General features: G+C 40.2%; 39 protein-coding genes and 1 pseudogene (1 of these 40 running past the window's edge). 21 read left to right on the plus strand and 19 right to left on the minus strand.

The features are described 5' to 3' along the window. The 5 genes and pseudogenes from E5N72_RS17030 to E5N72_RS17050 all read left to right on the plus strand — a co-directional run. Window positions 1-311 (plus strand): annotated as a pseudogene (locus tag E5N72_RS17030) (glycosyl transferase); the annotation flags it as partial. Window positions 312-323: 12 nt separating this feature from the next. After that, entirely contained in the window at window positions 324-2,093 is a 1,770-nt protein-coding gene (locus E5N72_RS17035; RefSeq protein ID WP_135926323.1) for a sugar phosphorylase, read from the plus strand. Window positions 2,094-2,361: 268 nt separating this feature from the next. Beyond that, complete coding sequence (locus E5N72_RS17040; RefSeq protein WP_135926324.1) at window positions 2,362-3,765, plus strand: hypothetical protein; 1,404 nt, start codon at window positions 2,362-2,364, stop codon at window positions 3,763-3,765. Between the two features lie 12 nt (window positions 3,766-3,777). Continuing rightward, window positions 3,778-4,929 carry an imelysin family protein gene (locus E5N72_RS17045; RefSeq protein WP_135926325.1) on the plus strand — a complete coding sequence of 384 codons (1,152 nt, stop codon included), beginning with the start codon at window positions 3,778-3,780 and terminating at the stop codon, window positions 4,927-4,929. A 43-nt stretch (window positions 4,930-4,972) separates the two neighbouring features. Beyond that, on the plus strand, window positions 4,973-6,598 hold the full coding sequence (locus tag E5N72_RS17050) for a di-heme oxidoredictase family protein (RefSeq protein WP_135926326.1): 1,626 nt from the start codon (window positions 4,973-4,975) through the stop codon (window positions 6,596-6,598). A gap of 36 nt (window positions 6,599-6,634) precedes the next feature. Here E5N72_RS17050 and E5N72_RS17055 read toward each other — a convergent pair whose 3' ends face one another. Next, window positions 6,635-7,678, minus strand: coding sequence for an ABC transporter substrate-binding protein (locus E5N72_RS17055; RefSeq protein ID WP_135926327.1), 1,044 nt, complete (start codon window positions 7,676-7,678; stop codon window positions 6,635-6,637). Window positions 7,679-7,828: 150 nt separating this feature from the next. Further along, on the minus strand, window positions 7,829-10,672 hold the full coding sequence (locus E5N72_RS17060) for a TonB-dependent receptor (protein ID WP_135926328.1): 2,844 nt from the start codon (window positions 10,670-10,672) through the stop codon (window positions 7,829-7,831). 336 nt (window positions 10,673-11,008) lie between these two features. Here E5N72_RS17060 and E5N72_RS17065 point away from each other — a divergent pair, with 336 nt between their 5' ends. Continuing rightward, complete coding sequence (locus tag E5N72_RS17065) at window positions 11,009-11,395, plus strand: cytochrome b562 (RefSeq protein WP_135926329.1); 387 nt, start codon at window positions 11,009-11,011, stop codon at window positions 11,393-11,395. 51 nt (window positions 11,396-11,446) lie between these two features. Here the strand turns inward: E5N72_RS17065 and ykgO are convergent, their stop codons facing one another. Together ykgO and E5N72_RS17075 are read right to left on the minus strand one after the other, a co-directional pair. Further along, window positions 11,447-11,584 carry a type B 50S ribosomal protein L36 gene (gene ykgO, locus E5N72_RS17070; RefSeq protein ID WP_135926330.1) on the minus strand — a complete coding sequence of 46 codons (138 nt, stop codon included), beginning with the start codon at window positions 11,582-11,584 and terminating at the stop codon, window positions 11,447-11,449. A gap of 19 nt (window positions 11,585-11,603) precedes the next feature. Continuing rightward, the gene (locus E5N72_RS17075) at window positions 11,604-11,855 is read right to left on the minus strand and encodes a type B 50S ribosomal protein L31 (RefSeq protein ID WP_135926331.1); all 252 of its coding nucleotides are present in this window, start codon (window positions 11,853-11,855) and stop codon (window positions 11,604-11,606) included. A 203-nt stretch (window positions 11,856-12,058) separates the two neighbouring features. On the opposite strand from E5N72_RS17075, the gene E5N72_RS17080 reads away from it, so the two are divergent. Next, entirely contained in the window at window positions 12,059-12,331 is a 273-nt protein-coding gene (locus E5N72_RS17080; RefSeq protein WP_135926332.1) for a hypothetical protein, read from the plus strand. A gap of 97 nt (window positions 12,332-12,428) precedes the next feature. On the opposite strand, the gene E5N72_RS17085 is transcribed toward E5N72_RS17080, so the two are convergent. Then, window positions 12,429-16,208 (minus strand): S8 family serine peptidase, encoded by a 3,780-nt coding sequence (locus E5N72_RS17085; protein ID WP_135926333.1) that lies wholly within the window; start codon window positions 16,206-16,208, stop codon window positions 12,429-12,431. Between the two features lie 240 nt (window positions 16,209-16,448). Then, window positions 16,449-17,102, minus strand: coding sequence for a DUF6058 family natural product biosynthesis protein (locus E5N72_RS17090; protein WP_135926334.1), 654 nt, complete (start codon window positions 17,100-17,102; stop codon window positions 16,449-16,451). 160 nt (window positions 17,103-17,262) lie between these two features. On the opposite strand from E5N72_RS17090, the gene dapA reads away from it, so the two are divergent. The 3 genes from dapA to E5N72_RS17105 all read left to right on the plus strand — a co-directional run bounded on the left by dapA (window position 17,263) and on the right by E5N72_RS17105 (window position 22,035). After that, entirely contained in the window at window positions 17,263-18,177 is a 915-nt protein-coding gene (gene dapA / locus E5N72_RS17095; RefSeq protein WP_135926939.1) for a 4-hydroxy-tetrahydrodipicolinate synthase, read from the plus strand. Window positions 18,178-18,286: 109 nt separating this feature from the next. After that, window positions 18,287-19,588 (plus strand): DEAD/DEAH box helicase, encoded by a 1,302-nt coding sequence (locus tag E5N72_RS17100; RefSeq protein ID WP_135926335.1) that lies wholly within the window; start codon window positions 18,287-18,289, stop codon window positions 19,586-19,588. 266 nt (window positions 19,589-19,854) lie between these two features. Further along, a complete protein-coding gene (locus E5N72_RS17105) occupies window positions 19,855-22,035 on the plus strand; it encodes a DUF5916 domain-containing protein (RefSeq protein WP_240704576.1) in 2,181 nt (726 codons plus the stop codon). 20 nt (window positions 22,036-22,055) lie between these two features. Here the strand turns inward: E5N72_RS17105 and E5N72_RS17110 are convergent, their stop codons facing one another. From E5N72_RS17110 to E5N72_RS17120, 3 genes are all read right to left on the minus strand, one after another. Then, window positions 22,056-22,577 carry a protein tyrosine phosphatase family protein gene (locus E5N72_RS17110; protein ID WP_135926337.1) on the minus strand — a complete coding sequence of 174 codons (522 nt, stop codon included), beginning with the start codon at window positions 22,575-22,577 and terminating at the stop codon, window positions 22,056-22,058. A gap of 12 nt (window positions 22,578-22,589) precedes the next feature. After that, the gene (locus E5N72_RS17115) at window positions 22,590-24,326 is read right to left on the minus strand and encodes an amidohydrolase (RefSeq protein ID WP_135926338.1); all 1,737 of its coding nucleotides are present in this window, start codon (window positions 24,324-24,326) and stop codon (window positions 22,590-22,592) included. A gap of 89 nt (window positions 24,327-24,415) precedes the next feature. Next, entirely contained in the window at window positions 24,416-25,411 is a 996-nt protein-coding gene (locus tag E5N72_RS17120) for a Solitary outer membrane autotransporter beta-barrel domain (protein WP_168246758.1), read from the minus strand. Window positions 25,412-25,665: 254 nt separating this feature from the next. Between E5N72_RS17120 and E5N72_RS17125 the strand changes: the two genes are divergently transcribed. Further along, a complete protein-coding gene (locus E5N72_RS17125) occupies window positions 25,666-26,340 on the plus strand; it encodes an outer membrane beta-barrel protein (RefSeq protein ID WP_168246759.1) in 675 nt (224 codons plus the stop codon). 122 nt (window positions 26,341-26,462) lie between these two features. Next, window positions 26,463-34,073 carry an Ig-like domain-containing protein gene (locus tag E5N72_RS17130; protein ID WP_135926341.1) on the plus strand — a complete coding sequence of 2,537 codons (7,611 nt, stop codon included), beginning with the start codon at window positions 26,463-26,465 and terminating at the stop codon, window positions 34,071-34,073. 51 nt (window positions 34,074-34,124) lie between these two features. Here E5N72_RS17130 and E5N72_RS17135 read toward each other — a convergent pair whose 3' ends face one another. The 3 genes from E5N72_RS17135 to E5N72_RS17145 all read right to left on the minus strand — a co-directional run bounded on the left by E5N72_RS17135 (window position 34,125) and on the right by E5N72_RS17145 (window position 36,365). Further along, the gene (locus tag E5N72_RS17135) at window positions 34,125-35,720 is read right to left on the minus strand and encodes an AbgT family transporter (RefSeq protein ID WP_135926342.1); all 1,596 of its coding nucleotides are present in this window, start codon (window positions 35,718-35,720) and stop codon (window positions 34,125-34,127) included. 77 nt (window positions 35,721-35,797) lie between these two features. Continuing rightward, window positions 35,798-36,097 carry a hypothetical protein gene (locus E5N72_RS17140; RefSeq protein ID WP_135926343.1) on the minus strand — a complete coding sequence of 100 codons (300 nt, stop codon included), beginning with the start codon at window positions 36,095-36,097 and terminating at the stop codon, window positions 35,798-35,800. A gap of 7 nt (window positions 36,098-36,104) precedes the next feature. Further along, window positions 36,105-36,365, minus strand: a complete 261-nt coding sequence (locus tag E5N72_RS17145) for a DUF3081 domain-containing protein (RefSeq protein ID WP_135926344.1) — start codon at window positions 36,363-36,365, stop codon at window positions 36,105-36,107. Window positions 36,366-36,554: 189 nt separating this feature from the next. On the opposite strand from E5N72_RS17145, the gene E5N72_RS17150 reads away from it, so the two are divergent. Then, the gene (locus tag E5N72_RS17150) at window positions 36,555-37,421 is read left to right on the plus strand and encodes a redoxin domain-containing protein (protein WP_135926345.1); all 867 of its coding nucleotides are present in this window, start codon (window positions 36,555-36,557) and stop codon (window positions 37,419-37,421) included. A 78-nt stretch (window positions 37,422-37,499) separates the two neighbouring features. After that, on the plus strand, window positions 37,500-38,780 hold the full coding sequence (locus E5N72_RS17155; RefSeq protein ID WP_135926346.1) for a flavohemoglobin expression-modulating QEGLA motif protein: 1,281 nt from the start codon (window positions 37,500-37,502) through the stop codon (window positions 38,778-38,780). Between the two features lie 119 nt (window positions 38,781-38,899). Here E5N72_RS17155 and E5N72_RS17160 read toward each other — a convergent pair whose 3' ends face one another. From E5N72_RS17160 to E5N72_RS17180, 5 genes are all read right to left on the minus strand, one after another. Then, the gene (locus E5N72_RS17160; protein ID WP_135926347.1) at window positions 38,900-40,117 is read right to left on the minus strand and encodes a type III PLP-dependent enzyme; all 1,218 of its coding nucleotides are present in this window, start codon (window positions 40,115-40,117) and stop codon (window positions 38,900-38,902) included. 371 nt (window positions 40,118-40,488) lie between these two features. Beyond that, complete coding sequence (locus E5N72_RS17165; RefSeq protein WP_135926348.1) at window positions 40,489-41,292, minus strand: DUF1338 domain-containing protein; 804 nt, start codon at window positions 41,290-41,292, stop codon at window positions 40,489-40,491. 40 nt (window positions 41,293-41,332) lie between these two features. Then, entirely contained in the window at window positions 41,333-42,805 is a 1,473-nt protein-coding gene (gene astD / locus E5N72_RS17170; protein WP_135926349.1) for a succinylglutamate-semialdehyde dehydrogenase, read from the minus strand. Window positions 42,806-42,823: 18 nt separating this feature from the next. Then, the gene (astA, locus tag E5N72_RS17175; RefSeq protein ID WP_135926350.1) at window positions 42,824-43,858 is read right to left on the minus strand and encodes an arginine N-succinyltransferase; all 1,035 of its coding nucleotides are present in this window, start codon (window positions 43,856-43,858) and stop codon (window positions 42,824-42,826) included. A 47-nt stretch (window positions 43,859-43,905) separates the two neighbouring features. After that, window positions 43,906-45,111, minus strand: a complete 1,206-nt coding sequence (locus E5N72_RS17180) for an aspartate aminotransferase family protein (RefSeq protein WP_135926351.1) — start codon at window positions 45,109-45,111, stop codon at window positions 43,906-43,908. Window positions 45,112-45,314: 203 nt separating this feature from the next. Here E5N72_RS17180 and E5N72_RS17185 point away from each other — a divergent pair, with 203 nt between their 5' ends. Together E5N72_RS17185 and E5N72_RS17190 are read left to right on the plus strand one after the other, a co-directional pair. Continuing rightward, the gene (locus E5N72_RS17185; protein WP_135926352.1) at window positions 45,315-45,743 is read left to right on the plus strand and encodes an Lrp/AsnC family transcriptional regulator; all 429 of its coding nucleotides are present in this window, start codon (window positions 45,315-45,317) and stop codon (window positions 45,741-45,743) included. Between the two features lie 71 nt (window positions 45,744-45,814). Next, complete coding sequence (locus E5N72_RS17190) at window positions 45,815-46,978, plus strand: cellulose-binding family II protein (protein ID WP_135926353.1); 1,164 nt, start codon at window positions 45,815-45,817, stop codon at window positions 46,976-46,978. Here the strand turns inward: E5N72_RS17190 and E5N72_RS17195 are convergent. Then, window positions 46,975-47,898, minus strand: coding sequence for a hypothetical protein (locus E5N72_RS17195; RefSeq protein ID WP_135926354.1), 924 nt, complete (start codon window positions 47,896-47,898; stop codon window positions 46,975-46,977). The two genes, E5N72_RS17190 and E5N72_RS17195, sit on opposite strands and share 4 nt — an antisense overlap. A gap of 49 nt (window positions 47,899-47,947) precedes the next feature. Next, complete coding sequence (locus tag E5N72_RS17200) at window positions 47,948-49,816, minus strand: EAL domain-containing protein (protein ID WP_235383417.1); 1,869 nt, start codon at window positions 49,814-49,816, stop codon at window positions 47,948-47,950. A 1,200-nt stretch (window positions 49,817-51,016) separates the two neighbouring features. Here E5N72_RS17200 and E5N72_RS17205 point away from each other — a divergent pair. The 5 genes in view from E5N72_RS17205 to E5N72_RS17225 are tightly spaced (at most 8 nt apart) and all read left to right on the plus strand, a layout consistent with a single transcriptional unit that may run on beyond the window. After that, window positions 51,017-51,316 (plus strand): isoamylase early set domain-containing protein, encoded by a 300-nt coding sequence (locus E5N72_RS17205; RefSeq protein ID WP_135926356.1) that lies wholly within the window; start codon window positions 51,017-51,019, stop codon window positions 51,314-51,316. An 8-nt stretch (window positions 51,317-51,324) separates the two neighbouring features. Continuing rightward, on the plus strand, window positions 51,325-53,301 hold the full coding sequence (gene malQ, locus E5N72_RS17210; RefSeq protein WP_135926357.1) for a 4-alpha-glucanotransferase: 1,977 nt from the start codon (window positions 51,325-51,327) through the stop codon (window positions 53,299-53,301). After that, on the plus strand, window positions 53,302-55,539 hold the full coding sequence (glgB, locus tag E5N72_RS17215; RefSeq protein ID WP_135926358.1) for a 1,4-alpha-glucan branching protein GlgB: 2,238 nt from the start codon (window positions 53,302-53,304) through the stop codon (window positions 55,537-55,539). It abuts the gene before it with no gap. Next, a complete protein-coding gene (gene glgX, locus E5N72_RS17220; protein ID WP_135926359.1) occupies window positions 55,529-57,586 on the plus strand; it encodes a glycogen debranching protein GlgX in 2,058 nt (685 codons plus the stop codon). The genes glgB and glgX overlap by 11 nt, the downstream gene beginning before the upstream one ends. After that, on the plus strand, window positions 57,579-57,671 hold the 5' portion of the coding sequence (locus tag E5N72_RS17225; RefSeq protein ID WP_135926360.1) for a glycogen/starch/alpha-glucan phosphorylase. The gene runs 2,430 nt beyond the window's last position; 93 of the gene's 2,523 nt are visible here — the first part of the coding sequence; its start codon is at window positions 57,579-57,581; its stop codon lies off the right edge, out of view. Before glgX ends, E5N72_RS17225 begins: the two co-directional genes overlap by 8 nt.

Raw genomic sequence — 57,671 nt, forward strand, 5'->3', positions numbered from 1 at the left:
CTACCCAAGGGGTGACCTTTACCAGCGAAACAATTCGTTCATTAAAAGCAACTTACTACCGTATCGCACTCGATTTTATCGAAACTTATCACAACGATGCGCTGATGAATGGTTTAACACTTGATATTCACCATGAAGAGAAAGCCGTTGAAATGTTTGCGCAAAACATTATGAATGCGGGTCAGCACTTCTTAGAAAACCCAATGGAGGCACCATTTGTGCCGAGTTGGAACCGAGTCGCTTCGGCAATGCCAGATGTATTTGCTCGCTTAGAAGAAGCCGTAGAGCTTGATAACAAAGAATTTATTTAACGGAGAAGACACGTGACTTTAGAGCTACTCCAACAACGGGTTATACAGCATTTAACCTGTATCTACGCCGAGGTTGAGTTATCAACCTCGCTTGAACAACTTGCAGACAGGCTTATCAATACCATGTTAGGTGATGATCCTGTACGTGACCCAACGCCGCATAAAAACCGTTGGGATGAGCAAGACATGATTTTAATTGCTTATGGTGATTCAATCATTCGCCATGCGAATACGGATGAAGCCGTGGCAAAGCCTGAAGAGCCACCTTTGCATACTCTACATCGGTTTGTAAAAAGCCAATGCTTGCCTGAGCTTAATGCACTTCACATTTTGCCATTTTACCCATATAGCTCAGATGAAGGCTTTGCGGTAATGAATTATGTGCAAGTGAATGAAGCGTTAGGCAGTTGGCAGCATATTCGTGATATTTCAGCAGATGTTAGATTGATGGCTGATTTGGTGATCAACCATTGTTCAAGCCGCAGCGTTTGGTTTGAAAACTTTATTCAAGGCAAAGAGCCGGGTAAAGGGTATTTTAAAACGGCAAGCCCGAGTGACGACCTAGTGCAGGTTGTTCGTCCGCGTACATCGCCTCTTTTACAAGCGGTCGAAACAAAAGATGGTTTGCAACATGTGTGGTGTACGTTTAGTCATGACCAAGTCGACTTTGATTTTGCCAACCCAGATGTACTTAACGAGTTTGTGGGTATTATTCGTCATTATTTAGATAATGGTGTGCGTATTTTCCGCCTTGATGCGGTGGCTTTTTTATGGAAAAAGCTCAATACCCGTTGCATTAATTTACCTGAAACTCACGAAGTGATCAGGCTACTTCGTACCCTTATTGAGCACTTTGAGCCTAATGTGATTATTATCACTGAAACCAATATTCCAAATCGCGAAAACCTATCGTACTTTGGTAATGCCAACGAAGCGCATTGTATTTACAACTTCTCATTGCCACCGTTGTTGTTACACACTTTACTCAGTGGCGACAGCACTGCATTAAAGCATTGGATGATGAGTATGCCACCTCCTCAAGAAGGGACCGCATACTTTAACTTTATAGCTTCACATGATGGTATTGGTTTAAGGCCTGTCGAAGGGTTATTGGAGCAAAGTGAAATTGCCGAAATGGTCAGTACGACTGCAAAGTATGGCGGTAAAGTCTCACTGCGTACCGCACCTGATGGAACTAACACCCCTTATGAATTAAACATTGCTTTATTTGATGCATTGCAAGGTACCCATAAAGGCCCTGATAAGTGGGGAGTTGCTCGCTTTTTATGTGCACATGCCATTATGTTTGCGCTTGAAGGCATTCCTGGTTTGTACATTCATAGCTTACTCGGTACTACCAACGATTATGAGCGCTTTGAAAATAGCCAACATAATCGGGCTATTAACCGTCACCGTTGGCAAGAATCAGATTTACTAGCAAAACTGAGTAATGAAAATGCCCATCACCGTACTGTGTTTAAAGCGATGAAAAACTTGATGGCTATTCGTAAGGCGCAAAGCGCATTTCACCCTAATGCGACGCAATATACGTTACATTTAAGTGAGGGGTTATTTGGTTTTTGGCGACAAAGTATTAACCGTTCACAAAGCATGTTTTGTGTTTATAACATTAGTGATGAGACGCAAACTCTTACTCTTGCAGACTTAAATTTGATTGGTACCGAGCAGTGGCGAGATTTAATAAGCGGGGAGCAAATTACTGAGCAAACACAAACATTGTCGCTGACTCCATATCAAGCAGTTTGGCTCAGCAATAAATAATCCTATCATCAAGATAATACAAGTCTTATCGTTAACAAGTAAGCCTATCAGGTGGGTTTGCTTGTTAACAAGTAACTTACAGTTATCGTAAATTGCTCCCTTATTGCACACCAAATTATCATTCCAGCTTAATTTTCAATGAAATAGTCTTAGAAATTAAATCTTGTTTAATCTAATTTACCGTTTTTAGTAAAAAGTAAAGTTAACAATATTTACAATGCAAAAGATAACTATTACCATTTGGTTTTATTTTTAGGTGCACTTTACGATGAACAAAGCAGTACTTTCTCTCGCGGTGTCATTGGCTTTGACTCCACTATGCAGTGTTGCAAATGATGACATGCAAGCCCAACTCGAAAAACTTCAACAACAACTCCTTGAACAACAAAAAGCGATTGATTACTTAAAAAGTCAATTAGATGCGAAAAACACCCAGCAAGTTGCAGTGCAGCAAAAAGCCCCAGTTGTTACTGAGCAAGCAACCCCAATTGCTGCAGTTGCAAGCAAAAAAGACTCAAAACTTACTTTTAAAAGCTATGGTACTTTGCTTTACAAAAGTGACGAAGTGTTTGCCAACGTTCAAGATACTTCACCAGAGCGCCGCGCCACTACAGACTTAGAGCGAGTTGTCACTGAGTTTGAATATGAAATTGATGATAAGTGGAAAGTCGAATTTGAACTTGAGTATGAACACGGCGGTACAGGTACCACGCTTGAATATGACGGCTTTGAAGAATTTGGCGAATTTGAATCAGAAGTTGAAGCGGGTGGTGAAGTTATTGTCGAAAAGCTACAGCTAGAATATGAATATAACCCTAACTTTACAGTCAAGTTTGGTCATATATATGTTCCGGTAGGCTTAGGCACAGACTTAAACAAGCCAGATCAATACTTTACCACGACTCGCCATTGGGGTGAGGCAACTATGATCCCGCAAGTTTGGCATGAAACTGGGGTTAACTTAATTTCTCGTTGGTCTGACTTTACACTGCAAACATTGGTGACGACGGGTCTTAACTCTGAATACTTCCGTTCGACTAATTGGGTCGCGGGTGGTGCACAGCAACGCTTTGAAGAAAATACCGCAGATGATTTAGCGCTCACATTACGCCTTGATTATGGCAATGTTAAAGCCGGTAAAGGGTTTGGTGTTAGTTACTATACGGCAAATACATCTGATAACCGTCGCAATCAGGGCAAACTTGATGTGGATGGAAACGTGTCTATTCTCGGGTTACATGGTGCATGGACGTTAGATGATCTTGTGTTCCGTGGTCAGTACTTATTTGGCGAGTTAGAAGACTCAGTTGCTATCACTGCTGCTAATAAAACTACGCCGGGTCTTCGTCCGGGAAGCTTTGCACAGCTTGGTAGTAAAGCTGAATCTGCATTTGTAGAAGCCGCTTATAATATGCAGGGGCTGTTTGATTTATCTTCGCCGCTGTATGTATTTACCTCGTTTGATTATGCCAACCCAATGCTTGAAGTGGCCAGTGGTGCGGCTATTCATCGTTACGACATTCGTGAGCTTAACTTTGGTTTGAATTACCTTCCAAACAAAAACTTAATTCTAAAACTTCAGGGCGGTCAACGTTATTACGCACAAGACGATATCGATGACACGACTCACTTTAGCGCCTCTCTTGGCTATAAATTTTCTACAGAACTATAAAGGAATCTTGGGATGAAAACTGTATTAAACAGCATTACAGCTGTAATGTTAGCGTCAACACTTGTTGCATGTGGTTCGTCTTCTTCGGACGATTCTTCAGATACAAGCACACCTGTTACTGAAGTAACAGGCTTTAGCTATGACGCAACAGATTTAATTGAAAACGTAACTGAGCAAGTAATTGTTGATGGTTACGAAATGCTAAACAGCAAGGCAACGGTTCTACATAACGCGACACTGACATTATTAGAAAACAAAAACGAAGCCGCGCTGCTTGCTGCTCAACAAGCATGGAAAGATGCACGTGTATTCTGGGAGCAAGGTGAGTCACATATCTTTGGTCCTGTTGATAGTTTATCAATTGATCCACATCTTGATACTTGGCCACTGAATACCGCTGATTTAGAAGCACTACTTGCAAGTAACACAACGTTCTCGGCTGATAATGTGAAGAACTTTGACGATGGTGTACAAGGTTTCCACACCATGGAGTTCTTATTATTCGGTAATGGCGTTGAAGATAACGATAAGTCAATTGACGAAATGACTGTGCGTGAAATGGAATACTTAATTGCATGTGCTGAAGTATTTAATATTCATACACAAAGCCTTGTTGATGCATGGGTTATCTCTGCAAATGCGGATGATGAACCTGCTTATAAAGATTATTTATTAACACCGGGCAATGATAAATACTCATCTGAGTTAGGTGTTATCGAAGAGTTAGTCAATGGGGTTATCGGTATTGTTGATGAGGTAGGTAACGGTAAAATTGCAGAACCATTTGGTACTAGCAAAGACACAGCTGACACATCATTGGTTGAATCACAATATAGCTGGAACTCATTAACTGACTTTAGCAACAACATTGTTGGTGTACAAAATGTGTTTTTAGGCACATTCAGCGATGAAAACGACAGCCCAGGTCTTAAAGCATTTATCAATGCCGGTGACGCTGAACTAGCAGCGAAAGTTGAAACTCAAATTTCAGCAGCGATTGCAGCGATTGATGCCATTGCAGGTGCAGATGATATGCCATTTAGACAAGCGATTAAGGATGATGCTGGTCGCGTTCGAATTCAAACAGCGATTGATGCGCTAGGTGAATTACAAGCGACCCTTGAAGAAGAAGTTGTGCCACTTATCAAAGAGTGGAATTTATAATCGCTGGGGAAGCATTTGCTTCCCCTCTTTGCAAGATACCGTCATGAATGTAAAAGCAATTAAACCAATTCTATTTGCTTTCACAGCCTTATCTTTAGTGGCATGTGGAAGTAAAACCAGCGATAAAAGCGCGACCGAAACGACAACGCCACCACCAACAAGCAGCGAAACTGATCCAAATTATATTGATGTCGTTGCCTTGGCAGGTGATGCGACAGCCCTCGATACCAATAATTCAGGCCATGGTTTCTCTACACCTATGCCTAATTTAAGTGATTCAGAACTCGATATTCACTTAACTGGCGATGCTAATTTTGAAACATCCTTTACGACAGCCCCGAATGATGCACACCCGGAACTCGATGGTTTAGGGCCAGTTTTTAATAACAATAACTGTAATGCTTGTCACCAACGAGATGGTCGCCCAAGTACTATTGTTCCAACCGCTGAACAGCAAACTGTGAAGTTAGCGAATGATGCTGGGATCTTTTTACGCGTTAGCTTAGCCGATGGCGTGTGTGAAATGCCAAGTAGTATCAATGATTTTTGTCAGGTTACAGGCGTTGAAGGGTTTGGGGATCAACTCTTTCACCGGGGGATTTTACAAGCCCGTGAAGACTGGCAAACGCATAATTTTGGTGGCCAAGCTGATGTATATCTAAGCTATGATTACACGGAGTTTAGCTACCCAGATGGCAGTACTGTCACGTTGAAAAAGCCGGTATTTACTATCGATAATGCATGGGACTCACCTGAAAACTTCAGTTTAAGTGCCCTTGCCAATGAAGATGTACGTTTTAGTGCCCGTAATGGTATGCCTGTCTTTGGTCTTGGATTGCTTGAAGCGATTGAAGAGCAAGATATTCTAGCGCTTGAAGATGTCGATGATGCCGACAACGATGGAATTTCTGGTAAAGCAAACTGGGTATTTGATGCTGTTAAGGCTCAAGCGGGTGATGAAAACCCTGTATCACTTGGACGATTTGGTTGGAAAGCCAGTACACCATCAGTCAGACAGCAATCACTGGGTGCACTTCGTGGTGACATGGGGGTAACCAACTCATTGTTCCCTGAAGAAAGCATTGCCAATACATTAATGCACGAAAGTTATTTATCTCGTACTAACTATCAAGATACCGGTTCTGATGAGCAAGGATTGCCAGAAGCCAGTGATGAGTTTGCTGATACGGTCGTGTTTTACGCAGAAACACTTGCTGTGCCAGCACGTCGTAATGTAGCAGACGAAGGTGTTAAAGCCGGTGCACGTTTATTCGATGATTTAAACTGTACTGGTTGCCATACGCCTCGTTTTGTAACCGCAAATGGTGCCGCTTTATTACTGGGCGGTGTTGCAGCGCCTGCGGCAGTTAAAGGGCAAGAAATTTGGCCATTTACCGACATGTTGTTGCATGACATGGGTGAAGAGCTCGCAGATAACCGCCGTGATTTTATGGCAACAGGCCGTGAGTGGAAAACGCGTCCGCTTTGGGGGATTGGTTTAACGAAAACAGTTAACCCTGCCGCTGGTTTCTTACATGATGGGCGTGCAGCAACACTTGAAGAAGCGATTTTATGGCATGGTGGTGAAGCTGAAAAAAGTAAGCGTGAATTTACAGAGCTTAGCAGTGAAAAAAGATCACAGTTAATCAGCTTTTTACAATCACTATAGCTGTAAAGCCCTTTAATAGCGCACTGTCAACGCCCTTTACAGTGCGCTTTTTGTTGCCTCTAAGAGAAGAGATTCAACACTAAAGGGAAGAGGGTTTATATGTGCTTTACTGAAAACGCGAAAGTTAATTGCCACGTTATTACTGTGAATTTGTTCAACGAGCTTTAGCGTTTGTTCGTTATGTTGACTGAAAATAGCCACTTCTTGATGCATTGCTCCAGTTGAGTAATTATTGAGTAGATCATGAACATTTACTATAGCTAAAGCTCCGAGCGTAACATGACCACCGATTGTGATATCTATTTTTTCGGCCACCGCCCTAAGCGGCCAATTAATTGCTCCAACCACTACGTTTTTGCGTTTGTTTAACTCATCAAGCGCAGCAATTGCCCCTAACGCCATCGCATCATTTGCCGCCCAAACAATATTAATAGTTGGTTGATGCCTAAAAAAACCAAGGCTTTGACGGTAGGCTTGTTTAGTTGACCAATTGGCAACTGTATTAGCAGTAATGTTTGCACTAGTATTAGATGCCACACTTTGCTTTAAACCTTGCTCCCGATCAAGGGCTGCATGGGTTGTGTAGTCTCCATTAATTGCGAAAATGTTGGCAGCTTGCTGGCTCTTTTCAATTAGTTTGTTAGCTAATAATTGGCCTGCTTGTTTGTTATCGGGTACTACGCTACCAGCGACATTAATACCATGATCACTCATAAGTTTTAGCTCTTGCTTAGATGGGCGGTTGAGTAAAAAATAGATGGGTGTAGGTACAGGAGACAAGCTTAAAAGCTGTTGCGTAAGCACACTTTTCTCATCAACTAAAATGAGCATATCTGGCTTAGCTTTGATTGCTTTAGCCACTAAAGATTTCATTTCAATATGATTTCGATTGGCATAATGAATAGTTAAATCGAGATCAAAGTCTTTTGCAGCGTCTTGCATCAACTGCGACACTTCAAACCAAAACGGGCCTGTTACATTGGTATCTGCATGACCTGGATTAATAAAAATAATACTTTGCTTGGCAAAAACACCAGGCAGGTAAAATAGACAGATAGTGATAAATACTGTTTTAAGCATGGCTTTATTGGGTTAAAAGACCGGTAGGGTAGAGTATAGCTTGAATTGGTAGATTTTAAGTAAATGATTGGAATAGGGTATTTTTTTAATATCTGATAGAAAAAGGGCTGCACAAATGTGCAGCCCTAAGAGAATCAAAGTTTTTAACGATTAGAAATCGTAAGATAGTCTTAAGTAGCCGAAACGACCGATGTTATCGTAACTTGCACTACCAGAACCTGTACCTCGAGTACCGAATGGAAGCTCTCGGTTAAAGATGTTATCAACACCTACTTTAACGCCAAAGCCGCTTTCGAAGTTATAACCAACTGTTGCGTCAGAAATAACATAGCTACCAAACTTCATTAAGCTATTTGGATTCGGGTTATCTTCTAACTCTTGGTCTGTGTAAAGGCTTACTTCATCTAGGTAACGTGTATCAAACGTTGCAAAGAAACCATCACGCTTATAAGAGATAGTTAAATTAGCTTGCCATTTCGCTTCACCAGTTGTACCAGCATACTCGATGTAATCTTCAGGTTGATCTTGGAACGGGAAGTCTTTACGTTCAATTAGGTATGTACCAATTAAACGTGTAGAGAAGTTGCCTTCTAGTGCGTCAAAATCATAACCTAACTCAAAGTCAACACCCGATGCTTCTTGACCAGAAACGTTTAATACTGAGTTTTGAATCAGTGTAATTTCATGTGATGTGCTATCACGTGTAATTAGATTACAATATTGGTTATTGATACCGCCTTCAGCGTCAACACAGCGGTCAAGAATTTCTTGAGAGGCAATTGTTGAGATTGCGTCTTCTAATTCAATTTTCCAATAGTCGATTGTAATAACAGAGTTTTCTAGGAATGACGGTTGGTAAACTAAACCAATAGTTGTACTAGTTGACTCTTCACCTTTAACGTCTCTGTTACCACTTACTAAACCTTCAAGGGTTTGTGAGTCGTAATCTGATTCAAAGCCTGCAGGAACACCTAAAGCAGCACAGTTTGCACGACGAACCTCTGAATTTTGTAAATCATCTAGGTTATCAGCTAAACAAGGGTCATCAACGTTGTAGAATGTTTGGCTCGGTGCACCGAAGATCTCACCAATGTTAGGTGCGCGAAGTGCTTCAGATTGTGTTGCACGAACACGTAGTTGATCGTTTACAGTCCAATCTAAACCAACTTTCCAGCTTGTTGCATCGCCAATTGTGCTGTAGTCAGCATAACGTACTGCTGTATCAAGTACTAGGTCTTGAACAAGTGGTAAGTCAGCTAGTAATGGGATAGATGCTTCGAAGTAAATCTCGTTTACATCAAAATCACCTTTATCTTCACCCAGTGCGTTGAAGAATGTACCTACTGCATTATCTGGCTCTTTAGTTTCACTTTCTTCTTTACGGTATTCTACACCTGCAGCAAAGCCAACATAACCCGCTGGTAATTCATAGATTGCTGAGTTTGCAAGTGATGCAGTTACTACTGTCTGAGTAATCTCAGAAGTACCTGTTGATACCGTATTAATGTAATTAATTGCTTCTTGGCTTGGTGCGCCAAAGCCCATGATGTTTACCGGTACACAGCCTTCAGCGCGTGCTTCTTCACTACGACAAACAATATTACCTTCGCCATCATCAATAGCGTCAAGAGCATTGTAGTAGTTTGCCATAATCATGTTAGCGCCATTAATACGCTCTAAGTCTGTTTGACCATGAACAACTGATGCATCTAATTCCCAATCAGTGAATACTGTGCCTCTCAAACCAGCAACAAAACGGGTTGTTTCACGAGTATTGTTTTCGATACGACGACCTAAATCTGTCATCATACGGTTAACCATGATTGAGCTAACACCTTCTTGTTCCATTAGATCTTTAACACTCGAGTCAAGATATGGGTTGTCAATCTTGATGCTGTTATTTGGGTTAAAGAAGAAAAATGCTGGCTGGCCAATGCTTTCGCCTTCGCTGTTTACATATTTTGCTTCGAAATAAGCATTCATGTCTTCAGCAACGTCATAGTTAACTTTGAAGTTTACGTTGTAGCGTTCAAATTCAGGCTGAATTTCATTGAATTGTGCAAGGTTGAATGAATCACAGTCAGCACATGCAAGACCATCTACTCGGTCACCTATATAAATGTCACGAAGGCTGCCATCTGGGTTGAATGAGTTAACATAGCCATTGCTTGATGCAAAAACACCTGCATTATTAATCGCATAATAGCCAGCGTTTGGTGTGTAAATTCTATCAGGGAAATTTGGATCGTCTTTGTTTTCTTCGTTTTGATCTGGGTTACGCAAGCTAAAGAAAGAGCCATCAGTCCATGGGTGATCAAGCGCATTTAATGTATTTTGGCCTGAATATTCAACAGCAAAGGCTACGTTACCACGGTCATTATCGAAATTCGTGCCGTATGAAAACGTTGCTTTTTCGTTTTTGTAGTCACTTAGTTCAGAGGCGCCTTTAGTAACACTAACACTTAAGCCTTCGATGTTCTTTTTAAGAATAAAGTTAACTACACCTGTTACAGCGTCGGCACCGTATACAGCTGATGCACCACCTGTGATGATCTCAACACGCTCTACCCATGTGCTTGGAATTGTATTGGTATCAACAGATTGAGAACCTGCAGAGCTAGAAACATGGCGTTTACCATTAACAAGTACAAGTGTGCGGTCTGTACCCATATTGCGTAAATCAAGAATGTTTAGACCCGCAGTACCGATAAAACGACCTGAGTTTGCTAGTGAATAAGTGTTACCAAGGGCTGGTAATTTATTTAGTGCTTCACCAATATTTACAGCACCTGTGTTAACTAAGTCTTCACCACTGATAACAGTTACTGGAGCAGGGGCAATAGCACCTTCACGTAAAATACGTGAACCAGTTACTTCTATACGGTCGATTGATTTTACTTCTTCTTCAGCAGCTATAGATTGGCTAGAAATGGCAAGCGCCGATGAGCATAGAGCAAGCTTGATGCTAGCACCTAAATAATTATTTTTTATCATTGTTTCACCTGTTACTTTATTGTTTTATCCCTGGAAGGGGTGTTAACCATGTTTTTTAAATGTTAACAAGCGTACTCTAGCATTGTCCCCTTTTTTTGCAATAAAAAATTCGTAGCAAAATGTAGTAAAATAAAACTTATATATAACAGTTGGTTACTGGGTGGTTGGTTTTTGTGTTGAAATTTATAGTTAGTTTTTTTGCAATGATAACGATTATCAATTGATGTAATTTTTGATATAGTAATATTATTTTATAAACTGATGCTAACTTTTTGAATTAGGCTGATGATGTGTTTCGACATATAATGCGGCCAAGTTTTTCCACATGAGTACTTTATGAAATTTTTTCTAGTTACCTTATTGGTATTTTTCTCGGCAGTCTGTGTAGCAGAAGAGCTCGATCTTGAAGCAAATATGAAGAATATGGGGCTGGCTTATAAAAACTCGGTTCGTGCAACGAGTCTTGAAGTGTTTAATACATCAATTGATGAGTTTATTCACTTGTTAGAAAAAGCACGGACAGCCGACTTTAAACAGCATAAAACAGCATCTCTTGAAGGACTTGATAAAGTAATAAAACAGGCAAATCTGGCTAAAGAACTAGCCAGCAAGCAGGGACTTGATGCAGCGAAAGTACCTCTTAAATCAATAGATGATTTACGAAAAAAATACCATGAACTCCATGAACCGCCAGGTTTTTGGCAGCTGTTATTTGGAAAATAATATTATTTAATTTTCGAAATTAGACTTAAAAAAGGTGCTGAAGCACCTTTTTTAACGCTTATTCTTTTTACCTTGAACTGCTTTAAAGCGCGGATTGTCTTTATTAATTACATAAACGCGGCCTTTGCGCTTGACAATTTGGCAACCCGGACGGGATTTTGCACTTTTAAGAGAGCTTAATACTTTCATTTTAACTCCTAAACGCGGTTTACTTGCTCGCTAAGTTTTTAAAACGACGATTAAATGCAGCTACACGACCATCGCTTGCTACTGCTTTTTGCTTGCCGGTATAAAATGGGTGTGAATCACTCGATACATCAATTGGTACGTAAGGGTATGTTTTACCATCAAGCTCTATAGTACGAGATGTTTTAATCGTCGAACCGATAATAAAGTAGCTGTCGGCAGCAGTATCGTGAAACGCTACTTGATGGTATTCAGGGTGTATATTAGGCTTCATTATTTACCTTTTGTGTTATGTGATAATATATCAAATATAAAGCAAAAATAGACAGGCTTCAAGGTAAAAATAATTCTTATTTGTAGGTTGGTTGGCTTAAAATTAGTCATTATGAACAATCAGTGAGCAGTTGAATTTAAAAAACTGGCTATTGTTAATAAGGCTGTTATAACTAGGTATGCGTGCTTATTTAAGAGAGGGATATGGAAGTGAATGATATAGCTGGCCGCGAAGAACTAGATCAAAATGTAATGAACACGCTTCGCGATAAAGATCACTCTACATTAGCAAACCAAGTTGATACTTTGCTGTGTTCACATAACGACATAATAGAGCTTTTGGCTCAGTATCTAGCACTTAGTGAGCAGGATGATGATGAGCGTTTTGATCATTGGTTTGATAATCTAAGTAAAGAGCAACATACCGTGGTTAAAACCTTTGAAGTCTATCGTGGACACTATGAGCATTTAGATTAGCTGATAGCTGAATTACCAAAACAAATTAACTGTTTTGTTGTTTTTTTGAACTAAAAAAGCCACCCAAAGGCGGCTTTTAGTTTATAGCATTAACTTATTAGTCAAGCATGTATGCTCGCATAGTAATTTGTTCGGCAGAACTTGAACCATAGTCAGAAACGATAGTACGAATATGTACAAAGTCTCCTTTAACGCCGGTATTTGGAATAGTAGCAACCCATTCACCGTCTATTTGTTCTACTTTAGCATCAAGCCAATTTTCGGTTGAAAACTGAGTCGATACTGGACAATAAATATAAGCAGGGACTGTTTCGATACCGCATTCTTGACCGTAAGCGTATTGGAACTCTACGTTTGCAAGCGGTACTTCACCAACTCCATCGAGTAAACCTGTTAGTTTAATATGCGCCACTTCACCCACTTGCATGCTGTTATTAATATCAACAGGTAAGTCGATCATAGGCACCAAGATAGGTTGTGCACCCTGCTGTTGTTCGTTAGCAGTAAAGGTGTAGAAGCCTTGATAGAGTGACCCTAAATGATCTTTAACAGGTGAACGCTCACCAACACCACGAGCATAAGAGCGCATTTCAAGGGTTACTTGGTGGTCGCCTGGCTCGAGTGTTAAGGTTCCTTGATATGGAAATACTGGCTCGCCATCTAAACGTAAACCAAATGCAGAGCTGCCCATATAACCAAAAATACCGTCATGGTTTGACGCATCGCCAAACGAGGCAAGATTAAAGTAAAGTACATTAGTATCTCGACGAATAATCGGTGAACCACCGCTGCCCAAGCTACCTGCTCGAGGGCCTTTAAACCATGTTGTTGTTTCTTCAGCCCCTTCGGTCATAGCACGAGGACCGTCAAAATAAGCGCCCGCACTTTGAATTTGGTAATTAGGCATAACAACGTTAGTCCAGGCATTTTTAGCTGTCGCGGTGTAATACTCGTCTCGTACCTGAGGCAACATGATAAGTTGTGAGCTACCCGTCGAATAAAATTCACCGGTACTATTGGTCATTGCCATTACATCAGTCCAAGCTGGACGTTCATCATTTTGTGAATGGTACGAGGCAGTGATCTTATGCATTCTATGGTCAGCGATATTGATTTGCCCTGACTCAATCCTGCCATCAGTAATGTGATTAATTGAATAAGCGTATGGCGAGCGTTCAGCCGCTATACCTGACCAACTAACAAGATTGTTGCCGGCTTCAATCTCGGCCATTAATCTTTCACCTTGTTCAGTGCTGATACCGATAACTGGTACCTTTGGTGTGCCTGTAATCGCACCTTTATAGCGACCACCACGGTCTGGACGATAGAAAATCACGCCTATGGCGCCATGTTTCATAGCATTACCAACCATGTAAGAGGTGAGATAATTTGGATTTGCAATAAGTGCAATTTTACCATCCAGATCAAACTGGCTCCAATCAGTGCTATAACCAGCATCACCGACAGGGAGAACTTCAGCAGACCCTTCACCATGGAATGACAATGCTAAACCTTGCTTGATGTAATCAAGCTTTTCGCCATTTTGCATCATGACCGTTGTCTCAGGTGCAACGGCACGAGTGGTAATGAATGAGCGAAAACGATCATCATGGCCCTGTGACCAAGCATACATCTCATTGACGTAATCTGGTGCCATCTCAATCGCTGCGAGTTTAGCTACTTTTTCATCGTCAATTGCATAGGTAAAACCAAAAGAATAGCCTTGTGGATCGAGTGGCTGATCTGCTTTAAAGGTAACTTTTTGAGCGCTGCGGGCATCAAAATCGATATGCGTTTGGCCATCAATTTTACGGCTTAAAACAGCCATCTGTGCTGCTGATTCAACTAAACCTGAGCTTGTTTGCGGGTTGTCGAATGTCATGATGTTTGCAATCAGTGTGTAGTAACCTGCAGGAACATCAATACTCGCTTTGCCGCCAGATAATCTGACCAAGCTACCCCAATCATCTTCTTCGTTGATTAGATAAAGCTTTGATGGTGAAGTGGCTGGATTGCCCCAGCGGTCGGTTAAGTTAACAGATAATTGCACGGTAGGTTGAGCAACCCAAAAAGAGACAGGAACTGTAACTTGATGATCGCTTGTTCCAACAGTCGTGCCTGTAACTCGACCTGTGATAGCACCATATGCACCGTTATTAAGTGCAACGCGTGGGTCAATCCACATAGGCACATTTGCTTCACCTTGAGCTGGTATGGTGATTGTTTTGGTATCTAAACCTGCCAGCGTAGCAGGTAATTGCGTTTTGCCATCCTCACCAATTAAATCTAGCTTCAGTTTAAGGGTAATATCTGAATCAGACGTATTAGTCAGTGTGATGTGTGTTTGTGTAAACTCATCGCTATTACTGTTTTCAAAAAAGCCTAGTTCACGGTTGGCAGGGGCAACTATAGCTTGGTTAATGGCACGGTCGATATTCATCGCGCCAGCTCCTTGCTCAAGAACGTGAGAATCACCGCTAAATACTGACGAAGTTAGAACGTCTTTAATTTCTTGTGGACTAAGCTCTGCACGAGCCTGCATAACAAGCGCAGCACCACCAGCAACATGAGGCGCAGCCATTGAGGTACCCGAATAGACGCGGTATGCAGTATCGCCTAGACCACCTGAAGCAGCAGCTACAACAGACACACCTTGTGAGGCAATATCAGGCTTTGCTGAATGACCATCTGGCGATGGGCCTCGTGATGAAAATGAAGCTGTATTACCTTCTCTATCAATTGCACCAACAGTCAGTGCGCTTGGCGCGCAGCCTGGTAGACCAATTGTCTCGCGGGTAAAGCTATTACCTGCAGAAATAACAAACAGGGCTTTGTCGCTCAGCGCTTCCACCATCTCTACAAGTGGGCCACCACAGCTAGTGCCCGAGCCACCTAAAGACATATTTACGATATCAGCTTGCTCGGAAAGCACAGCCCATTGCATACCATTTAATATACCGAAGGTTGAACCAGAGCCAGTATTACTCAGTACTTTACCAATGATGAGATCAGCTGCTGGGGCAACACCTACCCATTTCCCATCTGACTCATGACCATTACCTGCAACAGTTGAAGCTGTGTGCGTACCGTGCCCGTTTAAGTCATCTACACCATTGCTTGAATAGGTAAAGTCACGAGATGCAATAACACGACCTTGTAAGTCTGGGTGTTCAGTATCATAACCTGTATCAAGTACGGCTACTTTAATGCCTGCACCATTGAAGTTAATTGCAGATTCACCATAGGCACCTGTTAATGGCACAGTAGGTGTTAAGGCTGCTGATTGAGTTACTTTATGCGCATGCACAACAGCATCCAGCCAAATACCTTCTACATCAGCTTGTGAAGCCAAAGTTTGCCAGGTTTGTGCCGCTTTTTCTTTGCTAATAGCAAACGCTGCACTATCGATTAGCTCGATTTCGCCAGTCAGAGACATGCCAGCTAAGGCTGATGGAACGGCCGCACCAGCTAGAGTTCCGTCTTTGTACTCAACAATCACAGGTAAAGCATCTGTTGACGCATCATCATAGCCAGATTCATACAACTTATTAATGTTAAATAGTTCTAAATCGATTGCTTGAGAGTCAACAAGCGCTTGTGCATAATTAGGTACAACGTATGTGCTCTTACCGCGTTTAAAAATACTGGTAATTGCATCGGAGCCATCAGCATTGAGCAAACGAATGCCGCTTAGTTCGCCATCTTTGTTTACGACAGCAGAGACTTTATCACCGGTGATCAGGGTAAATGTAAGCGCATCTGCTTTAGTTTGATTAGTTACTACATTAGTTTGCGCTAAAGTTGGCTGAGCAAAGGTTAAACCGAGCATAGCCAAGTAGGTCGCTTTGACGCGACCAAGCCTTGGGAAAGGTTTCATCTATTCATCCTTCGTTTTAATATAATTTATTGGGAAGAAAGGAGTTATCGAGAGGCTGTCATGTTTTTAATGACCCAAAGATAACTCTTCGAGATGAATTTAACGGCTATCTAGCTGAAAACCTACAAAACAAAAGTAGCAAAATGTACTAACCAAAAGTTAACAAGTGATACATTGTTGTAACTTTGTGCATGGGTTCATGGTATGTTCACTTTCAAGAAAAAACGGATTTTATAGCCGTTATTTTACTGATAAATCATATTTTGCCACCACATCATCAATGTAACGATGGCGAAGGGTATTTTTACCTTCGTGCCCGGTACCGTGACTCAATGCGCGATTCATGAGTTTGAGTGCTTTATGCAGGGTTTGGCGCTCTTCCACGCTCAAACCAGTCTTTGTCCGAAGCTCAGTAATATCATCAATAAGCAGTTTAGCAACATCAAGTTGCACAGCTTCTTCAACGAGACCATTTTGTGTTAGCACGCCATACTTGCTGCATAGAAATTGCTGCCATACTTGTTGTAAATGCTCATCTATGTCGCTACCAAACAATTCTTCGTCAATGGCAAACCCTTGTTCAGCAAGTTTAGCAAGTTGTGTTGAGTAATGTTGAGCAAAATAATTAAAGGCTTGGCATGATGAGCTTATGTCATGTTTTATGATTAATTGCCCCCAACTTGCTGCACCTCGCGGGTAATAGTCTTGATACTCTTCACACTGATAAATACCTGAATATGAACTGCACTCTAATTGACTCTGCAAACAATAACTAGGTTTGGGAAATAAGCTACTTTGTTGCCAGTTTGCAAGCGTATCCTCATCAATTGAGAGGGTTTGACATAGCTCTTCAGTAGTATAAAAGTAGGTTGCCAAAAATTTGGAAAGTTGCATTATCAATTACTCACAATAAATACTGTTAATTTATACAGTATTTGATTTTGGCTTAAGTTTGATTTTTTCTCAAGTTTTTTTATTTATTGCATCAGACTACTCGGAAAATGGCTGGGTTTATGATACAACTAGCGCAAATTTTCCAAACATTAAAAAAGTTATGCGCAGCCTAGAAACAATTAAACAAGCAAGCTTGATCACAGCTATTAAAACACCTTATTTAACCAATGGTGAAATTGATCTTGCTTGTTATGACGACCTTGTTGAACAGCAAATTGCAGCTGGAGTTGATGGCATTATTGTCGGTGGGACGACCGGTGAAGGTCAACTAATGAATTGGGAAGAGCACTTAATGCTAATCGCACACAGTGTGAGCAAATTCTCTGACCGCTTATTAATTGTTGGTAACACAGGAAGTAACAATACGCGTGAAGCTATAAAAGCAACTGAATATGGTTTTGCAACAGGTATGGATGCGGCGCTGCAAATTAATCCATATTATGGCCGTACGTCAATGGCTGGTGTAAAAGAGCACTTTAATCGTTTACTCGATATTGGCCCGGCGTTTATCTACAATGTTGCGGGTCGCACAGGTCAAGATTTAACACCTGATATCATTGAACCTTTGGCAAAACACAAGCATTTTATCGGTGTAAAAGAGTGCGGTGGTAATGAGCGTATCGCACATTATGAACAGCAAGGCATAGCTTGTTGGTCAGGTAATGACGATGAAGCGCATGATGCAAGGCATATTCATAATGCCCATGGTGTGATCTCAGTTACATCTAACTTAATTCCCGGCCTTTTCCGTCAATTGATGGATGAAAAAAATGAGGCACTAAATACAAAACTACAGCCACTTATGAACTGGTTATTCTGCGAGCCTAATCCGATTGCGATCAATACGGCGCTGATGATGACTGGTGCGGTGAACCCTGTGTTCCGTTTACCTTATGTGCCACTAACAAATGCGCAGCAAGAAATTGGCTTAGGTTATATTAACGAACTTAATGTTGCTGATATTGTGGGTAGTGAGGCAAATATTTTAGCTGAGCAAGACGTTATTTTGCTTTAAGTGCAGATTAAGTCATTTAGCGCATATTTAGTTAAGTTATAACTAACTAAAATCATTTTTTTTCTGTATAATTTGCGACCCTTGATATAATGGCCGCAGGTTATACAGCATGAATTTTAAATCATTTAGTTTTTCTTCTGAGCTTTTACAGGCATTAGATGAGCTTAATTTCGAAACGCTTACTCCCGTTCAACGTAGTGCAATTCCTGCGGTAAGAAAAGGCAAAGACGTACTTGTTAGTGCGCAAACTGGTACGGGTAAAACCGCGGCATTTGCATTACCAATAATCCAAAAGTTATCAGAATTAGCAGTTAGTGATAATAATGCCCCGAGTGCATTAGTGCTTGCGCCGACTCGTGAACTTGCTGAACAAATTGCTAATAATTTCAAATCGTTTGCTAAGTATACCGAACTTAAAACAGTGTGCTTATTTGGTGGTATAAATTTAGCTGGCCAAGCAAATGATCTTAAAGCGGGTGTCGATATTGTTGTAGCAACACCTGGGCGCTTACTTGATCATATTCGTTTAGGTAATATCAGCTTAGCAAGTGTAAAACATTTAGTGCTTGATGAAGCTGACCGCATGCTAGATATGGGCTTTATCAATGATATGCAAACAGTCATCAACGGCTGTAATGAAGCGCGTCAGATTTTATTATTCTCTGCCACTTTTCCTGCGGCAATTAAACAGTTTGCAAGTAAAGTTCTAAAACAACCAGAAATCATTCATGTAGACCAAACAAACAGTACCGCAGAAACAGTGCAACACGTTGTTTATCCAGTCGAAGAGCGCCGTAAACAAGAGCTTTTATCTGAATTAATTGGTAAGAAAAACTGGCAGCAAGTACTGGTTTTTGTGAACATGAAAGAAACAGCTGATGAGCTTGTTAAAGAGCTTAATCTTGATGGTATCCCTGCTGTTGTTTGTCATGGTGATAAGACGCAAGGTAACCGTCGCCGCGCATTACGTGAATTTAAAGAAGGCAAAGTTCGCGTACTAGTAGCAACCGAAGTGGCTGCGCGTGGTATTGATATTGAAGGCTTGCCGCGTGTTATTAATATCGATTTACCATGGCTTGCAGAAGACTATGTTCACCGGATTGGCCGCACTGGTCGTGCAGGAAAACCAGGTGAGGCTATCTCATTTGTTAGTCGTGAAGAAGAAAATACTTTATTCGATATTGAAAAGCTAATTGGCCAACGCATTAAACGAATCGTATTGCCTGGTTACGAAGTAAGTAACCGTGATGTATTAATTGAGAAAATAGTTAAAAAGCCATCGCATTTACGCCGTAGTCGTACAAACAAGCCATCAGGCCAAGCTACAGGTGAAGCCCGCGCAAAGAACCGTTCGCGTATTGCAAATGTGCGTAAATCATTAAAAGGCAATAAGTTAAGTCTTAAAAAATAATTTAGTTGTAAAAAAAGCCCCATCACTTTGAAAGGTGATGGGGCTTTTTTTTACTCTGAAATTAATACAAAAGGCGTGTTTTGTTAATTTTTAGCTGTCGAAATGTAGAATTGGGTTAACAAATGTACCTCACTGAATTACAATCGCTTTGAAATCAGTTAAATAGCGTTTTTAACGCATCAGTCTCTAAATGGATGTTTATGCAGTACTTAAAAAGAATAATAAATCAAATCATCGCCCCTACCTGTTTATTTAGCGTTATCAGCATGCCTTTTTACACACATGCATTTGATAAAGCAGAATTTTCGCTTGCCCATATTAAAGAGTCTATTAGTGTTGATGGTGTGATGGATGAGCCTCACTGGAAATATGCGACAAAAGTGCCTTTGAAATATCAAAATGAACCGACCGAAAAAGGCACACCACTTGTTCAAACTGATGCGTTTATATACGAAGATGGTAAATACTTATATGTTGGGTTTATTGCAAAAGACAATGACCCTTCACAAATTCGCGCTGCTCTTCGTGATCGCGATACTCTTTGGCAAGACGATAATGTTGCCTTGATGATAGATACTTTCAATGATGAACGTACCGGCTATGAATTTTACGTAAACCCCCTTGGTGCGCAAGGCGATATGCGCATGACTGATATTGATGATTGGGTGGAAGACCCATCATGGGATGCTATTTGGGATAGTGCAGGGCAAATAACTGACGATGGGTATGTGGTTGAAATGCGTATTCCATTCACAGCACTTCGGTTTCCAAAAGACCAAACGGAGTTAACGTGGAGCTTTGCAGTTTGGCGAAACTACCCGCGTGATGTGTATTATCAGATGTCGAATGTTGGCTTTGACCGAGATGTAAAATGTAGTTTTTGTCAGTTTGATAAACTTACTGGTTTTGCCAACATGACTGAAAGCCAAAACATTCAGCTTACACCAACTTTAACGGCGCTTCGTCATGATACCAAAGACATAGTGCCAGGTGATTGGCAAAATGGTGATATTGATACTGAAGCGGGGTTAGATTTACGTTGGGGGGTGACTCAAGATGCGGTAATTAACGCCACTATTAACCCTGATTTTTCTCAAGTAGAAGCAGACTCTTTAGAGCTTGATGTAAATACAACTTACTCGATTTATTATGCTGAAAAGCGTCCATTCTTTTTAGATGGTGCCTCTTATTTTAACACAAGCCAACTAGAGCTTTTATATACGCGAATGATTGCTGAACCTGATGTCGGTTTGAAGTTAACAGGTAAAACCGGCGCACACAGTTATGGCTTTATGTACGCTGACGATCAGAATACCAGTGTATTGTTACCGACTAATCAAGGTTCAGGTTTTGCGAATTTGGCGGATAAAACGCAAGCTGTGGCAGGGCGTTATCAATTTGATATAGGCCAAAAAGGGACGATTGGCGTAATGAGCACCCACCGCGAAAATGATGATTACCATAATACGGTATTATCGATAGATGGGAGTTATTGGTTTAACCAGTCAGATAGTTTGCAGTATCAAGTAGCAACGACAGACACTACGAATGCAGACTTTTTAGTAGACTATTACGGGGTCGATAAAAATCAATCGGATCAAGCTTATGCCATTGAGTTTACAAGAACTAAACGTGACTATGAGCTGTATGCGAGCTACGAAAATATCGGCGAAGAGTATCGTTCAGATCTCGGTTATCAGGCGAAAGTCGATTATGAAAAAATTGAACTAGGCGGTGGGCAAACTTGGTATCGCAATGCTGATGATGCTATTACTGAGTATAGCTATAACGCCGAGTGGGATAAAACGTGGGCACAAAATGGTGACCTACTTGAAGAAGAATATGATGGCTATTTTACTTTTAAAGGTAAGATGCAGTCGCAAACCGAAATTGGTTTTATTCATCGTAATGAGTTTTATGCCGGTGAGTTCTTTAATCAGAACATAGGTTATATCTACGGCGGTTTTAGGCCCATTCGGGATGTTCGTTTCTTATTGTATGCTCAATATGGCAGCAAAATTGACTACAGTAATGCAGCTTTAGGTACTATGGTGCGAATTGAACCTGAAATGACATGGGATATTAACGATCATTGGCAAGTGCAACTTGAGCATAGTTATAGCTACCTAGATAACGAACAAAATGAACGTGTTTATACGGCGAACTTAACCGATTTACGCGTTTATTATAAATTTAATATGCGCTCAATGTTAAAGCTTGTTTTGCAGTTTGAAGATGTTGATCGAAATAATGAAGCTTATCGGTTTGATGTAAGCCAAACTAACCGTGATTATGGCAGTCAGTTAGTGTATTCATACAAAATTAACTCACAGACGCTGTTTTACTTAGGTTATTCAGACAAAGGTTATCAAGACGATTCGTTGCAAGGTGTTGAGCGCGATCAACGTACATTTTTTACCAAGCTAAGCTATGCATGGCAGCTTTGATAAATTTAAAATTGGTCAGCTTAGTGCTGACCAATTTCTTCTTTTATTTTGTTTCTTACCACAGGCTCTAAACTCTTTAGTCCCCATTGTTTTCCAATTTCAACAGCATCATCAATTGGCTTTTTTAAAGTGACACCATGATAGAGCGCAACTAGCGCGCCTACACGATTACTACTGGCGCAATGAACTAAAGTAGTATGCTGAGATTGCTGATCCAACAAGTTGTGTAATTTAGTCGCATTTTCTAGGGTGATGTCGGCTTTTGATTGCACTGGAATAGGGTAGTAGTTTAACCCTAATCCTTTAACTACCTCTTGCTCTGACCAACTCGTTTCATTTTCGCCGCGTAAATTAATAATGGTATCAACCCCCAGCGCTTTTAATTTTGCAAAGTCTGATTGGCTCGGTTGACCAGATGTATAAACATGTTCAGATTGGGCATGTAAATTTAAAATATCGAGTTGTATGCTGGTTGCTTGCTCAGCTAGTACTGTAAATGATAATAAGACTATGAACATTGTTTTTATGAGTTTATTGATCATCTTTCTATTCCATTATTGTTTTGTGTAAACGGTTTTACCGCGACTGATAGTGTATAAAATTTGCAGTTTATGTAGGTTTTCTGGCTCAATTTTAAGTGGGTTTTTATCCAAAATGATTAAATCAGCTTGCATCCCCTGTTTTAATTGCCCTTTTGATGCTTCTTCAAAATGTTGATACGCAGGCCAAGTGGTCATTGCTTGCAGTGCAGTATACACAGAGACGCGTTGATCTGGGCCAAGTACTTGGTTAGTGCGTGTTGTGCGATTAACTGTCGCATCGAGAACGCGCATCGCATTTGGTAATGCTACCGGTGCATCGTGATGGGTACTAAACATCAACCCTTGCTCTTTGACCGAATTGGTTGGTGAAATAAAATCAGCACGCGGATGGCCAAGTACCGAATCTACATGCCAATCGCCCCAATAAAAGGTATGCATTGGGAAGAGCGATGGAAAAATACCTAATTCTTTAAGGCGATTTACCTGCTCTTGACGAATTGTTTGACCATGAATCAGCACCGGGCGGCGGTCTTTTTTTCCTAATTTATTGTTGGCATTTTCAACAGCATTTAAAAATTGTTCAATTGCGGCATCTCCATTGGCATGGGTCATAACCTGCCAGCCATTAGCAAAGGCAGTCTCAACATATTCAAATGCTTGTTCATCATTAAAGGTAGGATAACCTAAATAGCCAGCTTCTTGGCCTTCAGGTGCTTTTAAGTATGGGTGAGATAACCAAGCGGTTTTCCCTTGTGGTGAGCCATCAAAGTTAAGTTTTACACCACCAATCCGAAACTGATTTGTGTAGTTTTTACTGTTATAGGGCGAGTCCATAAAACTGCTGCTGGTGGCCATATCGGCATAGGCAACCACATCAATGACGAACTTATCGGCTTTGGATGCTCTTACCATCGAATCGTAGGCTTCTTGAGTTGCTCGGCCTTCTTGTGCTGTGGTGTAGCCGTATTTTGTATAGAGTTTTTGTCCTTCTTGTAGCATTAAATCTTGTAACTCAGGATCAAAAGACTGCATGAGTTTAAACAGTAAACCAAAGTGCGCATTTTCTTCGAGCACCCCATTGGGTTCTTGTGAGTTCGCCATACGACGAATTAGCCCGCCTTTAGGGTTTTCTGAGTTTTCGTCAATGCCCGCCATGGCTAAGGCTTTACTGTTTGCGACACTTAAGTGACCCGAGGTATGAATGATAATGACCGGCTTTTCGGTGCTAACGCGGTCTAAGTCCATTTTAGTCGGGTATCTATCAAGCTCAGCATCATCGTAACCAAATCCTAATATAGCACCGGTTTTTTCGATAAATGTTGTGTAATCAGGGTTAAGCTGTGCGGCTGTAAGAATATTAACGATTTGCTCAACACTGTTGGCATCACCATCAGGGCTCGGTAATAAATTGGCTACCATAGCCTGTAACCCAACACCATAGACATGGCTATGACCATCGACAAAGCCCGGCATTAAGGTTTTACCTTGTAGATCAACTAGCTTTGTTTTGCCAAACATATGCTCAAGTGCTTTACTTTTATCACCAACAAAGATGATTTTGTCGCCTTGCGTTGCAATTGCTTGTGCGTACTTTGGTTCATCACTTGTCATGGTGAGAATATCGCCACCGTAATAAATAGCATCTGCTACGCTAACTTGGAGTGGTAATGTTTTAGCTGTTTGTTCTGGGGCTTTATCACAGGCCGTTAAAGCGAGTAATGAACAGGCAAGTGCGAGGTGATGTTTCATATATCTTCCATGTATATTAGCTAATAATTATGTCGTTGAGTAATATAAGAATATAGTCTGTTTAAAAATTTTTTCTTTTAAAAATGGACTTAAATTTCATTAAAGTATAAGACAATTGCAGCACCATCTAGGCTGCTACCGTTATGGATGTTGATGCCAATACCAAAATTGTTGAACCAAGAGGTCCAGCGCTGTGCATCCCATAAAAAGCCTATACCATACTCATAAAAATGGTCAGTTCCGAATGCAACTCGACTATCACCACCTAAGTCGATACGTTGTCCTTTGATATAAAATGCTTGCTCAAATGGTCCAATCTTAAACATGTTAAACGTTGCTTTAATACCATTTAGTGTTCGCCAAGTTTCAGGGGCTGCATTATGTATACCGTCAGGGTGAGAGAGTGCCCAGCCATAGTAATAATTAAAGTTAAGCTTATATTCGTAATAGCCCCAATATCTAGGCAGGCGATAAATCATGGTTGCATTAGGGTTTAACACCAGTGCATTGCTATTAAGATTGGTGTAAAGGTTATCAGTTAAAGGCTTTAAATTACGCCTAGACTCGGGAGAGTTGTAGTCGTAATCATTGTTGTAATGTAAGTAGTGAGTATTCAAACCAAATTGATATGACCACTTAGAGCCAAGAGCTTTTTCTGCGTTAAAGCCGAGCATTCCGTTATACACAGTTTCAGAAATATAGTCGTCAGCTACATTATCAAACAGCGAAATGAAATCTGACTGATTTAGGTAGCTGATCCGACTTACTACATTAATGTTGTGTTGGTAGATAGGGTTATTTACCTGCCATTTAAGCGGAATGCTGTAGAGTTTTAACTTCTTTCTCAGTGCTATGCTGTCTTCTTCATTGACAGTATTTTGTGGGTTAAATATGGTTTGAGGATCAAAATCACCAAATCCTAAAGTAATGCTGTCACCATCAGTTAAAACCAATGAGGTGGCAAATGCTGATTCAAGTTGTTTCGTTGGATTTGCATCACTGTATGAGCAGTAGATCAAAGCCCATACTGTGCACAGAGTAAAAACCTTTTTAATTCGGTTATTCATCAAAACTTTAAATCTCATATAAAAGCATTGTAAATTCAGTGGCATGAATCTTGTTGTGTTGGTACCTAATTGGTATCCATATCATATAAAACCCCTCCCTCGGAACTAGTAACAAAGGGTGTCGGAATTTTCACAAACTCACCTTGAATCAGAATTTTCTCATTCGAACTCGTAATATTTTAATCTAATGTAAATGGTATGTACAAAGTGGATGTTCGTAATTAACAGTGGATACGTTGCAATTAGATTCAATCTGTTCAAGAGGCCCCACTTTGAATGCTTCATATTTTAATGCTAGTTCAAATGGCTTTGTTTTTAAGCTTGCTACATTCATCCTATTTGCTGGTTCTTTATTTTGCAGTCAACAGGGCAAAGCTGAGCAAACAGGCTGGTTTTTATCAGGACAAATAGGTTCAGCTTCAACAGACCTCAGCAAAAAGAACCTAACGTCATCATTAATTGAACAAGGAGCCTTAATTAACTCTGTGTCGATTAAGGACTCAGATACAGGTTATCAAGCTGCAATTGGTTATAAATTCAATTCGTTCTACTCACTGCAAGTTGGTTATGTAGATTTTGGCGAAAGACATTTCAGCTTTACTGGTGAAGTCAGCGACATAGACAGCTTACACAGTACCATGGAACAAATTTACCCAGAATCAGCAAAGGGGCCGCAAATATCACTTTTAGCATCGTGGCCTGTTACCAAAGAGATATCACTGACTGGTAAGTTGGGGTATTTAGATTGGCAACAAGATTACCAATACCAAATAGACTCTTCACAGCTATTTAATGCAAAACGAAGTGGCAACAGTGTCACCTTTGGCATTGAAGCAAGTATTGCTGTTTTTAAAAGTACTCAAGTTTTTATTAGTTACGACCATGCAGCGCTGGATGCAACTGATGCTTCGATGCTCTCTATTGGCGCAAGATATTACTTCGACTAACTCATTATCGATGTGCGCAAGGGGCGTACATTTTAAATTATCTCAAGGAATAGCTGAGAATCTGAGTAAATCATTTTGATGATATTACTCGCAGCTTGAAGTTTCTACAGGAACACTACGTCATGCTATCAACAATTATCAAATACCTATACCTAATAGCGCTTATTGCGCCTATGTCTATACTGGCTATGCCAATAACAATCATTACACCGAACGAGACTTTCACACTCGATGTTGAGCCAAGTGACAGCATTGATACGGTAAAAGGCCTTGTTGAGCAGCAGACGAGTATTGCGCAAGCTCGGCAGATTATCACCTTTAATGGTCAAACATTAGAAAATGGTCGGTCATTGTCTGATTATAATGTGCAAAAAAATTCAATATTAAATGTAACTAAATCGAATGTAGCGCCTAGCTTGAGTGTTAGCGCCTGGGAATCATTAGGCAGTACTAGGTTTGCTGGGTCATCTAACAGTGGGAACCATTCAAGAATTAGACTGGATGCTAACGATGTGCCATGGGTAATTTTCGCTGATACATCAGAGCATAATGGTAGCGTCATGAAGTTCAATGGCACAGATTGGGAATATGTTGGAAATAAAAATATTGCAAATGGTGACATTTATTACACAGATATCATTTTTGATAGTAATAACACCCCATACATTTCTTTTGCAGATGAAGGTAACTCAGGCAGGTTAAGAGTGTTGAGTTTTAATGGGAGTAATTGGAATGATGTAGGCTCACTTATATCGAGCGGCTTAGGTTTTTACTCTAATTTAGCATTTGATAATAATGGTGTTTTACATGTTGTTTATAATGATAGTAACTTCAGCAATAAAGCTGTTTTAAAAAAGTATAATGGTGCTAATTGGGTAAGGGTGGGTGTTGAAGGGTTTTCACTAGCAAAAGCAGCCTACACTGATCTTGCTTTTGATAGTACAAATACGCCTTACGTTTCATTTAGAGACTTTTCTTTAGATTCCACTAGTGCTTCAGTTATGTCGTTTGATGGCTCATCTTGGGAATATGTCGGCAAAGCCGGTGTTTCAAATGTCGAAGGAAATTACACGAATATAGCAATTGACAGCAAGGACAATATATTATTGAGCACTAAAACCGAAATTAGCCGACTTACAAAGAGACTTTCACTTTATAAATTTGATGGTACAAGCTGGACTATACTCCACGAAGATATCACTGGTGACGCAGTATTTTCTCCCGACTTTGTATTGGGAAAGAACGATATACCCTTTATATTTGTTACAGACTATGGAGTTGATCCAAACAGAGGGAGTGTCGTAACTTATCAAAATAACTCTTGGCAGTTTGTTGGAGCTAGGGGATTTAGCGAAGCTTTCACTGACTTTAATCGTATAGCTCTTGATAGCCAAAACACACCTTATGTTTTTTATGCCGATGGTAATTCATTGGCACAAGGCACGGTAAAAAAATATACTTCAACATCTTTCTCAGATTCTTCTCAATCTATTAATCAAGGGATATCAATAGGAAACCCGTTTCAAGATGTAAAAGTTTCTGATAATGATGATGATAATGTTCTACTTACAATTTCACTTTCGGATACTGTCGCAGGTGACTTTTCAGGTAGTGCTAGTGGAAATGCAGTGTATAGCTATGATGCAAATTCAGGTGTATTAACAATATCTGGAAGTGCCAGTGATGTAAATGCCACTATTGATAACTTAACCTTTTCTCTGGACAGTAACTACATTGGTGAATTTACATTCACCACCGAACTTACTGATGGCACTGAAAGTGTAACGCCTGTCCTTTTAACTTATTCAGTAAATGCAATAAACCAAGCTCCTTCTATTGCGATTAATACAGGACTTTCAATTAATGAAGGCGATTCAAAAGTTATTACTAATAGTTTGTTATCTGCAAAAGATAGTGATGACTCTGGGACAGGGTTAACATATACGCTTAAATCAGTACCTACGAATGGTAGTTTGTTTGTCGATGCTAATGATAATGGTAGTTTAGACTCAGGTGAGGGACTTGCTGTGAATGGCACGTTTACCCAGCAAACACTTGATGATTCAAAGCTTTATTATAAGCATGATGGTAGTGAAACTACGTCAGATAGTTTTAATTTTGACTTAGCTGATGGAGGAGAAGACTCTGTCGAACCAATTACAAATCAAGTCTTTAGTATCACAGTCATCCCAGTTAATGATCTACCCGTCATTGAATCTGAACCTGTTAAAGTTGTGCAAGTTGGTCAGTTATATACATATAAAATTATAGCCACTGATGCAGACAATGATGCGATAACGATTATCGTTTCTTTCGGCGATACATTTCCTAGTTGGCTCTCTTATAGTGCCGTAACGAGAACTATAACAGGTCTCCCAGAACAAACGGATATTGGCACTTACCCTATCACGATTCATGTACTTGAAAATGGAGTTGAAAAACTTAAACAAGAATATTCTTTAAGTGTAACTCGCAAGAACGAGGCGCCTGTTATTACTTCCTCTGCACAGATATGGGCAACTGAAGACACTGAATATTTATATTCAGTTAAGGCAAGTGATGCGGATATAGGTGATACCCTTACATTTAGTGCAATTGGTTTACCTAGTTGGCTAACAATTGATTCAAAAACTGGCGTTTTATCAGGCACACCAACAAATGATGATGTTGGCACGCATTATGTTGCCGTTGTTGTAGCAGATTCTTTAAATGCATCGGACAGACAGGATTTTGTTATTAGTGTTGCTAATGTTAATGATAAACCAACTATCACATCTACTCCTGTCGCAACAGCAACAGAGGGCGAGCTCTATAGTTATAAGTTTACTGCAGTAGATGTTGATCCTGGTGATTCGATCACATACTCAGGTTTAAATCTGCCTTCTTGGTTAACCTTTGATAGTGTCAGCCAAGTCTTAAGTGGTACTCCCACAAACGAAAATGTTGGGAAACATGCGATTACCTTGCTTGCTGTTGATTCAAAGAATGAAGCAAGTACTCAGAAATTTACGCTGACAGTTTTGAATGTTAATGATGCGCCTGTCAGCCAAAATGATACAGCTAGTGTTGATGAAGATAACATTGTTGCGATAAATGTCTTAGAGAATGACACTGATGTCGATAGTCAACTGAACCCTGCTAGTGTGATGGTTGTCACACCCCCAGAGCATGGTAAAACGAGTCTAAATACAGCAACGGGGGTAATTACCTATACCCCGAATAAGGACTACAACGGCAAAGATAGTTTTACTTATACTGTAGAGGATATGGAAGCCAGTCGTTCGAATACTTCAATTGTCTCGATAACTATCAATGCAGTGAATGATGCTCCGATTGCTCTAGGTGATGAGATCACAACAGACGAAGACATGGCGGTCGAAATCGATGTGGTGGCAAACGATAAAGATATTGATAGTAATGATGCAATTGATCTATCAACTCTCGAAGTCGTTACATTGCCTGAAAATGGGGATGCCAAAGTAAGTAATGAACTGATCATATATACACCAAAAGCCAACTTTAGTGGCAGCGATTCGTTTACATATCGTATTGCTGATAAAGCAGGGGCATTTTCTAAAAGTGCCACTGTGCTGATCACTATTGGTGAGATTAATGACGCACCGGTTGCAAGCGCTGATACGTTTGAGTTAAACGAAGATATCCCTACGATACTTTCTATTTTAGATAATGACGTCGATGTTGACAGTGAGTTATTGGTAAAAAATGTAACAGTTACAAAAGATCCAAGTCATGGTGTTTTAAATATTGATAGTGAATCAGGACAAATCACCTACACGCCACAAAGTAACTATTTTGGTAGTGATGGCTTTAGCTATGCGGTTAAAGATGAACAATCTCTTATGTCAAATATTGCACCTGTTAACTTAACTATTAAAAGCATAAACGATGCTCCAATAGCTAACAATGATACAGCCGTGATTTTGGAAGACACACTTCATAATATCAATGTGTTAGGAAACGATTCTGATGTTGATGGTAGTCTAGATGAAAGCAGTATTGAAGTTGTGAACGCCCCACTTCAAGGTATTGCTATCGCGTCTCAGGGAGTTATAAGTTACACACCTAATGCCAATAGCAATGGCGAGGATACGTTTACCTATCGGGTAAAAGATGATCTAGGTGAATGGTCAAACGCAGCACGCGTGTCATTAACGGTCACACCTGTAAATGATGCACCGTTAGCTAACAATGATACTGTGCAAATAAATGAAGATGAATCAATAGTGATAAATGTGATTATCAATGATGATGACGTAGATGGCAGCATTGATGTTTCTTCACTGCAAATCGTGAATTCTCCTTCTTTCGGGCAGGTTGTGAACAATGCAGATGGTACGTTTGCTTATACACCTACTAGTAACTATGTAGGAATCGATTCATTCAGTTATACCCTTTTTGATAACGAAGGTGCTAAATCCAATATTGCTTCAGTGACTATTACCATCTTGCCTGTAAATGATGCGCCTGTTATTGAATCGGCAGCGTTAACTTCTGCGACACAAGATGAGTTTTATAGTTATACATTAGTTATCAATGATGTAGACAGTGCTGATAGCTATAAGTTGAGTGCCCCAGAACTGCCAAGTTGGCTTAATTTTAATCTTGCAACAGGTGAGCTAAGTGGTACACCCACTAATGATGATGTGGGCACTCATGCTGTTACTTTATTAGTAACTGATGCCGAAGGATTAACTGATACACAAACCTTTGTTATCACAGTTGCCGATGTTAACGATGAAGCAACCGGTGGTATTAGTATCAGTGGCGAGGCTAAACAAGGTCAAACCTTGCGTGTTGAGTCAACCATTGAAGACCCTGATGGCGTAGGTGAATTTACCTATCAATGGATGCGCAATGGGGTATTAATTTCAGGTGCAACACTATCGGAGTACATGCTAACCGATGCTGATATCGGCGCGACGATAACGGTTGTAGTAACCTATGTTGATGGCAACGGTAATACTGAGACCTTTACATCGGGTGCAACCAGCCCTGTTATTATTGCAAACACTGCGCCTGTGGCTAACGGTGAACAACTTAGCACAAATGAAGACGAGAGCATCACCTTTACACTCAGCTATTTTGATGAAAATGGCGATGATCTGACATTCAACCTTGTGACACCGGTTAGTAATGGTACGTTAACGATGGATGCTAATAGTTTCACGTACCAGCCTAATGCTGACTTTTACGGTACTGACAGTTTTAGTTATCAAGTATCAGATGGAAAAGTAAGTTCAGAGCTTGCCACCGTTACTATCATAGTAAATCCAGTAAGTGATGCACCTATCTCTGTGCCGGATAGCTTTACGATTAATACTGACTTAAATGAGTTTGTGATTTTAGACGTGCTGGCAAATGATCGTGATGCAGATGGCGATGAGTTAACTATTCTCAATGCTACAGCCAGTGCAGGTGTTGTCCGGATTGTTGATAATAAGCTTGAGTATCTCGCACCTGTTGGAATGATTGGTGAAGTTGTAATCACTTATCAAATTAGAGATAGCAGTGGTGAAATAACCGAAGTGACTTTAGTTGTTTCGTTAGTCTCAACATCACAGAACATTACAATTACAGCGCCAGATGACAGAACAATTGCATCTGAGGGGTTATTCACAAAAGTAAACATGGGAACGGCGATTGCACTTGATTCTTTAGGTAATCCAGTGCGAGTAACAGCTAGCTCTAAAGGATTTTTTGCATCAGGTACCCATACCGTTGTGTGGACTGCTGGTGAAGGCAGTGACCAAGTCTCGGCAACTCAGCTGATCCATGTTGTACCCCAAGTCAACTTTAGTAAAGACCAAACAGCTACAGAAGGGACAACAGTGACGATTAAAGCCATTCTCAATGGTGATGCAGTAAGTTACCCTGTTATTGTTCCATACTCAGTGTCAGGCGATGCAACACAAGGGCTTGACCATGACTTAGTGGATGGAGAGTTTGTCTTTAACGAAGGACAGCGAGAGGCGCAACTTATTGTAAATTTAGCACAAGATGAGTTTGAAGAAGGCAGCGAAACAGTCGTAGTTAGCCTGTCTGATCCACAAAGTGCTGTAATTGGTCCTTTAGGTACACATACATTGACTATTGCAGAGGGTAATGTCGCACCAAGCGTACAATTATTTGCAAGTCAAAACGGCCTTACTACACGAATAATAGATAAGCATGCTGGTGAAGTGACGATTAGTGCATTAGTGATCGATGCAAACTTAGCTGATACCCATACTTATGATTGGAGTGTGTCGAGCGACAGTATTGTAGATATCGATCAGATTGACGATCAATTTAGCTTTGACCCTAGCAATGTGGAAAATGGTACTTATCAATTTACCATTGTTGCCAGTGATGGTGATAAAACAGGCTCAATGAAATTAGAATTAACAATTTTAGAGTCTGCACCTTTACTCACTTCAGAAGATACCGATTTTGACGGCATTAGTGACCTACAAGAAGGTTATGGTGACAGTGATAATGACGGTATTCCTGATTATATCGATTCAGTCTCTTTGGCGAAAAATGTGTTGCAAGAGAAGTTCAACGAAAGTGAGTTTTTCTTAATGGAAACAGAGCCAGGCTTGCAGCTTAGCCTAGGACATGTTGCCTTTGTTGCACATGGTACGCAAACGGGGATTACTGGAGAAGAAGTTGAGCAATTCGCAAGTAACAGTCAAAACAACGTTGTTGATGCAAGCTTTAACTATGAAAATGGTGTATTTGACTTCAATGTGACTGATATACCAGTGCCAGGGCAATCTGTGAGTATTGTTATGGCGCAATTTTCTCCGGTTCCGAGCAATGCGGTTTATCGCAAGTTGATGCCTACAGGTTGGACTGAGTTTGTCGTAGATAGTAAGAATAGTATCGCTTCAGCACCGGGTGTTGAGGGGTTCTGCCCACCACCTCGTGATGCACAATATGAAGAAGGCTTAAAAGAAGGCTACTGGTGTGTGCAATTGACTATCGAAGATGGTGGTCCTAATGATGCGGATGGACTAGTCAATCGTGCAATCGAAGACCCAAGTGGTTTAGCAACGTTAGCCGGCACAAATACTAAACCTGATGCGCAAAACGATACTGTAATGGTTAAACGTAATACAGCTGCTTATCTTGATGTGTTATCAAATGATAGTGATGCTGATGGTGACTCATTGACCTTAACATCTGCCTCAGTTGATATTGGCCAAGTTAGTATTGCTAATAATCAATTGTATTTCACTCCACAAGCAGAGCATCTAGGAACGGCAAGCATTACCTATGGAATCTCTGATGGTCAAGGTGGTTCAAGCTACGCTAAGGTAAATGTTGATGTTGTTGAAAATGAAGCACCAAGTATTTCTCTCATCGTGGATGTAAGCACTGAGGATCAAAACCCAGTAACTGTAGACGTTTTAGCAAATGTGTCAGATGAAGATAATAATTCATTCATTATTATTTTCGCATCGGCAAATAATGGTACGGTCATTATCAATGCTGATAACACCTTAACCTATACACCAAACGTTGGTTTTGAAGGGATCGATACGGTGACATTTACAGTATCAGACGGTGATGGTGGTACTGTTGAGGGGCAATTTAATGTTTTAGTGAACTCTAAAAAACGGGTAACTGTTGAGAGTAAAACACGTGGAGGTTCATTACCTCTAGGTTTAATTGTTTATCTCTTCTTATATACGCTTTATAGACGTTACTCGCAAAAAGTACGCCGTTAAAAAATAAAAAAGCCAAGCATTAGCTTGGCTTTTTTCATCTCTTTGATGAGATTAAGGCTGATAGTAAATCGGTGATTCAGGGCCAACAGGGAAGCCCAGAACAAATACCCATAAGTAGAATAACGCCACCCAACCAACAAAGAAGATCATACTGTATGGAAGCATGGTCGCAACCAATGTACCAATACCCATGTCTTTCTTATACTTAGTTGCAACAGCCAGTATTAAACCAAAATAGCTCATCATTGGTGTAATAAGGTTAGTAACCGAGTCACCAATTCGATACGCCGCTTGAATAGTTTCTGGCGCGTAGCCAATTAGCATTAACATTGGCACGAAGATAGGTGCAGTAACAGCCCACTGCGCTGAAGAAGATCCCAAACTTAAGTTTACCAATGCACACATTAAAATGAATAGCACAAATACTTCTGGGCCAGTTAGGTTTAATGCTTGTAACAGAGCGGCGCCGTTAATGGCTAAAATTGTGCCTAGGTTGGTCCATTTAAAGAAAGCAACGAACTGTGCTGCAAAGAAAACCAGCACAATGTACATACCCATCGAGCTCATGCTTTTACTCATGGCATCGATGACATCTTTATCGTTTTTCATCGTGCCAACAACGCGGCCGTAAACAAAACCCGGAATACCGAAAGTTACAAATATAAAGACCACAATGCCTTTTAAAAATGGCGAGTGTGCAACAAGGCCTGTTTCTGGATTACGCAAAATGCCGTCTTCAGGAACAATTGTCCATGCAAGTAATAATGAAACCACTAACAGTGAAACACCCGCCCACTTAAGGCCTGACTTTTCTTTATCGGTTAAACCTGCAATGTCATTTTTTGGCAAATCATTACTTGCTTCATCAGGGTTGTACTTACCAAGGCGTGGCTCGACGATTTTTTCAGTAACGAAAGTGCCTAAAATGGCAATTAAAAATACAGAGATCATCATGAAATACCAGTTTGCTTCAGCGCCAACTTGGTAATTTGGATCAATCATTTGTGCTGCAGGTGTAGTAATACCAGCAAGAAGAGGGTCAATGGTGCCTAGCAATAGGTTGGCACTGTAACCGCCTGAAACACCTGCAAATGCTGCAGCAAGGCCCGCAAGTGGGTGGCGACCAAGGCTGTGGAATATCATGGCTGCTAGTGGAATCAGTACGACATAACCAAGCTCTGATGCTGTATTTGATAAAATCGCAGCAAATACCACCATGAAAGTAACTAGGCGTTTAGACGCGCCCATTACCATGCCTCGCATAGCTGCAGAAAGTAAACCTGAGTGCTCTGCAACACTCACACCTAATAAAGCAACCAGTACTGTGCCAAGTGGTGCAAAGCTTGTAAAGTTTGTAACAAGGCCAGTGACGATACGCTGCAGGCCTTCGGCACTGAGCAGGCTGACAACTTCAATAACACCATCGGGGTCGCGTCCAGCAGCGCCTTCTGGGCGTGGGTCGATGGCACTTAAACCATACCAATCGGCAATGCCACTAAATACAATAATGGCAACACAAAACATTGCAAATAATGTGATCGGGTGGGGGAGCATATTACCCAAAAATTCAACGGTGGCTAAAAATCGGTTAAACAACCCATTATTGCCACCCTCATGGGTGTTGTGAGAGTTTATAGTTTTTGACATGTCCAGTTCTCGTTATTTCAAAATGGCGCTAACCTAGCATTTTTTACCGGACAGATCATGTTTTAGCGGTGGGAAATCTAATAGGTACGTTCCAATACGCCCTTGTATAGCAAGGGATAGCGGCGCAAACGCTTACCAATGTAATCATCGGCTAAAATTTGCGCACAGATTTGGTCTACATCATTCGTTGCTTCAAACACCCAATCAAAACGCTCAATAGCAAGTAAAAAACCTCGTTTAAGAAACTGTTGCTCACGATAATAGCTAAGATTGTCGCGAATAATATCTAGCTTACTTGGGTCATTTTTTAATTCATTAATAACCTGATTGATAAATGCAACTTGCTGCTTGGATTCAGCTTTTACCCGTCGTTTCATTACTTATTTATAGTTCCTGCTCTGCGATATAAAGCACTTTCTTCATAAAGTCTTCTTTGTTTTTTTCGTGTTGATAGTCAAGGTGATAGGTATTATGAAAACCAAAGCGAAGTAATACACCACTGCCTTTTAGATAGACTGTATATCCATCGATATCAGAAAAAGCGCAAATACCTTCGTAAAGCTTTCCATCTTCATGGTCTTCACCATGTTGAATGATTTTTTCATACACAGATAGAATTAATTTACCGTCTAGTTCATTTTTCATGATGACTCCTTTTTAATGTAGTACGTTTCATATCTATAAAAAGTTTAGTGCTATTTTTAATGTTTTGAGTGTTTCTATGGCTTAGTTTGCGATAAATCATTAAATCTGCATTTAGCCAGCAGATGTCGAAAATTTACAATATTTTGTCTTACCTTAAACTTAAAATTGGTTTTATTTGAGGGACGCACAATGAGTTATAAATTAATACTACTGATACTACTAACAGGCTTGTTGCTTGTAAGCCAAAGCATATCAGCAAATACAGCCCCCCTTGTTTTAGAAAATGAAACAGGGAAAATAGTCAAACTTGAAAGCTACTTAGGAAAAAAACCAGTTTACTTAAAGTTTTGGGCTACTTGGTGCAAGCCATGTATGGAGCAGATGCCGCATTTTCAGCATGCTTACGAACAGTATGGCGATAAAATTCAATTTGTAGCAATTAATATCGACCTCAATGATGATGCACACGCTGTTGCTAAGGTTAAAGAGCGTTTTTCACTTAGCATGCCATTATTTACCGATCATACAGGCCGGGTTGCTAAACATTATGAATTTATGGGCACTCCTTTTCATGTGTTAATTGATAGCGATGAAAAGGTTATTTTTCAAGGCCACGAAGCTGATAAACCGCTTGATAACACGTTACGTTTGTTGTCACACAATGGCAAAGTTGAAAAAGCGCGATTACTAGGTGAAAAGCAAGGTAAAGCGGCTCCTTTGGTTATTCCGAATAAAGGCAAAAAAGCAGTGCTATTCACCGCAACATGGTGCGACTGGTACTTAGCTGACACTCGTCCTGCAATGGCAAAGCAGTGTGAATTAGCGCAGCAACATGTTAATCAGTTGGCAAAGCAAGGAATTGATGTCGAGGTTAAAGTGAGTCAGTTATGGACAGATCAAAGTGCAGTGCAAGAATATGTTGATAAATTCTCTGTAACCATGCCAGTTTCAATCGATTATGGAAATGAGTTATTTATCGAAAATGGCATTAATTCGGTACCAAGTTTACTTCTTTACAACGATGGAAAAATAGTCTCAACACAGGCTAAATTTTAATAAAAACCGTGTGATTTTGCTTTGTAATTATGCAAATTTAGCCTATGCTCAAGGCTCATTACACAGTGAGCCTAGAGCATGATAGATAAGGCATTATTAGCAAAAACACGCGAGTTATCTGACCGATTAATCGCACTGCAAACACCCATTCGTATCCTTGATGCGATCAACTGGGATAAACAAATCAAAGAAGAGTTTTTTAAGCATAAATGCCAGAAAAACCCAACAGTTGATCAAGCATATTACCAACAGCGTGACCTTGGTTTTGTACCAAGCGAACTGCGCCGTGCGTTTTCTGATTTAAATCGCGATATCATCAGCCAATTAGGGCAACTGAACCCGATTGCGCAATACATGAGCAAGATGTGTACTGAATATAAAACCGTACTTAGTATGATTGAGTATCGTGGTACCCCTGAATTTCATGATCTGTCTGTAGAGCTGTTCGGTCATCCTAAAGATTTATTCCATGCTGGAGAGCCGTCACTTTCAGAGCTTGCAACTATGCTTGAGCAGCCACTAAAGAGTATGCTTGATGCCGATATCTTGCCTGATGATCCAAAAAATATCGATGCAGAAGATGCGGTGAAAATTCTAGCAGCTCAAGTGTCTCAAACGATGCCAGGCATTGATGTTGAGGTCATTCTGAGTGATGGTATCGTCAGTGATGCCGCAGCTGGTGCAAATAATATTAAACTTAATCAAGATGTTAAGTTCTCTCAGCGTGAGCTTGATATTCTTGAAGTGCATGAAGGCTGGATCCATGTGGGTACGACGCAAAACGGTCTTGCTCAGCCATATTTAACCTGTTTAAGTAAAGGCACACCGAGCTCTACCGTCACCCAAGAAGGCCTTGCGGTGTTGACCGAAATTATTACCTTAAAGTCGACGCCACGACGTTTAGCAAAGTTAGTTAATCGTATTCAAGGTATTACCAAGGTCATTGATGGCGCTGAGTTCGTTGATATTTATCGTGACTATGTAGCGCAAGGTTTGAGTAAAGACGACAGCTATACACTCACACAACGAGTGTTTAGAGGCAGTACAGCAACAGGCTTACCTTTTACCAAAGATATCGCCTATATCAAAGGTTTCGTGTTGGTGTATAACCTTATACGAGTTGCCATTCAGTTAGGTCGAATTGATCAATTGCACTTGTTATTGGTTGGTAAAATTTCAATTGATGATTTCAGACTGATATCACAATTACATGATTTAGGTGTGATTGAAGACCCTAAGTTTATTCCGCCACACTTTAAAGACTTACGAGGCCTAGCAACATGGCTAAGCTTTGGCCGTTTTATTGGTAACTTGTCGTTTGAGCAATTAGAAAACGATTACAAACCACTCTTTATTTAAGACCCAACCGCAATAATACTTAATTAAGCGAATTGGTATAAAAAAATGCAGCTGGAATGAGCAGCTGCATTTTAAGAGTTAAAGCATGTTGCCTTACATGCTTTTAGTCGAGGAAACGATTAACCGGTGAGTGCGTCAACCTGCACTACATCATTCAGTACGATAACTCCTGCACGTTTGAAGAAGTTAAAATCTGTTGCGGTTGCTAATGTGTAAGCACCCATCATACGGCTGATGATTAAATCACCATTGTTTAATTTTGGTAGCATGATTGACTCACTCACTACGTCGATGCTATCGCAAGTTGGGCCTGCTAATACTGACTCTACGCGATCGCTTGATTGCTTTAACGAGTCGATAGGGTATGAGGCTTCATCGAACAATAAACCACTAAATGAGCCGTAAATACCATCATCCAAGTAATACCAAGGTTTGCCATCACGTACCGCTTGACCCATTACTGATGCAACACTGGTTACAGCACTAGCGACAATAAAACGACCCGGTTCAGCAATCACGCGCACTGTCTCGGGTAACTGCGCTAAGGCATCATTAATCGGCGCACAAAATTCATCAATTGGCAGCACGTCTTTGTGATATGGCACTGGGAAACCACCGCCGATATCAAGCGTGCTAAGCGCAGGTAATCCTAATGCGGCTACATCGTTAATCACTTGGTTACATGCAGCAATGGCAGTGACATATTTAGTTGGACTCGCTGTTTGTGAACCAACATGGAACGACAGCCCTTTGATACGAATACCTAATTGTTGCGCGTAGCTAATGATTTCAATGGCCATTGCTGGGCTACAACCAAATTTTTTCGATAAATCAGCGAATGCTTCCGCATTACGAAAACTTAAGCGAACAAGTAACTCAACTTGGTCTTTGTATGCAATGAACTTTTCTAATTCATTGATGTTATCAACCACAAACACATTACAACCGTATTCAAGTGCATCACGGATATCACGATCACGTTTGATAGGGTGCGTGTGAATAGTACGATCACTTGGTACGCCTTGGCTGGCGACTAAGTCTACTTCACCGCTGGTTGCTAAATCAAAGCTGGCACCTTCCTCTAAAAGCGTACGAACAACCGCAGGATGAGGCAATGGCTTTAATGCAAAGTGTAAAACAACGCCAGGTAAAGCACGGCTTAATGCACGGTATTGATGACGAACAGATTCACAATCTAGCACCATTAATGGCGCGCCATGTTGTGCAACAAGTTGCTCAATAAATTGGTTTGATGGTTGTGCAATTGATTCATTTGCAGCAACCGACGCTGCAGGTACTTTGATTGTTAAGTCTTGTGTAAGGGTTGAAATAGCCATTTTACTCTCCGGCAATTAAGCAACTGCCCGGAAAAAAATGGAAGTCCGAGTCAGTTGAGTGTTATTAAGCGCACAGTATGTTCTGTGCAATCAAATACACTCTTGGATAGTTGCTCTATCGCCTTGCTACAAACAGTGTTTGTAATGTACTCGGATTGGCTATCATCAAGAAGCGGCGTGATAATAGATCTGCTTTTTTATTTGCGCAATAAAAAATTTCAAAAACAGAAATATATTTTTAACCTGTTGATTTTTAATTAATTATAACGATTTAAATTTTTGATACTCTAGAGAAACAGATTTTATTAAACGAAAAAAAATCCCCAAAAAAGGGGATTTTATAATTATTGGTTTAGCTAACAAGCCGTTACTTATCGAGCATTGGTGCTCTCAAAAATTTTGTCGGCAGATGCTGCTACAAAGCCTGTGTAAAGCTCGCCATCTGGTTTTGCATAACGTAGTGCGAACTCATAAAAACAGCTTGGTACAGCCATTTTGCCATCGCTGAATTCCACTTCGCTGTCATCAGCAAGGGTTGAAGATTGCTCAAGCAATACCTCAGGCGAACCTTTGATTTCGCCGCCTGATGTATTCAATGCAAACCCAGCATCTTTAAGTGCTTGGTTAACACTTTCGATATCATCGAATTTTGCTAATTCATTGATGCTCACAGTAAAGTGATTAGCACGGTAACCCCACGCCGACATCCACGCTGCATATTCGCTTTCTGCTAACAGCTTTTTGTAAGTGTCTGAACTTACTTGCCAGTGCGTTCCAGAGTAAAGGAAGTTATCAGCTGTTACTGCACTTTCGTCAATCTGATCAACCATGTCGTTCACAATAGCTTGTAATTCTTCTGAGCATTGCTCAACAAGTAATTCAGAGATAAAAACTTTAGGTTGTTTAGGATCTGAATGTTCAAAATGCTTAGCGTATAGTTTTTTCGCTTCGAAATGATACTCGCCGCATTCTTTGTAGCCAACAGCTAAAAAGTGCGCAGCTAGTTTTTCTAAACCGATTTTTTCGTGATTAAAAGTACGTAGAGCGATGTGATCGTTAATCACGTCATCTTTTTGTGTAGAGCCTAGTAGCTCGTGTACTTTTACCGCCGAAGGCGTAACTGATAAATAGTTTTCCCATAGATTTTCAAATAGGGCGTTTACATCTGTGTGCATGTTTAATTCCTTCAATTAAGGCGGCAAGGCCGCCAATCAATTATTCAATAATTAAGCCCGGCGCAAGGGTCTGTGGTAAGTTAACTTTATCGGCTTCAACAGAAGCAACAGGGTATGCACAGTAGTCAGCAGCATAATACGCGCTTGCTCTGTGGTTACCACTGGCACCAATACCACCAAACGGTGCAGCGCTTGATGCGCCTGTAATTGGTCGGTTCCAGTTAACGATACCGGCACGAATACGTTTTAAGAAATGCTGGTAGTCGTTGCTATCATCACTTAATAAACCTGCAGATAAACCAAACGAGGTGTTATTTGCTTCATTAATCGCGCTATCAAAATCTGTATAACGATATACCTTGATAAGAGGACCAAAATGCTCTTCATCTGGCATATCTTTGACAGCAGTAACATCAATAATACCTGGGCTTACAAAACCTGTGCCCGGCTCGAGATGCTTAAGCTCAACAAGAGAGGTCGCTCCCATATCAAGTAACTGCTGCTGAGCTGCAACCATACCTAGTGCTGCTTTTTCGCTGATCATTGCACCCATAAATGGTTGCTCTTCGCTGAAGCTGTCTGCCACTTTGATGTTTTTTGTTGCAGCAATTAATTTTTCTAAAATTGCATCACCATTTGCTGAGTTCTCAATAAATAAACGACGAGAACAGGTACAACGTTGGCCTGACGTAATGAAACCAGACTGAATAATGTCGTGAACAGCGGCACTTACATCTGCGACATCTTTTACGATCAGTGGGTTATTACCACCCATTTCTAGCGCTAAGATTTTACCTGGATGACCTGCAAATTGCTTATGTAATAGGTGACCTGTATTTGAGCTACCCGTAAAGAATAAGCCATCAATATCTTGGTGAGATGCAAGAGCAATACCTGTGTCTACTTCACCTTGAACAAGGTTAATGACACCGGCTGGTAAGCCTGCTTTTAGCCAAAGCTTTAAAGTGAACTCAGCAACATGAGGCGTCAGTTCTGATGGCTTAAATACAACTGTATTACCCGCTAAAATAGCAGGAACAATATGGCCATTTGGTAAATGACCTGGGAAGTTGTATGGGCCAAACACCGCAACAACACCATGTGGCTTGTGACGAATAAACGCTTTAGCACCCGGCATTGGGTTTTCTGTCGTACCCGTGCGCTCATGATATGCCTTAATAGAGATAGCAATCTTACCCGTCATTGCACCTACTTCAGTACGTGTTTCCCAAAGTGGTTTTCCTGTTTCACGGGCGATAATAGTCGCAAACTCTTCGCTGTTTTCTTTAAGCTCGGCTGCAAAGTTTTCAAGAATAACAATACGATCTTCAAGGCTCATATCAGCCCAGCCAAGCTGCGCATTGCGGGCTGCTTTAATTGCATCAGCTACTTGTTCAGCGGTGGCGGTTTTACCTTGCCAAACAACCTCCCCATTACTTGGGTTGATTGAACTAAAATCATGACCAAGGCCAGCTTGCCATTGGTTATCTATAAGTTGAGTTGTTACACTCATTTTAAACTCCTTAAGTGGTTACAGACGGAAGAAACGTGCTGCATCCCCTTGTTTTAATTTAAGTGCTTCTGCCACTTCTTGGCTGACGATTAAGGTGTGCTTAGCGTGATTGTAATGAGCATGTTTAGTAAAAGTGGCTCTAAAGTCATTCACGCCTTGATTACAAATTGCCAGTGTGTCTGAGCATTTCTCATTGATATGATCAAGTTCACCTATAGTAATAGGGCATACTTGTGACTCTCGAACACTGCGAATATTACCAAGTTTTGCCTCTACAGTTGGTCCTGCATCGAATAGGTCGACGTAACCACGATGCTCAAACCCTTCTTTTTCTAAAAGTTTTAGTGCAGGTTTGGTTTTTTCATGAACTTGACCAATGACAGCTTGTGCTTTTTTGCTAAGCAGGTTGGCATAGATAGGGTACTTAGGCATTAACTCACTGATAAACACTTTATCGCCAAGGCCAACTAAGTGATCAGCTTGTGGAAATTCAATGCTAAAAAAGTGTTCTTGTAGCCATTGCCAAAAAGGTGAGTGACCGTCTTCATCACTAACACCTCGCATTTCTGCAATGATGGTATCGGCAAAACGCTCACTATGTTGCGCCATAAACAAAAAACGTGAACGTGATAAAAAGCGACCAGTTAAGCCTTTTCTGTTTTGCTCACGCAAAAACAATGTACAAATCTCAGAACAACCGGTGTAATCATTACACATGCTCAAGATATCGACAGTATTATAAACATTTAGTGTAGGGGAGTGATGAACGGTTTTTCCTAAGTGATAATGATACAAAGGAACCGACATACCCACTGCGGCTTCGATAGCTGTAGTGCCAATAACGTCGCCGGTCTTGCTGTCTTCTAGTACAAATAAGTAGGTTTCGTCTTGTGGTTTATTTATATCTTTAGCAAAACTGCGTTCTGCGCGTTCGATTTTTTGTTGTAATAAATTATCATCGACTGGCAGTGAGGTAAAACCATGGCCTGACTCGATAGCAATTTGTTTCAACGCAGCAAAATCATTTGCTGTGATAGGACGTAATACTTGCATTAATTGCACTCCAATGGCGCACACTTAAAAGCATGCGCCAACTAGAATTAACCGTTTACAACGTCTGCAACCGCTTTTTCAAAGCGAGCTAAACCTTCTTTGATATCTTCAAGTGGGATCACTAAAGATGGCGTAAAGCGCACAACGTTTGTACCAGCAACAAGGCTCATTAAGCCATGCTTTGTGCTTGCAACTAAGAAATCACGAGCACGGCCTTCAAATTTACTATTTAGAGCTGCGCCTAATAAAAGGCCTTTACCACGAACTTCACTAAATACATCATATTTGTTGTTGATTGCCGTTAAGCCTTCACGGAAAAGCTGTTCACGCTCTTTCACACCAGCAAGTACTTCTGCTGTATTTACGGTATCAAAAGCAGCTTCTGCTACAGCACATGCAAGTGGGTTACCACCGTAAGTAGAGCCATGAGTACCAACTTTTAGATGCTCTGCAATACTAGCTGTTGTGATCATCGCACCAATTGGGAAGCCGCCGCCTAATGCTTTAGCTGTTGTAAGAATATCTGGAGTTACATTAGTACCTTGGTATGCGTATAAATCGCCTGTACGACCAACACCTGTTTGTACTTCATCAAAAATAAGTAAAGCATTGTGTTTATCACATAATGCACGTACACCTTCGATAAACTCGCTTGTAGGTGAAATAATACCGCCTTCACCTTGCAGAGGTTCCATCATCACTGCACATGTATTGTCACTGATAAGTGCTTCAAAAGCAGCTAAATCGTTATAATCACAGTGGTCGATTGCAGCTGGCTTAGGACCAAAACCATCTGAGTAAGCGGCTTGACCACCTACAGTAACGGTAAAGAATGTACGACCATGGAAGCCCTTGTTGAACGCGATGATTTGATTTTTTTGCTCGCCGTGTACATCTAATGCCCAGCGACGCGCTAATTTTAATGCTGCTTCGTTAGCCTCTGCGCCTGAGTTTGCAAAGTACACTTTATCTGCAAACGTTGCGTCTGTTAATTTTTTAGCTAAGCGCAGTGCAGGCTCGTTGGTCATTACGTTTGATAAGTGCCAAATTTTTTCGCCTTGCTCTTTTAGGGCATTGACAAGAGCTGGATGACAATGACCTAAACAGTTAACGGCAATACCACCTGCAAAATCGATAAATTCTTTACCGTCTTGATCCCAAACACGCGAGCCTTGACCTTTTACAGGGATCACTTCTGATGGGTTGTAGTTTGGTACCATTACGTCGTTAAAAAGTTCTCTTGTTACTTGCATTTGTTGCACCTAAATCTGGCTTAGTATGAAAAAAGTATATTGCGAAAATTAGATCAGTTAAGCCGTTCCTGCCTAATTAAGCACGATGAGATTATTTTTCTTATCTATTTTTCTTATTATCTTGGTTAGGAACTTAAATTTGCAGTGCTATTTTGTGAAAAATGACTAAAATAAAAAGCAAATTAACGATGAAAGTGAACAAAGTGATAACTCCTCAAGATGAAAAGCTCTTATCTATCTTAAGAACTAATGCCCGCGCTAGTATTTCAGACTTAGCTAGAGCGCTTAATCTCTCTCGCTCAACAGTACAAAGTCGTATGTTAAAACTAGAAGAGTCAGGTGTAATAAAAGGCTACAGCGTTGATTATGGAGATGCCTACTTGAACCAAATGGTGTCAGCGCATGTTTCAATCAAGGTTAAACAGAAACTCACCACTAAAACTAACATAGAGCTAAAGCAGATAGATGCTATTTCACAGCTCTATGCAATTAGCGGTGAATTTGATTTGATTGCTGTTGTACAAGCCCAAAACCTTGAAAAGCTGAGCCATCTTTTAGATGACATTGGTAACTTAGATGGTGTTGAGCGTACGACCTCGTCGGTGATTTTAGAGACAAAATTTAAGCGTTAATTGTTTAGCAAGTAAAAACGCGCTTATTGTCTATAATAAATTTAATTTATTAGTTGTTTAGGCTGATATTAATGCTTGCTTCTTTTTTGCTTTCTCTCACTGTGGCTCAACCGCTTCAGATAGGAACGAATCTGCCAATTAACGTACCTCATAATGCAATAAGTCATGTTGAATGTATATTTAAGCAAATCAATGTGCCATTTAAGTTACATAAGCTACCTTGGCTCAGAGCAAAAAGGGAAGTGCAGTTAAATCGGCTCGATGGTTATTTTACCGCAAACCTGTTATCGCAAATGCAAGAGTATGGTGAACTTTCTGCACCTATGTATTTAGAAAATTGGTACTGGTTTACCCATGCAGATTCAGCGACGATTGCTGAAGAAGACCTTCGTTATGGGGTTGTTAGGGGAAGCCATCAGGCTGACTGGTATCAACTAAGCAATAAAAATATTGAAGTAGAAGTTAACACCACACATGAACTACTGAAAGTATTTAAAAAGCAGCGTATAGACAGAATTTTGCTTGATTTAGAAGAATTTGAATACAACGCTGTGCAACTGCAAATAAAACCTGACGAGTACGCGCAGGCATTTTACCGCTATGTTCCACTTGGCTTATTTGCGGCAAATAAAACGCTCAAGGAGTTTCCCGAGTTTTTAAACATATTTAATAGCCACATAAGTAGCTGTTCACAAAACCCCTTCATATTGTCAAAAATTGAAAAACTAACATTAGTGAAAGTGCTCCTAGAAAAAATACAGCATTTAGCAAGCTCAGAACAGGTGCAACAGGCGGTAATAAAAAGTAATGAAGAACCAATTGATATCAAACAGTTAGAGCAGATTGATCAGCTGTGGGCTAAGCAAGTTATTGACAATAAACCAATACTTGCAGAGCGCTTTCTCAAACTTGAGGGTTCACAATTCTTACAAGTGTGGCAAAAGCAAATGCAAGGCCTAATTACAGAAACAATCGTCACCGACAAACAAGGCAAGAATGTCATAATCAGTGAAGTCACAACCGATTATTGGCAGGGTGATGAAGCTAAGTTTTTAAATATGTATTTGCAAGATGATGACTACTACATTGACACGGTTGAGTTTGATGAGTCGACTAAGCACTTTCAGGTGCAGTTTAGTGTACCCATATTAGATGATGAAAATCAGCACATTGGTGTGCTGATTTTGGGAGTCGATATTGAAAAGGCACTTTCAAATAAAGTAAGTAGCCCTTAGTGATTAGGTTTAGGCGCTTTTCGGATGACTTTTTTCTCAACCTTATCAAGTTCAATCACATAAGCGTTGCCACCAATACCTTTAAATTCTTCATCAGTGAAAACAATCGTATTGTCATCATAAAAAGTAATCGCTTCTTTTTGGGTCACGATACCTAAATCTATAAGCGAAACGTCGCCAGAGAAAAACTTATCACCTTGAAAATTCTCAAATAGCCAGATGCTAGTTGAATCTAACAGTACTAACTTGGAGCGGTCTGGGCTAAGTGCTGCAGAAGTGATCCAACAGAGTTTTTCCATGGTGGTGCAGGTTTTAAATGAGTCAATTAGCTCTGCATCAAAATTAGCGGCATGATCGCCTACTTTATATACTTTGGTGATACCATCAAATGGTTCTGTTCTGTTTTTAGTGAATAAATAAAGGTGACGACCGAGAGCTACAAACGCTTCCAAATCAAAGTTTTTTTGATCTGGAGTAATGGGGTTACCATCCATTTCTGGATAGGTGAACTTGATAATTTCGGCTTCAGTGGTGTCGCCTTTGATATCAATAGGGTTTTCGATTTTATAAATGGTTAACCACTTTCTATCATTGTTATTATTGCCGAAGTCGCCTAAAAAAAAATGACCAAATTTATTTTGTGTCATATCTTCCCAATCAATGTTTTTGGCATTTGTTACTAAGATTTCTTTTGCAATTGAGCCATCTTTATTGAGCCGATAGAGCTTCGGTTGGTCACCACTGTCGTTAATAGCCCATAGCCGTTTATATTTATCAAATTCAATTCCTGAAATTTCTTTCACTTTAGGGTCAACAGTTAAACGCTTTTTACTGTAAAGCGTGTAAATTGAAGAGGCTACAAAAATTCCCATCAACGTGATGGAAAACAGTAATATAGATAATAGGCTTTTTTTTAACATTTAAGGCACATATTTGGAAAAGTACACGCTATTATAGTCATAACGATAATTACTGTATATTCCAAACACCAGTGCCTGTTACAGACATAAAGTTTAAGTTGTCTTGTAAAACTTTATGGCCTACATAAACGGATGATTCAGGGTGGCTAACTAAATAGCCTTGCACACTTCTTATGCCAAGCGATTTGACAAGCTCAAACTGGCTGTGATCTTCAACACCTTCAGCAACAATTTTTAATCCAAGTTTTTGCCCTAATTCACTCAACGTATGTAATATCTGGTTATATTTAGGATTTTGATCAGCCTGTGAGACAAACATTCTATCGAGTTTAATAACATCAATTGGTAATTCAGCCAATGTACTCAATGAGCTAAATCCTGTACCAAAATCGTCAATTGCAATAGTGACGCCTTCTTCACGCAAGCGCTCTAGAGAATGAATGATTTTATTACTAGCTTTTATAAGCGTAGACTCTGTGATTTCAAGCATCAGTGCTGTTGCTGGTAGACCGGTTTTAGCTAGTTTTTCTGTGATGAATTTATAAATATCAAGATGCTTTAATTGCACACCAGAGATATTTACTGAAATTTTAACCTTCTTTAAGCCTGCGTTATGCCATGCTGACATTTGTCGACACGATTCAAGCATTATCCAATCACCCAAATCTAAGATTAGGTTTGATTCTTCAGCGATTGGTATAAATTCGTCAGGAGCAATAGAGCCCTCAGCTGGATGATCCCAACGGATCAGCGCTTCAAAGTAATCTATCGCGCAATCCTCAACATGTACGATGGGTTGAAAAGACAAATGAAAGCTTTCACTTGCGATTGCTAAACGCATTTCTTCAAGTAAATAATGGTATCGGCGGATCTTTTTACCCATTTCAGGTGAATAAACTTTGAAAATACCGCGACCATCTGTTTTAGCACGATACATAGCAACATCGGCCATCTGTAATAAAGATTGCGGTGTAGCCGCACTATCAGGGTAAACGGCAATACCAATACTTGCACTAATTTTTATTAACTTATTACCAAGAACAAAATCACGTTCAATCTCTCTCAACACATTTTGAGCAACTTCAACTGTTTTTTGTTGATCTAGTTGTTGGCTTATAAATATTGAAAACTCATCACCACCTAATCGAGCTAAGTTTTGTTCAAGCTGACTTTTAGGAGACAAATTTATTAATTTATGATGACGTAATACACTGCTTAAACGGGCTGCAACTTGAATGAGCACTTCATCCCCAAAGCTGTGCCCAAATGAGTCATTAACTTGCTTAAAGCCATCTAAATCTATGAATAATAAAGAACATCTGAGTTTGTTATTTTCGGCTATTTGTAATTGTTCTGCGAGGTATTCAATGTAAGCATGGCGGTCGAGTAATAAGGTGAGTTTGTCTTGATGAATACTCACTTCAGATTCTCTCGTATAGGTCGTTATATGCGAGCTAAGTGCTTGAACATTTTTTTTAAGTTGAATGATAGGTTTTACTGTAGGCTCAGATGGCACATGGACAACATTTAAGTTTTCTAATAGCTCTGTCGTTTGCTTATTTAGCTCCTTTAACAAATACTTTTCACTACTTGATTGCTTTTTTCTTGTAACTACCAGGCTTATTGCTAATGCAAGCAGAAGAAAAACAATAATATTAACAGGTGATAAAAGTGTTAGTTTGATAAGTTTATTCGCCTCAATTGCATTAATTGCAACTGGGGTTGCTTGAATTACGACAAATTGAGAGTCATCAGCGAGAAACGTTTTCTGACCATATAGTATCACATTGTACCAAGGCGATGGCTCAACATTTAACAACGCTCGCTCAAATGTTCTCAATTCTGCAGTATTAATATTGAATTGTATATCATTAACTTGCTTGGTTAACAGTATGTTACAGCCATAACAAAAAGCCATTACGGTTATTATGGTTATGCACGTTATACGAAAAGATTTGGTCATAGATTACTACCGTTTTGGTGTTAATGTTTTACTATAAAACTCACCAGCTTAATGCCTTGAGTATATTGCTTGTAAATTTAATTAACAAAGCCTTTCTTGTCTAATGGAACAATGGGTGTAAGTAAATGTGAAATTTCACATTGTTTAGTATATTTGCTCTAACCTTTTCCTTCTCAAATAATTCTTCTATTGTTGCTAATTGCTGAATTGTGTAGCAGCAGAGTAAGCGTAATATCGAGCAGATATTCTAGTTTAGCGCATTTGAGGTGATGATTTCTTTGTGCATGATCAATTTATTTATAATAATAATATGTATGATAATTTTCACCTTGTGATTATTTTTGTATAAAAGTTGCGTTTTTGGTGATTTTTAAGGTTTCAAGTGTTTACAGATTAGTTAGAGAACAGGTTTTAAACTGTAGGGAAAAATCATTAGCTTGTTGCATAGATTTGGAAAGTGCTTTTCAAAAGGGACTGCATGCAAGTCTAAAATTTACGCTTTTCTACTTATTGTCTTCGTTTTATTGCTGAGATATTTTTTAAAAAATGTAAATTGTATCGTCAGCCTATATAGTAGTCTTTTTATTCTATATATTTGTTTGCAATATAATAAGGTGATACTGTTTTTATTGTGTTTATTTAACCTAAAAATATAAGTAAAAATAAAGGTTAAGTTTTCGTTGCTGTTGAATGTGTGTTTTTATTTTAGAAATTAACTACTCATGCAGTTTGTTGTATTTATTCTTGTTGTATTAAGTGTAATGTTGTATTTAGTGTTTTTACTCTAAATAAGCTTCAAATTTATTCACTTTACCAAAGTCCGCAAGTTAACTACTTTTACAATGCTTTAAAAGCAACACCTAAAAAACATATTGAAATTAAACTATATTTTATAGCCAACTTGGTTCAGTTATTGCTCATAACAAGTTAGCAAGATGATGGGTGTTAGGATAGTTTGTTTTTTGCTCTTTTTTGGTGCAAAAAATAAGCTGATGCACTGTCATAATGCGTAAACATAGGTTTGATTTACTAAGTTCACTTATTTTCATAAGTATCTAGATAAATAAACCTTAAACGCACAGTTTCGCGCAGTAAGTTGTTAAAAGCGGTACTGTGACAAGGATAAATTTACCAATTGGTTGATTGGAGCCCACTATGTTAAGTAAACGTTTTTTTAAGACTAAAGACGAAACAGAAGTTACCTTTGAGTTTAAGCGTCCCGATGCAGATGACGTGCAGTTAGTTGCAGAATTTACAGATTGGCAACCAGTGCCAATGAAATTCAATAAAAAAGAACAAGTGTTTAAATGTAAACAACGCCTACCACTTGATAAAGAATTTCATTTTCGTTATCTAATTAATGGTCAAGAGTGGGATAACGACCACCAGGCTGATGGCTATATTCCAAATGAATTTGGAACAGATAATAGTATTGTTAATACCCAACGCGTTTAGGTGAGTTGATGCAGTCACTTTCGCAGTTATATTATCTGCATGGCATAGGCTATGAATATACGAAGTATACTGGCGAGCATGTTATTTTCGAAGAAAATACACGCCGCCAGGCACTAAGCTGTTGTGGTATAGACACAGCTAATTCTGATCAAATAAATCAGTTAAATTTTGCTTTAGATGCAGGAACGTGGCTGACTTTGTTGCCTCAAACTAGCATTATTGAGGCACATGACCCTTACTTAAAAGTTCGTATCGATGAACGCTTGTTGAGCCGAGCTTGTCACCTTAGCATACCATCCTTGTCCATAAATCTGACACGTGAAAATCTGCAAGGACTTGCCGTGACAGGAGACTATGGCTTTAATGGGGTTCGTTACCTTGAAGTTGCTTTACCTGTTCCTGCTATGCCTATTGGTTATCATGATGCAGTGATAACGGTTGCTGATCAACAAGCTCATAGCCAATTATGGATAACACCTAAAGAGTGTTACTCAATTGATGATAAAAAGCGTTTGGGACTTTCCATCCAACTTTACAGTTTGTGTAATGCGCAAGGATTAGGTATTGGCGATTTTGCTGATTTAGCAACTTTAATCCGTGAAGTGGCGCAACAAGAAATGGATTACATTTTACTTAATCCATTGCATTTATTATTTGAACACAGTCCTGAGCGAGCTAGCCCTTATAGCCCTAACAGCCGAGCGTTGTTAAACCCGCTATATATTTCGATTTCACTGTGTGAAGATGCATTGAATAATGACTCACTATCACAATTGCTCAGTGATAAACCCGCTACAACTGAACCTTTTATAGATTATTCTGCTGTTAGTCGATTTAAATATGATGCATTTCGTTGTTTATACACTCAATTTTGCCGGACAGCGTCAGCTGAACGAAAAGCAGAGTTTAAGCAGTTTTGTAGTAATCATAAGCACAGTCTAGCAACCTTGGTAGTTGACGATAATGAATATGCCAGTTACTTGCAGTGGCAGGCACATTTACAGCTAAATCATTGTCAGCATATTGCAAATGAAGCAAATATGGCGATAGGTCTTATTAACGATCTAGCTGTTGGTTGCGCTGGTGATGGCAGTGAGTTTCGTAGCCAAGAAGAGTTATTTGCAGTGGGGGCAAATGTGGGAGCGCCTCCTGATCCTTGGGCTGAACAAGGTCAGAATTGGGGGTTGCCAGCTTTAAATCCTCAAAAGTTAAGTAAAAATAATTTTGCCTTCTATCGCTCTTTGATCCGCGCCAATATGGAAGATGTTGGTGGATTGCGCATAGATCATGTGATGGCAATCAGAAGGCTGTGGTGGTGTTTTGAAAATAACGCCCAGCAAGATGGTTGCTATGTTTACTACCCATTTGAACATTTGTTGGCGATACTGAAAATAGAATCTCATCTTAACCACTGTGTCGTGATAGGTGAGGATCTAGGTGTTGTACCAAGTGAAGTTCGCGAAGCACTAAAAGCAAGTGCAATTTATTCAAATGGCTTGTTCTATTTTGAAAAAGATTATCAAGGTGAATTTTTAGCATCAGAGCACTTTGCACCGCATAGTTTGTTGATGATTGCTAATCATGATGTACCGCCATTTAAAGGGTGGTGGACTGGTCACGATATTACTGTTAAGCAAGAGTATGGTTTGCTTGATAGTGCACAAAGCGCTGCGCAACATGAAGCGAGAAATGTCGAAAAGCATCGTATGCTTAATTTTATCGCAAGAGAATCAGGGCAGCACTTATCATTAGATTCTGAAGCGTCTGTGGTGTATGAGTTATTAGCCTCATCGTTAGCAGCTGCTCCAGCCAGATTATTTACCATTCAAATTGACGATTTAGATCAGCAAATTTTGCCGGTGAACATTCCCGGAACTGATAAAGAATACCCAAATTGGCGGCGCGTTCTTTCACGCCCAACTGAGCAAATTATTCGTGCTCAGCATGCATTTTTAGCCAATTTAATTTCGATAAGGAATCAATAAATGAGCAGTCGTGTTGGTCAAAAGCCTTTTGCTGAACCCATGGTTTATCAAGCACATATCGATGCATTGTCTTCAGGTTGTTATAAAGATCCTTTCAGTTTTTTAGGGCCCCATAAAGTTAGTGCATCAAGCTTTGAGATTCGCTGTTTTTTACCTGGGGCAAGCCAGTTGTCAATTTTGCAAGGCAAGCAGGTTATTGAGGCCAAAAAGCAAGGTGACAGCGATTTATTTATTGCAACTGTCAAAGCAAAATCAATCCCTGATTACCAACTGGATGTGAATTATGGGGATGGCAGTCAGTATCTTCAAGAAGATGAGTATCGTTTTACAAGTACACTTGATGAACAAGCTATGTACTTATTTAACGAAGGTAGTCTTGAACACGCTTATCAGCACTTTGGTGCGCACTTTGTAACCCAGCAAGGAGTTGAAGGTGTGCGATTTACTGTTTGGGCACCTAACGCGAGTAGCGTTTCAGTTATTGGCGAATTTAATTATTGGCAGCGCAACCGTCATTTTATGCGCTTTCACCCAGCCAGTGGCGTTTGGGAATTATTTATCCCAGGTTTAAAAGAGCATCAGTGCTATAAGTTTGCGATTAGTACACCTTCTGGTGAAGTACTTGATAAAGCCGATCCGTTTGCATTTAAAATGCAACAAGCGCCGGGCACTGCTTCTGTCTTACAAAAGCTTAATAAGAAGATACAGTTGTCTGATGAAGCGTTAGCAAATCGCGCAAAGCGTAACAGTATCGATGCACCTATCAGTATTTACGAAGTGCATGCAGGCTCTTGGCAGCGACGCGATGATGAGGGCCGCTATTTAACATGGCGTGAGCTTGCCGATAACCTTATTCCGTACACTAAAGATCTTGGTTTTACGCATTTACAATTAATGCCTATCAGTGAGTATCCATTTGATGGTTCTTGGGGTTATCAGCCTGTGGGCTTATTTGCCCCAACTAGCCGTTATGGCAGTTTTGAGGATTTTGTATATTTTATTGAGCAATGCCATGACGCTGATCTCGGTATTATTTTAGATTGGGTGCCGGGTCATTTCCCAAGTGATCCACATGGTTTACATCGTTTTGATGGCACGCATTTATACGAGCATGCAGATGTAAGACAGGGATTTCACCCTGATTGGAATACCTATATTTACAATTATGATCGTGCTGAAGTTCGCAGCTTTTTGATAGCTAATGCAATGTATTGGTTGCATGAATTTGGCATTGATGGTTTGCGTGTTGATGCGGTTGCATCAATGTTGTATCTCGATTACAGCCGAGAAGAAGGGCAATGGATCCCAAACCAGTATGGCGGTCGTGAAAATCTTGGTGCAATAGAATGTTTAAAGCAGGTTAATCTGCGCTGTTACGGTAAAAATCCTGGCATTATGATGGTAGCTGAAGAATCAACTGCTTGGCCGGGAGTGACACGGCAGGTCGATCATGGCGGTTTAGGCTTTGGCTATAAATGGAATATGGGTTGGATGAACGATAGTTTGCATTATATGCAGCGTGATTCTTTATATCGTGCCCACCATCATCATGAAATGACGTTTTCAATGGTGTATGCCTATAGCGAGAACTACATTTTACCATTAAGTCACGACGAAGTTGTGCATGGTAAAGGCTCATTGATAGAGAAAATGCCAGGTGATGATTGGCAGAAGTTTGCTAATTTACGAGCATACTACGCATTTATGTGGGCTCATCCAGGTAAAAAGCTGTTATTTATGGGAGCTGAAATTGCTCAGCGTAGTGAATGGAATCATGATCAATCAATTGACTGGCACTTGCTTGAGCATGTTAGTCATAGTGGTATGCAACAAACAATTAAACAACTGAATAATATTTATACCACGACTCCTGCACTCTATGAGCAAGATACTAGCCCAGCGGGCTTTGCATGGTTAGATAGTTCTAATGCAGAGCAAAGCATGTTTAGTTTCATCCGTTATGCCAAGCATGCTGACGATTTTGTTCTGGTAATTAGTAACTTAACACCGCAAGTTTATCATGACTATGTAATAGGCGTTCCTAAGCCAGGTCGTTATCAAGTTATCTTTAATTCTGACAATGAAGAATACTTTGGTTCAGGTGTTGAAGTTAGCGGTAATACAGAACAACTTATCTTTAGTCAGCCTACTGCGAGTCATGGTTACAATCAAAGTATAAGCGTGTCTTTACCTGGGCTTGCAACTATTTACCTGAAGAAGGTGAACGATGAGTCATAGTGTAGAGCTTCAAATCGGTTCAACGATGCCTCTAGGGGCATCTATTGTTGAAAACGGTGTTAATTTTGCTGTGTATGCACCCCAAGCTCAGCATGTGTCATTGTGTTTATTTGACAATAGCGGTCATTCAGAAGTAATGACTCTTTCAATGCACCTTAACGAAGGTGGCATTTGGACATTGAACGTTAGCCCTTTAAAAGCAGGGGCATTGTATGGTTACAGGGCAGATGGTGAATATGCACCAGAAAAAGGGCTTTTCTTTAATAATCACAAGCTACTACTAGACCCTTATGCGCGAGACTTGCATGGTGAGTTTACTTGGAGTGAGCGCCATTATGGTCAGATGCCTGTAGGTAAGTTGAGTCAAGTCAATAACGCTGTTGATATGCCCAAGTCTCGAGTTCGCGAGCTTGCACCTTATACGGGTAAAAAACCTAACCATAGTTGGGGTAAAACGGTGATTTATGAGTGCCATGTTACTGGCGCAACATGTCGACACCCAATGATCCCTAAAGCACTACAAGGTAAGTTCTTAGGCTTAAGCCATCCGAGTTTTATAGAGCATTTACGCACTATAGGGGTGACTTGTCTTGAATTACTCCCTGTGCACGCATTCATAAGTGAGCAGTTCTTAACGGCTAAAGGCCTACAAAACTATTGGGGTTACAACACGCTTAATTTCTTCACGCCGCACAAAGATTATCTAGTGAATGATGATATCGGCGAATTTCAGCAAATGGTTGCGGCTCTTCATAAGGCTGATATCGAAGTAATTTTAGATGTTGTCTATAACCATACTGCTGAAGCAGGAACTGATGGGCCTATTCTTTCTTTACGCGGCTTAGATAACCTTGGCTATTATCGCACTGTGGCTGATAAACCTCAGCATTATATCAATGATACCGGCTGTGGTAATACTGTGAATATTGATTCACCAAGAACCTTACAGCTGGTGCTTGATAGCTTGCGATATTGGGTTGAAGTAATGGGGGTAGACGGTTTTCGTTTCGACCTTGCAACGATTCTTGCTCGTAATCCTAATGGCTTTAATCAAGCGCATGCGTTTTTCCAAGCAATCAACCAAGATCCTGTTTTGAGTAAAGTAAAACTGATTGCTGAGCCATGGGATATTGGCCCGGGCGGTTACCAATTAGGGGCTTTTCCTGCACCTTGGCGTGAGTGGAACGACAAGTATCGTGACACTATCCGACGTTTTTGGCGACAAGAGCAGGGGGTTATAGGTGAGCTTGCAAAGCGTTTACATGGTTCGTTCGACTTATTTGAGCATAATCTCAGAGGACCACTTAACAGCATTAATTTTGTGACGAGCCATGATGGTTTCACGCTTAATGATTTAGTGAGTTATGAACAGAAACATAATGAAGCCAACGGTGAACAAAATAGAGATGGACACAGTGCCAACCACTCCTTTAATTGTGGTGTAGAAGGTTTTACTGACGATAAAGAAATTAACGCATTACGTTTGCAGCAACAAAAAAATATTCTATTGACGTTATTACTTTCAAAAGGGGTTCCAATGCTTTCACTAGGAAGCGAAATGGCCCATTCACAAGGTGGTAATAATAACGCGTATTGCCAAAATAATCGCACTAGCTGGCTTGCATGGAAAGACTCGCAAATTAATCATCCATTAACCCGATTCATCGATGATGTTTTGCGTTTACGAAAGCAGTTTAGTGTCTTTAAGCATCGTTTTTTTGTTCATGATAATGATCCACGTTACGACGTCGCGTGGTTCACTGAATCAGGCACCGCAATGGAACAAGACGATTGGCATCAAGGTGATCGCCAAGTGTTGATTTATAGCCTGACTGATAAACACACAAACCAAGCTTTATTGATCATTTTAAATGCTGGGTCAGAGTCTGTTACTTGTCAATTACCCCCTCTTGCGAAAGGGAAGTGGCATTTAGCACTGACAAGTATACATCCTATGTCAACTTATGATGTTGATAAGGAACAACAGATTGCTGCAATGAGCAGCTGGGTTTTTACCGCCAATTCAGAGGATCCTAATCATGGCTAAAAATGCCGATCAAGTATGTGTTGTTAAGGGCTGGCAGGATGCCCCTACCGTTGATGAAAGCACCTTAGATGATGATTTATCTCGC

The organism is Pseudoalteromonas sp. MEBiC 03607 (genome assembly GCF_004792295.1).
GTDB lineage: Bacteria > Pseudomonadota > Gammaproteobacteria > Enterobacterales > Alteromonadaceae > Pseudoalteromonas > Pseudoalteromonas lipolytica_C.

Coding starts and splice junctions, on each gene's coding strand:
- E5N72_RS17040 (WP_135926324.1), top strand. CDS start 2,362: ATGAACAAAGCAGTACTTTCTCTCGCGGTGTCATTGGCTTTGACTCCA.
- E5N72_RS17045 (WP_135926325.1), top strand. CDS start 3,778: ATGAAAACTGTATTAAACAGCATTACAGCTGTAATGTTAGCGTCAACA.
- E5N72_RS17050 (WP_135926326.1), top strand. CDS start 4,973: ATGAATGTAAAAGCAATTAAACCAATTCTATTTGCTTTCACAGCCTTA.
- E5N72_RS17055 (WP_135926327.1), bottom strand. CDS start 7,678: ATGCTTAAAACAGTATTTATCACTATCTGTCTATTTTACCTGCCTGGT.
- E5N72_RS17060 (WP_135926328.1), bottom strand. CDS start 10,672: ATGATAAAAAATAATTATTTAGGTGCTAGCATCAAGCTTGCTCTATGC.
- E5N72_RS17065 (WP_135926329.1), top strand. CDS start 11,009: ATGAAATTTTTTCTAGTTACCTTATTGGTATTTTTCTCGGCAGTCTGT.
- ykgO (WP_135926330.1), bottom strand. CDS start 11,584: ATGAAAGTATTAAGCTCTCTTAAAAGTGCAAAATCCCGTCCGGGTTGC.
- E5N72_RS17075 (WP_135926331.1), bottom strand. CDS start 11,855: ATGAAGCCTAATATACACCCTGAATACCATCAAGTAGCGTTTCACGAT.
- E5N72_RS17080 (WP_135926332.1), top strand. CDS start 12,059: ATGGAAGTGAATGATATAGCTGGCCGCGAAGAACTAGATCAAAATGTA.
- E5N72_RS17085 (WP_135926333.1), bottom strand. CDS start 16,208: ATGAAACCTTTCCCAAGGCTTGGTCGCGTCAAAGCGACCTACTTGGCT.
- E5N72_RS17090 (WP_135926334.1), bottom strand. CDS start 17,102: ATGCAACTTTCCAAATTTTTGGCAACCTACTTTTATACTACTGAAGAG.
- dapA (WP_135926939.1), top strand. CDS start 17,263: ATGCGCAGCCTAGAAACAATTAAACAAGCAAGCTTGATCACAGCTATT.
- E5N72_RS17100 (WP_135926335.1), top strand. CDS start 18,287: ATGAATTTTAAATCATTTAGTTTTTCTTCTGAGCTTTTACAGGCATTA.
- E5N72_RS17105 (WP_240704576.1), top strand. CDS start 19,855: ATGCCTTTTTACACACATGCATTTGATAAAGCAGAATTTTCGCTTGCC.
- E5N72_RS17110 (WP_135926337.1), bottom strand. CDS start 22,577: ATGATCAATAAACTCATAAAAACAATGTTCATAGTCTTATTATCATTT.
- E5N72_RS17115 (WP_135926338.1), bottom strand. CDS start 24,326: ATGAAACATCACCTCGCACTTGCCTGTTCATTACTCGCTTTAACGGCC.
- E5N72_RS17120 (WP_168246758.1), bottom strand. CDS start 25,411: ATGAGATTTAAAGTTTTGATGAATAACCGAATTAAAAAGGTTTTTACT.
- E5N72_RS17130 (WP_135926341.1), top strand. CDS start 26,463: ATGCTATCAACAATTATCAAATACCTATACCTAATAGCGCTTATTGCG.
- E5N72_RS17135 (WP_135926342.1), bottom strand. CDS start 35,720: ATGTCAAAAACTATAAACTCTCACAACACCCATGAGGGTGGCAATAAT.
- E5N72_RS17140 (WP_135926343.1), bottom strand. CDS start 36,097: ATGAAACGACGGGTAAAAGCTGAATCCAAGCAGCAAGTTGCATTTATC.
- E5N72_RS17145 (WP_135926344.1), bottom strand. CDS start 36,365: ATGAAAAATGAACTAGACGGTAAATTAATTCTATCTGTGTATGAAAAA.
- E5N72_RS17150 (WP_135926345.1), top strand. CDS start 36,555: ATGAGTTATAAATTAATACTACTGATACTACTAACAGGCTTGTTGCTT.
- E5N72_RS17155 (WP_135926346.1), top strand. CDS start 37,500: ATGATAGATAAGGCATTATTAGCAAAAACACGCGAGTTATCTGACCGA.
- E5N72_RS17160 (WP_135926347.1), bottom strand. CDS start 40,117: ATGGCTATTTCAACCCTTACACAAGACTTAACAATCAAAGTACCTGCA.
- E5N72_RS17165 (WP_135926348.1), bottom strand. CDS start 41,292: ATGCACACAGATGTAAACGCCCTATTTGAAAATCTATGGGAAAACTAT.
- astD (WP_135926349.1), bottom strand. CDS start 42,805: ATGAGTGTAACAACTCAACTTATAGATAACCAATGGCAAGCTGGCCTT.
- astA (WP_135926350.1), bottom strand. CDS start 43,858: ATGCAAGTATTACGTCCTATCACAGCAAATGATTTTGCTGCGTTGAAA.
- E5N72_RS17180 (WP_135926351.1), bottom strand. CDS start 45,111: ATGCAAGTAACAAGAGAACTTTTTAACGACGTAATGGTACCAAACTAC.
- E5N72_RS17190 (WP_135926353.1), top strand. CDS start 45,815: ATGCTTGCTTCTTTTTTGCTTTCTCTCACTGTGGCTCAACCGCTTCAG.
- E5N72_RS17195 (WP_135926354.1), bottom strand. CDS start 47,898: ATGTTAAAAAAAAGCCTATTATCTATATTACTGTTTTCCATCACGTTG.
- E5N72_RS17200 (WP_235383417.1), bottom strand. CDS start 49,816: ATGGCTTTTTGTTATGGCTGTAACATACTGTTAACCAAGCAAGTTAAT.
- E5N72_RS17205 (WP_135926356.1), top strand. CDS start 51,017: ATGTTAAGTAAACGTTTTTTTAAGACTAAAGACGAAACAGAAGTTACC.
- malQ (WP_135926357.1), top strand. CDS start 51,325: ATGCAGTCACTTTCGCAGTTATATTATCTGCATGGCATAGGCTATGAA.
- glgB (WP_135926358.1), top strand. CDS start 53,302: ATGAGCAGTCGTGTTGGTCAAAAGCCTTTTGCTGAACCCATGGTTTAT.
- glgX (WP_135926359.1), top strand. CDS start 55,529: ATGAGTCATAGTGTAGAGCTTCAAATCGGTTCAACGATGCCTCTAGGG.